Raw genomic sequence first — 48,311 nt, 5'->3', positions numbered from 1 at the left:
TGTTGCCAAGCGAGGTTTCGCCGTTCTGCGAGGCCCATTTATAGGCCATGTCAAAGGCAGGATTGGGAACCAGCCTTTCCCAGTGGTCCATCATGGTCTGCATCTGGGACGTCGTGGGCATGACATACGATCCGCCCGTATTGGTCGCCCAGCCGCCGCCGCCAAACGCCTGATAGACTGGAATGATCGCGCTCTGCGGGATGCCTGCTTCCAACGCCGCAGCCACGGCTCTATCAATGTAGTTGAAGTCCACCGCAGTCGTGCGCACGGGATAAGGGTTTATCCCATAATAGTCGATGCCTGTGTTGGCAGGATTGTAGGTGTTGGAATAGTCCGAATCTGCGAACGACCCCATGTCCATCAGGGTGATAAAAGTCTTGGCGCCCGGAAAATGGGAATGGATCCAGTCGGATTCCGCCTTCAGGTTGGCAGCGCTGACTTGGGTATGGTATCTGCCGGTGGGATCAGGCTCGTCGGTCAGGAAAAATCCCAAAACCTTCGGATTGCCGATGAGAGGCGTTACCTTGTCGATAAAGGACTGGGTTACCCCGTTGCTCTCGCCGAGCCAGATCAGGGCCTTCGAGCCATCCGGCAATGCGTTGACCGATGACGCGTATTGAAGATCGACCAGGTTGAAGCCAGTGGCCGCGGCCTGGGCCGCTGAGGCGCCCCAGGTGAAGTGCATTGTGGCCATGCGAATATCCTCGTCTGATTCGGAAGCCCCCGATCCCTGCCTACTCGACGGCCCATATTAGCGCCTAATCAATTAGCGACACGCCATTGATAGAATCATTGATCTTCGACGGAGCTGTCATTTGATTTGACTGACGGTCCGCGCCAGAGCATTCACGCTCGCCAAAGAGACAGGCTTCAAGGTGCAGTTTGTCCACCTGTCTCTGTAGGTGACCGCGGGCCCTGGCGCGGTCTCGTTTGCCGCTAGCTCCTTCAGGTCACAAAGAATGAGGCTGCGTTAAGCGACAGATCGGGTGAGAGAGTGGCGAACTGTGTTTGAGACGCACCGCCGATCCCGTCACTGTCGAAGGAGAGCGCTCCAGTCGAACTGTTGTAGATGATGTGGTCGGCGCTATCATCCGCGGCCTTACCCGCAAAGAAAGCGTCGGATGTGAGCGTGCCCAACTTGAGCCCGGCAAAAATCGCGTCGTCGAGGTGGATCCTGTTCTGGGACGAATTGAAGTCGGTAATCCTGTCGACATTGCCGTCACCAAGGGCGCTATTGAAGACAAAAATGTCGTTGCCGCCAAAGCCGCTCAACTTATCGGCACCGCCGCCGCCGTTGATGACGTTGGCGCCGGCATTGCCCTGGATGGTTTGGGCCAATTCGTTGCCGGTCAGGTTGATTGCCGTGGTGCCGGCGTCCTTCGTGGTGCCGAGGACTTCAATCGAAGAGCCGGCTGAGAGCACATAGCTCACAGAGGTCCACACCCTGTCTTGACCTTGGCCAGAGGACTCGACCACCTCGTCGCCGGCATTGTCGGCATAGTAATCGTCGTTGCCGCCAAAGCCGTTCAACTTGTCAGCACCGCCGCCGCCGTTGATGACGTTGGCGCCGGCATTGCCCTGGATGGTTTGGGCCAATTCGTTGCCGGTGAGGTTGATCGCCGTGGTGCCGGCGTCCTCAGTGGTGCCAAGGACTTCAATCGACGAGCCGGCTGAGAGCGCATAGTCCACAGCGGTCCACACCCTGTCTTGACCTTGGCCAGCGGACTCGATCACCCTATCGCCGGCATTGTCGACATAGTAATCGTCGTTGCCGCCATCAGGCACGGGAGTAGGAGTAGGCGTAGCAAGGTCGGGCACGGGCGTAGGCGTAGCAAGGTCGGGCACGGGCGTAGGCGTAGCAACGTCAGGCACGGGCGTAGGCGTAGCGACGTCAGGCACGGGGGTAGGCGTAGCAAGGTTGTGTTCCCGGAAAACAGCCTGCAGCTCCGGTGAGCTCTCGAGCGCGGTATCGCCTTCCTGTGAACCCCAGGCGTAGGCAAAGTCGAAGGCGGGATCGGGAACCAGCTGTTCCCAGTGGTCCATCATCGTCTCCAGCTGATCCGTCGTCGGCATGACATATTTGCCGCCCGTGTTGGTCGTATAATTGCCGCCGCCAAACGTCTGGTAGACCGGAACGATCTGGCTGGTCGGGATGCCCGACTCCACCGCTGCAGCCACGGTTCTGTCGATCATGTCGTAGTCGACCGTGTCTGTGCCCGTGCGCACCGGATATGGATCTATTCCGAACAGATCGATATGCGTGTTGTCATAGTTGTAGGTATTGGAAAAATCCGGCTCGGCGGCAGACCCCATGTCCATCGCGGTGATGAAGGTCTTGGCTTCTGGCATACGAGAGTGGATCCAGTCGGATTCGGCTTTCAGATCCTCAGCGTCTACCTGTGTGTGGTATTGGCCGGTGGGATCCGGCTCGTCGACGAGAAAAAACCCAAAAACCTTCGGATTGCCAAGGAAGGGGGTGACTTTGTCGATAAAGGACTGGGTTACGCCCTCGCCCTCGTTGAGCCAGACCATAGCCTTCGTGCCATCCGGCAGCTCGTTGACCTGATCAACGTATTGAACGTCAACCAGATTGAAGCCGGCGCTTGCGACTTCGGTGGCGGATCCACCCGCTGCAAAATGAAGTGCCATTTATATTCCTTTTTCTTAGCGCCCCGCGGTGCCTGCCTACTAGATGGCGTATATTAGCAACAAATCAAATACCCGCACCCTTCTGATAGATTCGTTGATCGCCGACAGGATTGCCGCACGGAAGCGAAAATTCTACTTATGACAACCGACCGGTTCGAGATCAAAAAAAGCGGTTTTTCATCGCAGTCTCTAAACGCCTATTAAGATAAATTATATTTTCAGCGAATTGATCTTGGTAACTATTTATATGAACTTGCCTTCAAAAATACTTTGCTATGAGTGGTTTGGCTTTTAATATGATTTGGACGGCGCCGAAGCTGGTAGGTTATGATGGTGCCTTGGCGGTGCTGACCCCGCTGAAGTGGCGTGGCAAAAATCGGATTTTTGACTGCCGACAACTAGAGGCCATAAATAGAACGGCAGGCAGAATAGCTCTTCTGCACAATATGCGCACTTGCCTGCGAGCAAATCCGATCACGTTAAGCTAGGTTCTGGGCCGGGCCATGTCCTCTGCTGTCGCAACCAAATTTGTTGTGGACACAGTGGGCGGGTGCTCGCTTACAACCGATAAAACTAAGGTTGCCGACATCGGAGTAGTCGAGTTTGGCTTAGCTGCCAGTCGCGGGAAGGCAGCCAAGACGGATGTGACTGTGATGCGGCTCAACCAGCATACCTAGGCACCGGCCCAGACGGAGGTCTAACAACCGACGGCTGTCGGAAGCGCAGTATTCGGTTGCCCGCCCATGGGCGAATGTGCCCGCAGGATTCCTCAACTTCCACGCGTAAATGACCCCGCCGCCCCCTCATTGCGCAGGAGGATATGCGCGTCAAGACGGCCCGCCATACGGTCTCGGTACCACACCTGTGCAGGTCCTTGGTGCGGATTGTCGCGCCAAGCCGGGAGACCTAACGGCCTGAAGCTCGCAACACCTTGATCCAAATGCGGTTTGCCTCATTCAAACAGACGAGGACAGTAGGCAAGCCTGCCCTTACCGTGACTTGGCATCTTACGCGCAGAAGAAGCGAAACCAAGATCATGAAGGCAGAAGCAAAAGCCGGCCACTTCCCGCGATTGGGAGACGGCGCATGGTCGGGAGAGGCAGGATGAACCCGCATCTCATGTGCGTGGGAGGCGAGGATCACGCCTTAAGAATTCCGTTCCTGATGTCGCTGCGCGAAAGGGGTTTTCGGGTCACTGCCGTCTCCAGTGGTGCTGAAGCCGCGTTTTTGCGACATGGCATTCCGCATCGCAGCTATGGTTTCGACCGATTTGCCAGCAGTAGCGGGGGATGGGGGGCCATCAGAGCGATTCGAAAATTAATGTCGGAACTGCGACCGGACATTGTCCAAAGTTTCGACACCAAGCCGAACCTGCTGACGCCGCTTGCGGCGCGCGGGAAGGTTCCAGTGATCCGCACGATCAATGGTCTGGGCTGGACATTCTCGTCGCTGGAGCCACGGGCTCTGGCCCTACGTCCAATCTTTTGCGGACTGCAATGGCTCTCGTCCTTCTGGACGGCTGCGACGGTCTTCCAAAATCAGGACGATCAGGCTTTCTTTGAGCGCTACCGACTAATCCGACGCGGCAGCGGGCGGCTGATCCGCAGTTCTGGAATCGACGTCGATGCGTTCGCCATGGCAAGGCACCTTGCCCCGTCGGCGATGAAAATGCGCGAAGAGTTTGGGCTCCAGTCCGCCGAAGTCGTAATTTTTGTCGGCCGGCTGACCCGCCAGAAGGGCATCCCGACACTCCTCAAAGCAGTTCCACGCATCCTGTCGAAAAGGCCTGATGCACGTTTCGTGCTTGTCGGCCCATGGGAATCTGAGGGGCCCTTTGCCGTCGATAAATCGGATATCGATCAATATGCACCCCATGTCATAGCCTTGGGTCCACGACGCGATGTTCCAGCCCTTCTTGGCATGGCCGATCTGTTCGCCTTTCCGACGCAATATCGGGAAGGGATTCCGCGCGTCTTGCTCGAGGCAGGACTGGCGGGATTGCCTATCGTCGCCTCAAGGATGCCTGGCTGCAATGACGTGGTTGAGGACGGATGGAACGGCTATCTCGTCCCACCGCACGATGCTGATGGGCTTGCGTCTCGAATAATAGACATCTTGTCCGACCGCGGCCGTGGAAAGGTCATGGGCGGTCGTTCCGTCGAACTGGTCCGGGAGCAGTTCGCGCTGCCGCGGGTGGTCGATCAGTATTGCGATCTGTACAAAAATGTCCTTAGCGCCGAATCCCACGGCGGTCTTGCTCGACCGGCGTCCCCGGTCTTGCTCAAAGAAAATGCCGCAAACCGCGAATTGGGTGGAGCGCCCCGATGATCCGGAGCGCGTTGCTGGCCGCCGGCATTTCGATGGGCTATGCGGCGCAGATCAGTGTTCCGGGACTGCACCTCGGATATACCGAATTGTTCCTATCGCTCTGGATCATGCTGTCGATCGGGCGCGTAGTCGTTGGTGGTCGCCTGGAGGCGACGCCGGCCCTGTTCCGTCTTGTGACCTTCTGGCTGATCATGACGTTTGCTCAGGGGGTCGGGGCCATTGTCGGTTTGCTGACCACGACGGTTCTGGACCTCTCGGGACCGATTCACGACACAATGGCCTACCTGCTGTTGGCCAGCGTCACCTGCCTGGCCGCTGCGGAGCCCGACGCTGGTCGCCATCTGCGCCGCACTGCCTGGTGGGCGATCGGGATAGTGAGTGCATGCTTTACCTTTCAGTTGGCACTTGGGTGGGGTTGGATCCACCAATCCGGTGTCAATCCCTGGTTCTGGGATCGCTTCACCGGCTGGTCCGAGAATCCGAACCAACTCGCGATCTATTGTGCACTTTTTGGCCCCCTGGCCTTACATCTTGCGACGACCACAAGCAGTCCATGGGGAAGGTTGTTTGGGTTCAGCAGCCTTGTACTGACCGTCTATGTCGGAAGGCTGACAAGGAGTGATGCGTATCTTCTTACAAGCGTCCTGACCTGCCTGATATTTCTAGGGCTGCGGGTTCGGACATGGCTCACGACCGGTGACAAGGTCGGCGTTTCCCGGCAAGTCGCCGTGCTCTTGATGATCGGCTTCCTCCCCCTGGCGATGTCGATGACGCCTTACGTGCTCAAGGACATGAGCAGCGTCGAAAATTTCGCCAAGAGCCTCAGCAAGGGGGGGGGCGGCGAGGAGACCGCCTCAACCGCTACACTTCGCGTCAGGCTCTGGGGTGATGCAGTCTACAAGGGCGTGACGTCAGCGTCACTTGGCCTCGGTCCCGGCCCGCATGTGGCCCGCCCCTCCGTCTACTATCGGCAGTTTCTGCCCGAACCTTTCGAGGCCCACAACACGGTACTCGATCTGTACACTCAAGGTGGTCTGATTGCGATCCTGGCCCTGTTTTGGATCGTCGGCTCGGCCGCCATGTCAGCATGGCGTGCGAAGCTCGACGCGCTTTTTGCGCTGGTGGTGGCGATCATGATTTACGGGTTTCCGCACCTGATCATCCGCCACCCGATCGTTTGGTTTGGGCTGACCCTCTGTCTCGTTGCCGGAACGCCGCGAGCAGCTTCGGTAGCTTCTAGAAAAACATCCACGGACTTGGGGTGACGGGATGTGTGGGATCACCGGAATTCTTCTTGCAACCGATGCGGCCAGTGCGAAGCCGCTGAGGGCAATAGCGCAAATGACGACAGCCCTTCGTCATCGTGGGCCTGATGGCTACGGCTTCTGGCGAGATCGGGAAGCCGGCGTTGCCTTCGGCCACAGGCGTTTGGCCATCGTCGACTTGTCGGAAGCAGGACACCAGCCGATGCATTCGGCAACTGGCCGATATGCCATCACCTTTAACGGCGAAATATACAATTTCCACGACCTGCGCCGCGAACTTGAAGGCGCGGGCCATCGTTTCCGCAGCACCTGCGATACCGAGGTCTTGCTGTGCGCGATTGAGAGTTGGGGGCTCGATGCCGCACTCAAGCGCTTCGCCGGCATGTTCGCCTTTGGATTGTGGGACAGGGAGACCAGGACCCTTCATCTCGCCCGCGATCGAATGGGCAAGAAGCCGCTTTACGTTGCTTCAACACGCGACGCGCTCGTTTTTGCCTCCGAGTTGAAGGCGATCAACTGCTTTCCAGGTTTCTGTCAGGAACTCGATCTCGATGTCGCCACGACGATGCTGTCGAGGGGATGGGTACCGGATGACAAGTGCATCTGGCGAGGCGTATTCAAGTTGCCGCCTGGTTCGGTACTGTCCGTAACGGCCGCAAATTTTACCGAGGCGCGCAGTGCCGCGTCGCTTTCGGATCGCATCCGGTACTGGTGGTCGCTGGCCGACACCGCCACGAAGGGTAGGGCGGACCCGATTGTCGGCACCGATGAAGAACTGACGAATGAGCTCGATGTCCTGCTTCGACTTGCCGTTCGGGAGCGCATGATCGCTGACGTCCCGCTGGGAGCCTTCCTGTCGGGGGGGATAGACAGTTCAGCCGTTGTTGCCCTGATGCAAGCGCAGTCGGAGAAGCCGGTGCGCACATTCACCATAGCTTTCGGAGAGTGCGGGTTCGATGAGGCTCCGCACGCTGCGGCGGTCGCCCGACATCTGGGCACCGACCATACCGAACTCCACCTTTCCAGCGCGGCCGCGCAGGAGGTCATTCCAGAACTGCCGCAAATTTGGGACGAACCGTTCGGCGACGAATCGCAGATACCAACTCTGCTCGTGGCGAGGCTCGCTCGCCAGCACGTTACGGTGGCTCTGACGGGCGACGGCGGCGACGAATGCTTCGCCGGCTACGCTCGCCACCTTATGGCAGCTCGAGCGAGACGACTGCATACGCTGCCGTCGCCGCTGCGTCAGACGCTTGCTGCAGGTGTTGGATTGCTTGCTCGTGCAGCCCGTCACGATCTCGTCGGTAAGCTGCCGCTTTCGGTGCATGCCCGGCACGCGCTGCGGAGCGACCGGTTGGATCGCCTGGCTCGGCTGCTCGCAGCGGCAGATGAGAACGAATTGTATCAGCGGCTCAGTGGATCATCGACCGAGAACCTCACCCATCAGAAAACACCCGTATCGGTTCAGGGCGAACCTCCGTTTGATGATCTGCTGTCCCGTCTCTTGTACGATGACATGGTCGGCTACCTGCCTGGCGACATAATGGTGAAGCTGGATCGCGCCAGCATGGCCGCCGGCCTCGAGGGACGATGCCCGCTTCTCGACCATCGCGTTGTCGACTTCGCCTGGCGCCTACCGGCGGACGTAATGGTGCGCCACGGCAAAGGCAAGTGGCTCCTTCGTCAGTTGCTGCATCGGTATGTTCCCGAGCGGCTGATCGATCGTCCGAAGCAAGGTTTCGATGTTCCCATAGCAGTCTGGCTGAGAGGTCCGCTGCGCATCTGGGCCAGCGATGTTCTCACCGACATGCGCCTCTCCGGAGACGGGATATTCGACTTTGCAAAGGTCGAGGCGTGCTGGCGAGATCACTTGGATGGAAGGCAGGATCATTCTCGTGATTTGTGGGCGGCGTTGATGTTCCAGGCCTGGCGCAACGAGGCCCGTAGGGCACCGGCGCCAGCAACGGACCTGCGTCGCGTGTTCGAACTGGCAGGAGTGTAAGATGGAAGGTTCCATAGTCAGCCGCAAGCAACTTCCGCGCGCCACTGAGATGCACGTTGCCGCGCACGAGACCAGGCCGCGCATGAGGCGCCCGCTGCCTGAGCCGATGGACACGCAGGCCCCGATCCATCAGCTACTCACGACCATCGCGAGGAGAAAATGGTTCCTGCTCGCCATGGTAGCCCTGGGCGGTGTTTTGGCCGGGCTTGCGGGTTTGGCAGTTCCCGTCGGGTATGAGGCGAGCACGCAAGTTATTCTCGATGCTCCGAGCAGGAACGGGCCCGCCGGCGCGGAACCCGCCTCGGAGATGCTGGATGCCAGCATTGACGACAATATAACCATGCTGTTGTCGCAAGGAAACCTGCGACGCGTGATGGCAGCGCTGCGCAAGACGGAGGCTGGCAGTACTGCTGAACAAGGTGATGCCGGAACTGGAAATTCTCGTCCCAACCCCGCTCGTGGCGACCGGCCGAATTTGCGCTCATTTGCAGACGGTCTGTTGGGCGGAATTTTGCCGCAGAGCAAGCCGGACGCTGCGGATGCGGCTGAACTAAAGGCGTTGCGGAAGGGCATGAGGGTTGGCCAGGAGCTGCGATCGAGAGTCATCAGCATAGGCTTTACCGATCCGGATCCGGCGCGAGCCGCAATGGTAGCTAATACATTCGCCCAATCGTACATCGACGATCTCGCAAAGAGACGTCAGGCAGCGGACAGAGTGGAACTCACCTCGATAGTCGCTGCCCTGCCAGGTGTGCAACGCGATCTGGCAGCAGCGACCGATCGCCTGGAAAAGTATCGGCTGAGCCATGGTGCAATCGACCAAGGTGCTGCGGACAACGCCGCTAAGGAGACGGCTGAACTCAGCCAGCAGATTTCCTTGTCGAAAGCAGATCTCTCCGCCACGGAATCTCGCCTTCGACGTATTCAGGAACTGCGAAAGGAGGGGGCATCGGTCGCCTCGCTCGCTCAAGCCATCGGATCGCCGGTGTTGGCCGAATTGGCGGCTCGCCAGGCCAATGATGCGGCAGATAAAAATCTGCGCGATGCGATCAATCGCGAGATCGAACAAGCCACCGCTCGGATCGCAGCGGAGGCCAGCATCTACCGTGCCCAAATTGCAGCTCTGGAAAGCCGCAAGGATGTGCTCGATGCGGTTGTGGCCGATACCGCGGGCCGGCTGTCCGGGCTGCGTGCGCTGGAGCCGCCGGTCAGTATCTTGACGCAACGATACAACCAGCTTCTGACCCAACAACAGGAATTGATACGGCGCATCGCAACTCCCTCGGCCGGAGTGTCGGTCCTTTCGGCGGCATGGCCGCCGACGAATCCAAAGACCCTGTCGCCGATTTTCCTTATTCCACCCGGTATGGTTGTGTTTGGGCTTCTTGGCGGCGTCTTCGTTGTTATTCGCAACCGCCTCGATCAGACCTTGCGCGGCGAGGCCGAAACTGAAGCAGCGCTCGGGGTTCCATGCTTGGGGCTGATACCACAAGCTCCCACGATGCACGCCAAGCGGCTGAAGCAGCTGGTTTTAGCGCAGCAGAGGTCCAGATACAGCCGCGCCGTGACGTCCCTGCTTATCGCCGCGGCGCCCAAGCAAGCGGGGGATCGCTCGTCGCACGTCATTCTCGTAACGTCCAGCGTCCAGGATGATGGCAAGACCGAGCTTGCATGGAGCCTGGCCTTGGCAGCCACCCGACTGGGGGGACGAGTGCTTTTCCTCGATCTTGACCGTACGGGCGCCCGCCTCACGAACGAATTCCTGGACGAATTCAAGGCTCTCAAGCCTCACTTTTTCTTCGGAGACTATGTGAGTGAACGCTGTGCCTTGCGCGATGCAATCGCGGGAATGCCTGAAATCGGAATCGACTTCATGGCTCTCGCACCCTCGGAGGATCTGCTGGCATTGCTTTCCACGGCCGACAGTTCCCTGTTCACGGATGAGTTGCACTCGATCTACAGCGTCGTCATCATAAATGGACCGGTGGGACTTGGAGGACCGGAGGCCGGGCTTCTGACTGGCTGGGCTGATGCGGTTCTTTTCGCCGTTCGCTGGGGCAGGACGCGACGCAGCATGGCGCGTGGGGTTTTGGAAACGCTTGCGAGCGATGCGTCGGTTTCGGTCCCTGTGGGGAGCGTTCTCACGCAGGTTAATCTCAAGAAGCATGCCAGTTACCAGTTCAGGGACAGTGCTGATCTTTTGCTTGAGGAACCATCATGAGCGTCACAAGCGGACGTCGAAGCAACGACGGTCGCGGAAATCGCGCGGGTATTGCCACGATCGGATTGGACCCATGATCATTGAACTCTTCGGACCGCCTGGATCCGGCAAGAGAACGTTCGCTCACGCCCTTGCCCGGCGACTGCGCGGGGAGGGGTACCAGGTCACGGTCGCCCTCAGTCACCGTCCTCGCGAGAGGGGATCGAGCGTCGATCTCGGAATCTTCCTGGCAATTTTCAGGATCATATCGGCAATATTTTCAACATCAAAAATCCTGCTTTCTCCAAGAGGCAGGATCAAGGATCTTTCAACGTCCCTTTCCATAATAAGAATGATGCCGCCAAAAAAACGAATATGGCGAGCTCGGCTCTGGCAGCACATTTTGAAGCTTTCGCGCCGCTGGGATGAGGCGAAGCAATCCAGAGATGTGGTCATATTCGATCAGGGCTACGTCCAGGCGATCGCGTCGCTGGCAATGTTCAATGGAACCGCAGACAGGGCCGCCCTCGCAAAGGCGCTCAGCCTCGCGCCCGCGGCTGATTTCACGCTCAGAGTTGTTGCGCCACGCGCGATCGTGGAGACACGCTTGCAGCAGCGGATGGAGCATGAAGCGCCTGCGGAACGAATTTTCGAGGCAGACTTTGACACAAACATGCGCGCTTTTGGGGTGTTTCAAAGCATAAATGAAATCCTTGTCGCGTCCGACCGAAAAGTCATTCCGATCCGAACTCTCGACGATGAGTCGTCGTTAGAAGGCATTCAATGTGTCGAGCGGAAGATAATCTCGAAAATTGTGGAAGCCGGAGGTGGACCTGCGGCCAAAGCCAGCCAAGACCACGAGACATTCGACGCTGACCCAAGCGACATCGACGATTGTAATCCTGTGAAGACCGCACGAACCTCTGTGGCCTCTCTTGCCGCGGTGGATATAGTTTTGTCTCACAAGAAAGACATGGGCCGGAGCCTCGGCTACGCCAGTATTTTCGCTCTGATGATCTATATCGGCGGTGCTGGGTTGACCAGCTTGGCGCAGTTGTTGATTGCCCGCCTCGTCGGTTCCACCAGCTATGGCATCTATTCCTATGTCCTGGCCTGGACCTCCGTGCTCGGCTATCTTGCAACGCTTGGTTTCAATATTTCCTTACTGCGCTTCGTGTCCACCTATAGGGCAAACGGGCGGCTTGACCTGGCACATGGTGTAGTCAGGTTCGCTCTGCAAAGATCGCTGGCGGCGGCGACACTGTTCGGCATGATCGGCGCCGTTCTGATCTTTTTCTTTTCAGATCCCTCCCACAAGGAACTTGAAATCAGCCAGCTCCTTGGCATGGCCGCGGTCCCTTTGGTCACCGCCTCCGCATTGGGCGCAGCACTTATCCGTGCCTTCGGCGGTGGTGTCTCAGCCCTTTTGCCTGAACGCATCGTGCGCGACGGCCTGTTGTTGATGTTGCTGGGAGTCGCGGCCTTTTCCGGATCATGGACCCTCAACGCACCCTTGGTGATGCAGGCGGTGCTGGCAAGTTCGGGCATCACGGTCGGACTGGTGTTCATCATGGTGGCAAAATTTCAGCCGCCTGGCTTGCGGCACACTCAACCCAGCGACGCGTCGCAAGAGTGGTGGGCGGCGGTTCCACCAATCATGCTCATGGCTGGGCTCGATATTTTCATCAGTCGGGCTGGGGTTATGGTGCTCGGCTGGACAGGTCATATTCGAGACGCAGGAATCTTCGCCTTGGGACTGAACGTCGCGTTGCTTGTGAGTCTTGCCCTCGTGGCCGTCGGCGTGATGTTTTCGCCGGCAGCGGCTGCCCTTCATACCCGAGGCGATCGGAAGGGTCTGCAGCAGTTGTTTTCACGAGCCGCCATACTTTCCGCTGCCGGCGCCATAGCGATGGCTATCCCGCTGGTTGTGATTGTTAAACCTCTCATGAACTGGTTCGGTGACGATTTCAGCACAGGAGCACCCATCGCGCGGGTGCTGATCTTCGGGTATGTCTTTGTCGCGCTGTGCGGGCCCCAGCTGAATCTCTTGACCATGACCGGAAACGAATGGGCAGCAGCAGCAGCCATGATCGTTGGCGCGACTGCCGGCATCATAGGCTGTGCGGCAGGAATCGAGCTTTACGGTCCGCTGGGCGCCGCAGTAGGTTTGGCGCTTGCATTGGCCGTTTGGAACGTGGTTATGGCAATCTATATCAGCAAACGACTGAAGATCATGCCTGCGCTGATCTTTGCGCTAGCGTCGTTCAGAACAAACGCAGTCGACGGCCGGCAACGGTATTGGTTCATGCGCTGATCGCGCGAGAGTATCGCCACCAACGGATTCGACCCCATGATCATTGAGATCTTCGGACCGCCCGGATCTGGCAAGACAACGTTTGCTCACGAGCTTGCCCGGCGACTGCGCAGGGAAGGATACCACGCCGAGGTTGTCCTCAGTTACCAGCCTAGCACCAGGGAAGGAAGGTTCGATCTGGGAATCTTCCTGTTCATTTCCAGAATTCTGGCTGCGGTATTTTCAACTTCAAAAATATTGCTTTCTCCGAGAGGAAGAAGCAATCTTTCGACATCCCTTTCCATGATCAGAATTCTTCCGCCAAAAAAACGAATGTGGCGCGCCCGGCTCGGGCAATATATATTGAAGCTTTCGCGCTGCTGGGATCAAGCGAAGCAATCTAGAGACGTAATAATATTCGATCAGGGCTATATCCAAGTGATTGGGTCCCTGGCAATGTTCAACGAAACCGCAGACAATGTCACGCTTGCAAAGGCGCTCAGCCTAGCGCCAGTCGCCGATTTCACGCTCCGAGTTGTGGTGCCACAAACGATCGTGGAGACACGCTTGCTGCAGCGGATGGAGCATGAACCGCCTGCAGAGCGAATTTTCGAGGCAGATCTCGATACGAACCTTCGCGCTTTTGGGGTGTTTCAAACCATAAATGACATTCTCGTGCAATCGAACCGAAAAATAATTCCAATCGAAACGCTCAGCAACCAATCATCGTTAGAGAGCATTCAGTCAGTCGAGCAGAAAATAATCTCGAAGATCTTGCAGACCGGAGGTGGACCTACGGCCAAACGCGGCCAAGGCCATGAAAGGCTCGACGCTGACGCAAGCGATATTGACCATCGCAGCGATCCGAAGTCCACCCGAGTCTCCGCGGCCTCCACTGCTCCAGCGGATATAGTTTTGCCCTACAACGAAGACATGGGTCGGAGCTTTGGCTACGCCAGCATCTTCGCTCTTTTGATCTATATCGGTGGTGCGGGGTTGACCAGCTTGGGCGCAGCTGTTGATTGCGCTGTAGCCAGGTTTGCTCTGCAAAGATCCCTGGCGGCGGCGACACTGTTCGGCATGATCCGCCGCTTTGACCTTTTTCTTTTCAGATACTGCTCGCAAGGAACTTGAAATCAGTCAAATTCTTGGCATGGCAGCAGTGCAACTGTTGGCCCCCGAGCGTCAGCGGCGGGGTCTCTAACGGGACAACACGTTCAAACCGAATTCGAAGGGCAACTTACTGGAACAGTTCCAAATTCCGGTTGCCTGAATCCTGTTGGATGCCGGCGCCCGGATCCCGAAAAGCGCAAACCGGCTTTCAGGAAGGATCATGGCAAAATAACAAGTTTAGAGTTCCATCCCTATCGGGATGGAACATGCTCTAGGCGGCGGCCCCTTATGGCAAGACCGAAATGCGCCCCAGAAGAGCCACCAGTTCCGCCTGACGTCTCGTCTCTGTCTTGGCGAAAAGCGAGGCAAGCTGTGAGCGGATCGTTGTGCGGCTGAGGCGCCAACTGCGGGCGATCTCCAACGGCGCATCGCCCTGAGCCAAGCGCAACGCCAGGTGTGTTTCTGCGCTCGTCAAGCCAAACATCCTTTGCAGTGTCTGAGGATTTGGTCCCGATCTGTTCTCACGGTCCAGCAATGCCACGATGCTGGTTCCGTCAGGAGCGATAAGTCCGTTCTCTTTCAGTATCACCGGCCTGTCGCCTCTGCTGCGGATCACCACCCAAGACAATGAGCCCGGCAGGAAATGAGCCGGAACATTTGCGATCAGCCGCCTTAGAGCTATCGAAAGCCCACCGGCTGTTTCAGCCGCTTCGCCCTGGCGCTCCAGCGTGGTTTGAGCGGCTGCGTTCCATTCGATTACTTTTCTTTCGCGGTTCAGCACGAGATAGCCACAGCCGATGCGATCAAGCATGCCGGTGATGGATTCCAGGCTGCGTCTCCTTGGTTCGTCGACCCCTGCGTCCGCACGATCTGCTGCACGCGCTGAAGGATAAGCATATGAGGGCCGCGCCATCTTCGCCTCAGCGTTATACTTGGCGCCCATCGCAATGTATCGGTTGCCCGCAACAGCATCACTGTGTCTATCGATCAGAGTCATTTTTCCAACCTTCCCCAAGGTTCACTATCCCGAAACAAATTATTCGGGATTTACAAACAAACTTTTATGTATAGGGCTCACAAGAATGGGCCCTATCTAACTTAAAATTCGATATATTCTGAGGAGTTCTGACCAAGTCATGCTCCCCCGCCCTGATAAAATGCGCGCTGTGATAGTGGTATGGCAATCCGGCAGTCGTACTAGGTTGTACGTTTTTTGCTCTAGTCTCGACGGCCTAGTTAAAAGGTTGTAGCCTATGCCTATGAACTCGCATTCTCGCAGGTGGAATTCGGACCCGTCAGCCAGATTGCTAACTCATATTGCGTCCGCATCGGTACTAGTCGCCACACTGATATTCGAAACAAAAGCGTCAGTATACATTGGGGAAGGCTCAAGTTTTCTAGAGTTTATTCCAGCTATTATTATCATTTCCTATCTTGAAGACCGCGCGCCCGCGCTTGCCGCGACGATCCTGATGGTGGCAGCCGGCCTATGGGCACGGGGCACCCTGCATGGTCAGATCTCCAGCGAAGATTGGGCGCGCGCCATCCTGCTTCTGGTTTCGGGCGGGGTGATTGCCATGACGTTCCATCGGCTGCGCCAGGACTTGCGTGAGCTGCTGGAAATCGCCGAGGTCAGGCTCTCCGCCGTCGAAGCAACCGAGAGCCGCTACCGTTGGGCCTTCGAACGTGCTGCCATGGGATTTGCAAACACCAACGAGGATGGTGAGCTGCTGCAATCCAACAGACGTCTTTGTGAGATGACAGGTTACAAGGAGGAGGAGCTTGCCCATTTGCGGCTCAGGACACTCGTTCATCCGGCCGACCGCGATGCCTTGGCGCAGTTGTTGGCGGGCCTGGGTAACGACAGTGCTTCGTTCGCTTCGGAGGTTCGTCTGACACGAAAGGACGGCACGGCATTCTGGGCTCGGCTAACCCTGTCTTCGTCCATGCCCGATGGGGTGCTCTCAGAGAGCATCTTCGTGGTGGTCGACGATATTTCGGAACGGCGGGCTGCACACGAAGCGCTTCGGGCTCAGAAGGAGTGGCTAGATCTCGCTTTGTCTGCTGGACGCCTGGCCACGTGGCGGATCGATCTTAAAGACGGGATCGTCACCGGCTCGGGCACGTTCTGGGACATTCTCGGGCTGCCCCCAGCGGCTAGCCGCCGCCTCGAGGACCTGACGGCCGTCATTCATCCGGCGGACTGGCCAAAGCTGTTGGCATCAAGAAAGCTCGCATCGGTCACGAACTACGACGTCGAGATTCGCGTCCGACGACCGGACGGCCATATCCGCTGGGTTGCCTTACGCGGAAGGGAAGAGAAATACGATGATCGTCTACAGCGGCTCGGAGTGGCCGCCGACCTGACGGAGCGACGACAAACCACACTGCTGCGCGCCGCGGCAAAGAAGCGGGAGCGCATTATGCTGGAACAACGTCACAGATTCAGCAACCTGTTCCCAGTGATCACGGCGCTCGTGAACATGGTCGATGTTCCCGAAAACAATGTCGCCAAGTACAAGGAGACGCTCATCGACCGGATTCGTGCGCTCGAAGCAACGCATCTGCTGCTGTCACGCAACGGCAATGCGTCGGGGATGCTCCACGATCTCGTTGTCCAGGAGTTGCAGCCGTATATGGGGACACGCGACATATCGATCAGCGGTCCCTCCGTGGTGATATCAGGCGGCGCCGCCGAGAGCTTTGCGATGATTGTTCACGAGCTGACGACCAATTCCTTGAAACATGGAGCGCTTGGCGATCCAAAAGGCCGGATCGAAGTAAATTGGACGTTCGCATCGGAAGATGCGGGCAGTGACATCGTGTTCAATTGGGTGGAATCGGGGCGGCGGCGGACTTCAAGCGTTGTCCGTCATGGTTTTGGTTCCATGATAATCGGGGTGGATGGGGCGCCGCTTGTCGGTCACTCCCCCAAGCTGGAAATATCGGATCGCGGGCTCCGATATTCGCTACGGCTGTCACGCAAGGAAATCGGCCCCTAACGCATCCGCTCAAACATCGGCCCAAAAATCGAAATCGATTTTTGGAAAGCACGATGCGTAGAGCGTCCTGTGCGCGCCCAAAAGGAAGCGCGGCGCTCTAATTGATATTGTTGACATTGCTCGTAAGCCAGGTCTTCAGCATCACGGCAGCTTCGGTCCGATTGCGTACGCCAAGCTCACGCAGAACCGCAGCGGCATGGATTTTCGTCGTCGCTTCCGCGATTTCCAGATCGCGCGCGATTTCCTTGTTCGAATACCCTTCCGCCATCAGCTTGAGGACTTCCTTTTGCCTCGAGGTCAGCCTGCCCAGATTGCCGCTGGTGGTACGTCGATGTGGGATCTGCTCAGGGGGCGTAGGTGCGTGAGTTGCTTGCGCTGCACCCGGGCGTGAAAGAAGTGCAGGGACGTAGATGCGGCCCGAGAGAATTTCGTTGACGGCCATAACGACCTCCTCGTCTCTCTGCGACTTAACGATATAGCCGTGAAGTCCGATCGAAAGAGCCGTCAGTATCTCCGAGCGTGAATCGTTCCCGGAAACGATCGCAAATCGTGTATCCGGATAAGCCGACAGAATGCCGCTGAGCACTTCCTGATTGAACAATCCCGGCATGTTCAGGTCCAGGATCGCAAGATCAACGGACGCCTGTTCCGCCAGCAGACTAAGTACGGCATCGAAACACGACGCCTCAAATATCTCTACACCTGGAATGCCTGCGGTCAGTGCCAACCGCAAGCCACGACGATACAAGCCGTGATCGTCGGCGATGACGATTCGATACATTTGAACTACCCCAACGAAACCTGGAATGATTGAACGGTGATGGCCTTAAAGTCTGGCCAACCACTCGTCGATTCACCCAGTCAACACCCGCAGTGCCCCAACACCGCAAGCGTCATTTGCTAATATAATCCTAAATAACGGGAAACGCTCCTCTTATTTTTGAACCCTGCGAACGGAATCGGCTGACCTGTCGAATATCCGTTCTCAACCTCCAAGACCCGCGTCCCAACAGCTCGCTTCGATGCCACCACCACGCAATTGCCGGGTTGCCGTAGATCGTTCCGGCAATTGGTGGATATTTGGCTCATTGCAAGCACTCATTCGGGTTTGCCGGTCTCACGGCCACAAGCCGATCGGCCAAGAACTGACCGCTGAAGCGTGCTCCGAACCTGCCTCTGCGACAGCATGCCAGCCTTCATCGATCAGTGCGGTCATTGAATACCAGAATGTCTGAATCGCTACCATTCGAATGCACGACGACATCCCCCCCGACGGCCTCATACCATCAAGCTGCAAATATCCGGGTCAAGGCCGGCGGGAAGGCTCACCGGCTTTTAAGAGAACAAGAAAGCAACTTTCCGGATGCTGCGGCCGTGACAACAGCGCTGAGTTCGAGTGAACGTGGGAGGATCAGATGAAAGCAGTGATTCAATGTGGTGGAATGGGGACACGTCTTCGCCCCTTCACATCGGTCTTGCCGAAGCCGCTCATGCCGATTGGTGCCCGGCCGGTTCTCGAGATGCTTCTGAAATGGCTGCGACGCAATGGCATCCAAGAAGTCTACATCACAACCGGGTATCTCGGCCATTTGATCCGCACCGTGTGCGGAGATGGCTCGCAGTGGAACCTGAAAATTCGATACACGCAAGAAATGGAGCCGCTTGGCACCATCGGACCGCTTTCTTTGATCAGAGATGAGCTGACAGAGCCGTTCATAGTTCTCAACGGGGATGTCCTCACGGATCTAAGTCTCAGTCGATTTGTGGCAGCCCACCGCAAGCACAACGATCCGGTGACGATCGCCACAGCCTGCCGCCTGATCAAGATGGACTTCGGCGTCATCGATGAAGTCGACAATAGGGTGCAGATCTTTCGCGAGAAGCCGACGCTTTCGCACCTGGTCAGCATGGGAATCTACTGCATGAACCCAGACGTTCTGCAGTTTATTCCATCTGGCATTCCCTTCGGGTTTGACGACCTGATGCTGCAGATGATGCAGAACGGCACCACCGTCCACGTGTACAAGCATGATGGTCTCTGGCTCGATATCGGGCGCGTCGACGATTTCCAGAACGCGCAAGCCATTTCCTGGGAAGACCAGTCGGCCTCGATCGAGGTCACTGCCACGGCCGCATGACGAGATCACGAAGCCGATCCCACAGTCTAACAGTCTAGGAGGTTATGATGCTCTTGGTCAGTGCCCCAATTTTGGGTGTGCCGGAGAAGACAGCTTTGTCCAAGGTCATCGATAGCGGCTGGCTGACCATGGGAGAGCAGGTGAAAGCCTTTGAAGAGGCTTTTGCCAGTATGCATGGTGCGCAGGATTGCGTCGCGGTCAGTTCTTGCACTGCGGCGCTTCATCTCATTCTACATGCTCTCGGTATCGGACCAGGCGATGAAGTGCTGGTCCCGTCCATGACCTTCGTGGCGACCGCAAACGCGGTTCTCTACGTCGGTGCCACTCCGGTCTTTGTCGACATCGAGTCGGCCGACGTGCCGCTGATGTCGATCGTCGAAGCTGAAGCAAAATGCACTGCGCGCACTAAGGCGGTCATTCTCGTACATTTCGCCGGCTACCTCGCCAATCGGGAAGAATGGCAGAAGTTCGCCCGCGCCCGAGGACTGCAGATCATCGAGGATGCCGCGCATGCGCCCGGCTTGAAGGAAGTGGGTACATTTGGTGCCGCGGCGGCCTTCAGCTTCTATGGCAACAAGAACATGACCACGGCGGAAGGTGGGGCTGTGATTGCCCGAGACCCCAAGCTGCTTGAGACAATCCGCCAGGCCCGTGGGCACGGCATGACCACCGGGACACATCAGAGGCTGAACAGTCGCACGCCGCAGTATGATGTCACCATGCTCGGATTCAACTATCGCATGGATGAAATGCGCGCTGCAATCGGACTGGTCCAGCTGCAGAATTTGCAGGAATGGAATGAGATCAGGCGTATCCTGGTCATGCTATACCGGCGTCTCATCGCAAAACACTGCCCAGCCGTGACAGTCCCGTTCCACGAGCCGCGGACGTCGGCCTATCATATCATGCCTGTCCTTTTGCCGCGCTACGCTGACAGGCAAGACGTCATCGACGAATTGCGCAAGCAAGGAATACAAACGACCATCCACTATCCGCCGGTGCACCAGATGACGCTCTATCGCGAGCTTTTTCCCGGCACCCATTTGCCGCGGACAGAGGACTTTGCCCAGCGTGAGCTCACGCTGCCACTTCATCCCCAGATCACTGCGCCTGTGGTCGAGTCAGTGGCGACCGCTCTTGCCGCTGCGGTCAACAGCTGCGCCCAAGCAGGAACAGCAGCATGAATGCCTTGGATTTATCCATCCATCGACCTGTTGTCCCAAGCGCCGCCCATGGGCTTGCGAGACGAGCAATGGATCTCACCATCGCTACCGCAGCCGCCATAGTGTTCGCTCCGCTGATGCTGGTGATCGCTCTGGCGCTCTTGCTGGAAGGCGGCCGGCCTATCTTCTTTGCGCAGACCCGCGTGGGGGCCGGTGGGCGGCCATTCCGCATGTACAAGTTCCGCAAATTCGCCGTGCGATGCGATCCCGGTGGCCTGGCGCTGACCATGGCCGGAGACAGCCGCATGACGACAGTGGGGCGGTTTCTCGCCCTCACCAAGTTCGACGAGTTCCCGCAACTGTGGAATGTCTTCAGAGGCGAGATGGCTATCGTCGGACCGCGACCGGAGAGCCTTGTCTTCGCCGATTGTTTCCGCGGTGGCTTTGAGGCTGTTCTAAAATACAAACCGGGCTTGTTGGGTCCGGCCCAGGTTCTCTTCCGGCATGAAGCCCATTTTTATCCGCGATCCGAGGATCCGCTCCTTTTCTACCGTGAGGTCCTGTTTCCTGCCAAGGCCAGGCTTGACCTCGCCTATTATCCGCAGCGCACGGTCACCTCTGACATCATCTGGATGGCGCGCGGCTTTCTGGCGGTCCTCGGCCTGGCCTCGTCGCCGCCGATCAGCCCGGTCTCGCCGCCAATCGGCATGTGAGAGCAGTTTGGCATGGCCGCGCTCTGTTGGATTTGCGAGGTCGCCGCATCACGTCATAGGGGGAACGCTTAGTCATGAGCTACAGGGGTAGGAAAGTTCTGGTCACGGGTGCTGATGGGTTCATCGGGTCGCATCTCACCGAAGCGCTCGTTCGCAGTGGGGCGGATGTCACGGCGCTGGCTCTCTACAATTCCTTCGACAGTCATGGTTGGCTCGATGATTTGCCGGCCACCATTCGAAACCAGTTGAACCTCGTCCGCGGCGACGTCCGCGACAGCGCGTTCCTGAACCGGATCGTGCGTGGCCAGGCCGTTGTGTTTCATCTCGCCGCGCTTATCGCGATTCCATATTCATACGCGGCCGCCCAGTCTTATGTGGACACCAACATCCTGGGCACGGTGAACGTCCTCGAAGCGGCGCGCCAATGGGAGACAGAGCGTGTGGTGCACACCTCGACCAGCGAGGTCTATGGCACCGCACAGACCATGCCTATCCGCGAATCCCACCCGCTGCAGGGCCAGTCACCATATTCGGCATCCAAGATCGGCGCGGACATGATGGCAGAGTCCTACGCCAGGTCGTTCGACGTCCCCGTCGTGATTATGCGGCCGTTCAATACCTACGGCCCACGCCAGAGTGAGCGGGCTATCGTGCCGACCATCATACGGCAGGCCCTCGACAAAAATTGCCCGGCGATCATGGTCGGGGACACAAGCCCGATCCGCGACCTCACTTTCGTGGAAGACACGGCGGCGGCATTCCTGACCGCAGGTTCGGCCGAACTCGAATTTGGCCATGCCTACAATGCCGGGAGCCAGCGCGCTGCGACGATCTCGGACGTGTTGGATCTGGTGCTCGAGTTGAGTGGCTCCAAAAAGCCGGTCCATCGCGACGAACGCCGCCTGCGGCCGCAGAATTCCGAGGTCCGTGCCTTGCTGGCCGATTCTTCGCTCCTCGAAAGCAAGACTGGATGGCGGGCACAGACCAGCCTGCGCGATGGGTTGGAGCGAACCATCGGATGGTGGGAGGCGCGCCTCAGCGAAGGCCGCGTACGACACGAAATGGGTTATATGACATGACTTTTCACCCGCGTGTGTTGGCTGCGTTGTTGATTGCCGCGGGCATGTCGTTGGGTCTGTCCACGGTCGGAAGCCGGCAAAGCAGCGAGCAGGCACAATTTGCCGCGCCGGTGATGATGGATCTGCCGGATTATTTGCGCCCAGCGACGGATCCGGCGTTTGGGACCAGTTTCACGCGCATCACCAAGCCGGGAGTGCTTGGTAATGGGCTTGCATGCGAGAAGAACTATTGCACCCATCGGTATTCGAGTGCCCAAGCCTGGAATTCAGACCAGAGCCTTCTTGTCATCACCAACGGCTGTAGCGGCGGCATGTGCTTCATGGACGGGCACACATACGCGCCGCTGTTCCGTCGCGCTCGATCTATTGAATGCGAATGGCACCCTCAAAACGCCGATCTGATGATCTGCGTTCGGGGCCGGCAAGTGTCGACCTGGGCGCCACGGACCAATCGCGAAGACGTCCTGTTCGCTTCGACTGAATACCATGATTTCCATTTCGGGCCGGGCAAGGGCAATCCAAGCCGTGACGGTGATCGCATAGCGGTGCGCGCGGTGCGTGAGGATGGCGAGACGGTGGTCTTTGCCTACGATCTCAAGCAGCGGCGGAAATTCCCGGACATCGATCTTGGGCATCTTGGCGGAACCAATGGTGCCTGCTCGATTTCTCCGCTCGGAGCCAACATTCTATGCCTCCAGGAGATAGTCAGCGGCATCCAACAGGCCTTCATTTTCAGTGTCGAGGGCACTTTGCTCCAGAAATGGACGGAACATCATCGGCCCGGCCACGGCGACATGACAGTCGATGAGGACGGCAGCGAAGTCTATGTCGGCATCAGCAAGTCCGATCCGGACAAATATCACGTGATCAAGCGAAGGCTGTCCGACGGCAAGGTCACCCCACTTATGAAATACGGCGAAGCCATGCATGCATCCCTGCGTGCGCTGGACAGGTCTGGCTGGGTGTTCCTGACCTATGGCGGCGATCCGGATGAGGTGTCAGCCCGTCCAGACATGGCGCCATATGCACAGGAAGTGATCGCGCTGCGCATCGACGGCAGTGGTGAGATTCGACGCATCGCACAAACGAGAAGCACTCAGTTAGACTATCGAAGCGAAACTCATGCCTCGCCGTCGCCTGACGGCTCACAAATAGTCTGGTCGAGCAACTGGGGCGTGCCCGGCGGTCCCGTCTACGACTTCGTCTCCCGTGTCGATTGGCCGGAAGAGCCGACGTTGAACCGGAAGGAGATTGTCACCAATGGTCTTCACTAATCGAATCCTTCTTGCCGCGCTTGGTATACTGGCTGTCATCGATATGGCCACCGCAGCGGAGACGCGGGTTGCATATCGACTGTCCGCCGGCGATACCGTCGAGATAGGAATTGCCTCTATCCCGGAACGAACGCAGCGTGCCGTGGTTCAAATGGACGGCACGATCGCGCTTCCCGAAGTCGGGATGGTTTCGGTCGGCGGCCTCACTCCGGCCGAATTGCAGACGCGAATGGAGACGATCTTGCCAACCAAGATATTCCACCAGCGTCTGCCTGATGGGCGAGAGCAAATGATCGTCATCAAGCCGAGCGACGTCACCGCCGTCATCGCAGACTATCGCCCGATCTACGTGACCGGCGACGTGCTCACTCCCGGACAGCAGGCCTATCGACCGCTCATGACCGTGCGGCAGGCGATTGCCGTGTCTGGCGGTTTCAGCCTTCTGCGGTCACGGACAAACCAGGCTGGCCCAGATCCGGTGGATTTGCGGCGCGACTATGAATCGGCTTGGGGGGAGTACACCAGAGACTATTTTCATAGCGCCCGTCTGCGCGCCGAACTTCAGAACCAGGCGAATTTCGACATGAAGGCACCACAAGGGTCACCCTTGTCGGCCGCTTTCGTCTCGGCAATCGCCCAGGCTGAAGCAGAAGGGCTCAAGATCTCCCTGGACAACTTCCAGCAGGAACAAAGCTACCTCGAAAAAAGCGCCAAGGATGCCGCGGCTCAGATCGCGGTCCTGCTCAAGCGCGAGCAGGTCGAAGCCGATGCAGTGAAGGCGGACGAGGACGATCTGGCGCGAGTAACGAAGGTATTTAAGGCAGGCAATTTGACCAACGATAGGCTCGCCGACGCACGGCGCGGTGTGATTCTCTCTTCTAGCCGGGCGCTCGAAACGTCGGTCGAACTCATGAGAGCGCGACGCCAGCAGGATGATTTTGTCAGACAGCACGAACGCAACGGCAACCAGAGAAGAATTGGTCTTCTGACCGAACTGAAGGACACCAACGTGCGTCTTGCCGACATCACCGCAAGACTTCGCGCCGCCAGCCAGAAATTGCAGCCCACGGGGGCGTCCGCCCAGCCGCTGCCAGTTGCCGGCGAAACCATTCAGGCTCAGGTCACGATCATCCGCAAGGTCGGTGAGGAATGGCGTAAACAGCCGGCCGGAGAAGATACCGAGGTATCACCGGGCGACACGATAGAGGTAAGGTTCAGCAGCGGTCTCGAGAGCGTAGCGATCCAATAGAGCAATTCCAGGAAAAGTGTGAAGCGGTTTTCCGTCCGGAATTGCGGTTCGGCGTTTCCGTGAAACGATGAACCGCTCTAAACCGGATGTACCTTGGTCCTGCCGGAATTGCCGTCTGCGTTACTGTCTGAAAGCTCTGGATACTTGGTCCGTGAAGGGTTTCAGCAGATAGGACCAGACATTGCGCTCGTCGGTGCTTATGTGAACTTCGGCCGGCATGCCGGGTTTGAGTATTTTCGCTTCCGTCAGGCAGGTCGCCGCATTTTCGACGTTGATGCGCGCCGAAAAGTACGAAAGCTGACGTTGCTGATCTTTAATCAGATCTGCAGAGATGCGGTTGACCGAGCCTTGGCAAACAGGTGTCGTCCCTGCATCGAACGCCGGAAAGCGGATTGAAACCCGCTGTCCAGGACGTACGTCATCTATACGCTCTGGAGAAACGAGCGCATCCACCACCAGGTTGTCGGTATCGGGCACAATCATCATAAGCACTTCCCCGGGGGCAATCACGCCTCCGACGGTGTGGATCGAGGATTCCTGTACGGTTCCAGTCTGTGGGGCGCGGATATCTGTCCTGGCGAGCTCGTCTTCCGCCACTACCTTGCGCTCATTGAGCTCGGTCTGCTTGGCTTCCGTTTCGCGAAGTTCGCTCGTTACCTCGCTCCGCATTTGCTCGTCGAGCTGAAGCACCTGAAGGTCGGTCTCACTGATGCGAGCTTGGACCTCCGCGATTGCCGCGACGAGGCGTCCTGACTCGCCGCGAGTCCGGCTCTTCTCCAAGCTGACAGTGCTCAGCCTCTCCTTGGAGACCAACTTCTTTGCGTAGAGAGATTCGACGTCAGCAAGGTTCTGCGTCAGCAGATCCAGCGACTCGTCCATTGCCGCCTGCTGTGCTTTGAGGCCATCGATCTGACGCTCCAATTGCTTCGAGCGGCTTTGCAATTGTGCCTTCTGGCCAGCCAATGCCGCCGCCCGGCTTTCGAACACGGCGCGTTCGCCACGGACAAGTGCCGCCAGTTGCGGGTCGCCCATCTGGGCCCGAACGCTGGGTGGGAGTTGCATTTCCGGCAGGCCCTGCCGCTCGGCCTCCAGTCGCGCCAGACGAATGGTGGCGCGATCCAGATCCTCGCTGACTATCTGCAGGTTTGCTCGTGTCAACGTGTCGTTCAGCCTGACCAAGACGTCGCCGGCACGCACATGGTCCCCGTCCTGGGCGAAGATGCCGCCGACAGTGCCGCCGGTTTGATGTTGGACTTTCTTTATGTTGCTTTCGACCACCACGGTGGCGGGCGCAATCACCGCACCGGCAATCTTGGTCAACCCTAGCCAGAGCCCTCCACCGAAGATCAACAGGCAGGTGGTCGCCAGGCCCAGTAGCAGATTGGCCCTGATGCCATCCGGCTCTTCGGTTGGATTCGTCGGGATCAGTTCGCTTTCGCTACCGACCGCGGCATATGATGACACGGTCCCGGTAGAGCAATATCTCACATATGCCTGCCTGCACCTTTCCACGGCGGAACGACAATATGCGGCCAGACCCAAGAGCAGATTGGTCCGGATGCCATTCGGCTCTGGCTTTGCCCCAACCGATGGGCTTTCGCCACCGACCGCAGCATATGACGACGTGGTCATGTTAGGCACTAATACCTCACGCATGGCCGCTTGCACCTTGCTGCAGCGGGACGACAGTATTTGGCCGCGGGAAGGGCCGGATGACATTTGCCAGAACGTCTTCGCGCGAGCCAAATGAATGGAGCATGCCATTCGACAAGACGAGTACCTGATCGATGTTGACGAGAGCCGACGGACGATGCGCCACAACGATTGCGATGCCACCGCGTTCGCGCACCGCCAGGATTGCCCCGGCCAGGGCAACATCGCCGTCGGCATCCAGGTTGGAATTTGGCTCGTCGAGGACGACAAGGAATGGATCACCATAAAGCGCTCTGGCGAGCCCGACGAGCTGCCTCTGCCCAGCTGACAGGGCCGCTCCGCCTTCACCGATGCGCGTTTGGAAACCTTCCGGCAGTCGCATGATCATCTTGTCCACGCCCGCAGCCTTGGCGGCTGCCAGCACGCCTTTTGCGTCTGCCTTGCCGCCGAATCTTGAAATGTTGTCTGCGATCGTTCCGTCGAACAGCTCAACGTCCTGCGGCAGGTAGCCGATATGAGTGCCGAGCAACTCCGAATTCCATTGATCGAGCGCGGCGCCGTCCAACCTTACCGTTCCGCGGAGCGGCTTCCATGCCCCGACCAAAGCACGCACGAGCGTCGTCTTGCCAGAACCGCTCGGGCCGACGATCGCCAACCCCGCGCCCCTCGACAAGCGAAAGCTTACATTGACGAGCGTTGGTCTCTGCAGACTTGGTGGCGCGACCGTCAGTTCCTCGACCGCAAGCTGTGTCTGTGGGCGCGGCAGTTCCATAGGGTCTTTCTGGCTGCCGAAAGCATCCAGTGCTGCCGCCAGGTCGGAATAGCTTCGGCGGGTGGCCAGAAACCCTCTCCAGTTTGCGATCGCCACATCGACCGGCGCCAATGAGCGGCCCAGCAATATGGACGACGCGATGATAACGCCGGGCGAAGCCTCGCCGCCGATCACAAGGTAGGCACCAAGCCCCAGCACGGACGATTGCAGGGCCATGCGGAGTGTTTTCGACAATGAACTCGCTGCGCCGACGACATCGGAGAGCTGTTCCTGGTTCTTGAGGTAAAGATGGCTGATCTCATTCCAGCGCCGACCAAGCTGGGCTGAAAGGCCCATCGCCTGAACAACCTCCGCGTTGCGGCGGCCGGAATCGGCAAGAAGCCGCTGTGCCACGAGCGTTTCAGACGCTCGCGCGGCGGGTTTGCGGGCAACGACTTCCGCGACGACCGTCAAAAGCACGACAGCAGCCGCGCCGAGGGTTGCCAACACACCAAGCGAAGGGTGCAGTAGATAGATGACCACCATATAAAACGGTATCCAGGGAGCGTCGAAGACGACTGTCGGTCCCAGCCCGGAAAGAAAGCCGCGCAACTGGTCCAGATCACGAAGTGGCTGCACACGGTTCGCATCCTGCCCGGCAGTAAGCGGCAGGGAAAGCGAGGCAGCGAACGCCTTTTGCTGCAGATCTCTGTGCAGGCGGCTGCCGATGCGGACCAACAGGCGAAGCCTGACGAAATCGAGGAGTCCATAGACCGCGTAGAGGCCCAGCATCCCGATCGTAAATCCGACGAGAGTGGGAATGCTCTGCGAAGGCAGCACGCGATCGTAGATCTGGAGCATGTAGACGGAGCCGGTCAAGGCGAGAATGTTTATCACCGCCGAGAAAACCCCGACGCCGATCAATCCGTGCATTGAGCCGAACATGGCGGAACGTAGATCGGGCGAGCGCCCTTGCGTTGGCTTCATGATCTGCGATCTTTCGTGCGAAATTGCCGCGCGAACGTGTTGGTCCTGTCGATGATGGGTAAACCCTCTTGCCTTGCGGGAAGCGGCTGCTTTCCGTTAGCTACTGAAACATTACGTTTTGCTTACGTATGTGCCTTTTGATTAAAATGTAGCAAAATCGTGACGCTGGACCGAGAATTCGGGAATTGGCTCTGCAAGGCTGGGGATAACTGGGGTGAGAAACCGGATATTCCCAATGATGAGACAATATTCCCAACCAAGCGACAGATGAGAAGCCCGTGATCACCCTTTGTTACATCATGTCTTCAAAGCCCATGGCGATGAGTGTTTTTCGATTCGCCCATCGAAAATTTAATGAATTTGAGATACACTTAACTGGTGCGCAATTGTCGGACACTGGCGCCGGCAAAGTCAGGAAGGCGGGTCTGTCGTGAGCGAGGAGATCAGTGTCGCCGATGCCTACAGCAAAGGCCGTACCAACTTCATGGGGCTGGAGTTGCTCATCGCGCCCGGTGCGCTCGTTCCCCGACCGGAGACGGAGTTGCTCGGCACGACCGCTCTCGACGTTCTCAGTCAAATGAACCTGCCGGAGCCGCGCGTTATCGACATGTGCTGCGGTGCCGGCAATCTGGCGTGCGCCATCGCGCACTACGCCCCCACCGTGCGTGTCTGGGCGAGCGATCTCACCGATGGATGCGTCGACGTCGCGCGCCGCAACGTTGCTCATCACAACATGGCGGATCGCGTGTCGGTGCTTCAGGGCGACTTGTTCAGTGCCTTCTCAGGCTTGGAGCTTGACGGCACGATCGACATGATCGTCTGCAACCCGCCTTACATTTCGGAAAAGCGGCTCGAGGGCGACCGCGCGCATCTGACCGAGCTCGAGCCGCGTGAGGCGTTTGCCGCCGGCCCCTATGGCCTGAGCATCCATATGCGCGTGATCAAGGACGCGCCGCGTTACTTGCGGCGCGGAGGCATCCTGCTCTTCGAGGTAGGGCTCGGCCAGGACCGGCAGGTCATGAGCCTGCTGGAGCGTTCCAAGGCCTACGAAACCATCCGTGCGGTCACGAACGAAGCCGGCGAGGGCAGGGTGGTTGTGGGACATACCACGCCGCAAGCGTGAGCCATGCCGCAACTGCGGCAGGCTCGGTTGCGCTGTCGGCGGAGCGTGGAACAGCGCAAGATGTCGGCAATCAGTTTTTCTTGCGGAGAACGTACTGTGCAATTCCTTGAATGGAATCGAGGTTCTCCGGCAAGAGTTCGCTGTCTTCGACGGTGATGCCGAAGGTCTCCTCGATAAAGCCGATAACCTCGAGCACCCCTGTCGAGTCGACGATGCCTTGATCGAGAAGGGACGTGTCGCTCTCCAGAGCATCCGCGTCGGCAATGTAGAAATTCGACGCCAGGAAAGCGCGAATCTGATCCCTGCAGGTTTCGGCCCTATCCTTGGTAGACAACATTGAATTCTCCTCCGATACAAATGATGAATGCTGATCAATTTCATCCAGAAACCGCCTCATGACAGGGCCGTTTTTTTGAGTTTGCCCGTGTCTGTCATCGGTAGGCTGGGTACGATCACGATGGACTTCGGAACCATGAAGTTCTCCAACCGTCTCTGACATTCTTTCTGCAACTGCCTTTCGTCGATGAATCTTCCTTGCTCCATCACGACAAACGCTTTGACCGCTTGCCCGAGAAGCTCGTCCGGAACGCCGATGACCGCGGCTTCCCGTACACCGGCAATATCCAACAGCGCGTTTTCCACCTCCTTCGGCGCCACTTTCTCTCCTCGCGATTTTATGATCTCGTCGCCGCGACCGATGAAGTAGAGGTATCCCTCCGCGTCCATCCGGCAGTAGTCGCCGGTGTACAAGACCTGCTCGCCCGGCAACGGGCCGGGTTTGAGTTTTCTGGCCGTGGCTTCCGGCTTGCCCCAATAGCCCTTCATCACCGTCGCTCCGCGGATGACGAGTTGGCCAACGACATCAGGGCCGACCGGCCTGTCATGCTCGTCGACAATCCACATTTCCGTGTTCGGGATGGCGACCCCGACGCTCAATGGCTTTCGCTCAAGGTCTTCCGGCGGCAGATAGGTGCAGCGCTTGCATTCGGTGAGGCCATACATCGAATAGATGCGCGCATCCGGAAACAGGTCCTGCAGCATGAGAATGTGCTTGAGCGGCAGGGCGGCCGCAGTGTTCGTTACGTAGCGAATGCTCGAAAAATCATGATCTTTTAGTGACCTGAGGTCCGAGAGCGCGGCGAAGATGGTCGGCACGCCGGGAAAACCTGTCACCCTCTCTTCCTTGATCAACCCGAGGATCTGCGCCGGGAAAGCGAACGAGCGTTCAAGCACCAACCTGGCGCCGGTGCGAAACGCCATGATCATCTGGTACAGGCCGTAATCGAAGGCGAGAGGCAGGACGTTGAGGATCACCTCGTCCTCGCACAGCTCCAGGTATGAAGCGATCGAAGTGCATGCGGCTGTCATGTTCCTGTGCGTCAGCATCACGCCCTTGGGTTCACCTGTCGACCCGGACGTGTAGATGATGGCAGCGAGATCTATATCGATGCAGCGGCGCGCCGGCGGTGCGCTGCCGCCGGCGGCGACCGCAGCGTCCCAGCGCACGGCGTGCGGCAATCCTGTCAACTCGACGTCGACGATCGGCCCGGAGACGATCACCCGGCGCAATGACGGGCAGTTGCGTGCCGGTTCGCTGAAGATCGAGTGCAGGTGCCTGTCCGTTATCAGTGCCGTCGGTCGGCAATCGTTGAGCAGATAATCAAGCTTGTCGCTTTTGGTGAGCGGGTTGACGATGCACACAACGGCATTCGCCTTGAGCACCGCCCAAAAGGCGATGACTGTCTCGACGGTGTTGTCGGCGAAGATCATCACGCGATCGCCACGTGCGACCCCAGCCGCGGCCAGATGTTGGGCGATCGCGTTGGAGCGCGCTTCGAGATCGCCATAGGTGACACGTTGTCCGCCGCACACCAGCGCCACCTTCTCACCGACCCGGCTGGCGGCGTGGGTGAGGTAGTCATGCAGCAAAGGTACGGCGCCATGCATCATGCCAGCACCTCTTCGCGATGCTCGCGGTCAACGTCGACGGTGAGGTCGACCCTGCGAGCTCCACCGGGACGGCTTACGACAAACTGCTGGTGAAGGAGCTGGGTCGACAGCACGCCGACCAGCGCCATGTTGTCGGAGTTGGAGAGATCGCCGTCGCCCGCCCTGGCTCGACACTTGTCCAGCAGCCGCGTGACCGACTTCGGATCGAAAACGTTCGCCTCGCGCAGCGCCGTCTCCGAAAGCGCTTCGCGGACATAGGCCGGAGCATCATCGGCGACGAAGCAAAGCGCATTGGGCGCCCGGTAAGGCTGCTTCTTGCGGGCCACGATTTCCGGCGGCACGATCGGTTCCGCCACCCGCTTCAACACGTGCTTTTCGTCGAGGATGCGCAGCTTGTAGGCCGCCGGAAGCGAATTCGCCAGCGTCACAAGTTCATCGTCCAGGAACGGGAAGCGCCCCTCGACGGAGTGGGCCATGAGCATCCTGTCCCCTTGCGAGGAAAGCAGGTATCCCGACATCAGCGTCTGGATCTCGATATACTGGTCCTGCGCGAGAGAGCCCCATCGCGAAAACTCCGCGGGCAGGCGGGCGATCAGCTCGGGCACGCAACTGCGGCGCTCGGACTCTGCGCGCATGTCGGCGGAGAACAATCTCTTGATGGCGCTGGTGGTGCGCCAGCGTGTGTCATGCGCAAAGCCCGGCGTGTCATAGGCCTGGATATCGCGCCCGAAGAACTGGCGCGCCATTGCTTGCTGATGCACCGGCGAGCGGCTGAGATAGGGATACAGGCGCTCCAGCAGCCGTGAGCGTCGCATCGATGCGGGCTGGCGTCCCCAGAAACGGCGGACCTTGCCTTCGCGGAACAGGTCATAGCCAGCGAACATTTCGTCCGCTCCTTCGCCGGTCAGCACGACCTTGATGCCGTGTTCGCGCACCAGCCTCGAGAGCAGGAACAGCGGCGCAGGCGCGGTCCTCAGGATTGGACGCTCGGTGTGGTAGATCACCTCAGGAAAGACCTCAGCGATGTCGCTGCGCGAAACCACCACCTCATGGTGCTCGCTCCCGGTCGCGCCGGCGACCAGGCGCTGGAAGCGGGTCTCGTCATACTCGGCGTCGGCAAAACGCAGGGAGAAGGTCTGAAACCGTTCGCCGGCGTAGCGCCTTCCCAGCGCGGCGACCAGCGAGCTGTCAAGCCCGCCCGACAGATAGCAGCCGACCGGCACGTCGGCCTGCACGATCCTGAGCGCCGTCGCCGCCTCAAGGGCGCCGCGCACCTCGTCCACCGCGTCGTTGAGTGAGCCGGTGAATTCGTCACGGCGAGGATCGGAAATTTCGGGGTAGCAAGGCTTCCAGAAAGCCCGCTCGCGAACGGTGTCCCTGTCGTAAATGCGGACATGTCCCGGGGTGAGTTCGCTGATCCCCTGAAATACGCCTTGCGGCGGCACGACTGTCCAGAGTGTGAAAGTCTGGTCGATGCCGGCTGGATCGAAGGCACGGGGTATATCAACGTCGGCCGCGAAAATGGCTTTCACTTCGCTGGCAAAGTAAACGCGGCCCCCATGCTCGCAGAAATGCAAGGGGCAGATGCCAAACCGATCGCGCGACAACACGAGACGACCTGCCACGGAGTCCCAGATTGCAACCGCCCATTGCCCATTCATCCGCGCGAAGGCGGCCTCGCCCCACGCGCGATAGGCATGGACGATGACCTCCGTGTCGCTATGGGTGCGGAAGCGGTGGCCGAGGGCGATCAGCTTTTCACGCAGCTCGAGGTAGTTGAAGATCTCGCCGTTGAAGATGATCCAAATCGTGTCGCCCGTGTCGGCGAGCGGCTGCTGGCCGTTCGAAAGATCGACGACAGACAGACGAGCATGCGCCAAACCCGCGCGTTTGTCCCGGTAAAGGCCGCGTTCGTCCGGACCGCGATGCGAGAGCGCGCCCACCATGCGCATCAGCGCTTCGCGCGAAGGGGGCGCCGCGGCGCCGCTCAGCGACACGATTCCGGCGATACCGCACATCGGCTAGTCCTCGCCCACTGCAGCGGATAGCAAAGGCCGTGCGTGAAGATAGCGTGCGGCACGCCGTTTGCTGTCGATGTCCTTGAACACTTTCTCGACCTGGGCCGCGGTAAGGCCGGCAGCTGCCGCGACCTCATCGGCAGAAATTCCGTGGTTCAAACCGTAGAGGCACAGATCCATCAGATGATAAGGCAGGGCGAAATAGAATTCCTCCTGACTCTGTGCCATGGAGAAGGTGTCGGTGGTTGGCGGCCGCCGCCGGATCTCTTCATCCACCCCAAGGTATTCAGCCAGCTGGTAGACCTGGGTCTTGTAAAGATGGACGATCGGCATCAGATCGGCAGTCCCGTCGCCCTGCTTGACGAAAAAGCCTTGGTCATGCTCCAGGCGGTTTGGCGTACCTGCCACAGCATAGTTGAGGCGGTCCGCATGGTAGTACTCGGTCATTTTGCGCAGGCGCTGCTTGTAGTTGGTTGCAGCGACGATCTGCAGATAGGCTGCCGGCGACAGACGCACCGTATCTGTCTTGCCCTCGGGGTCCTGAACCGTGAGGCGCGTGATGTTGAGACCGTTGCTCTCGAGAACCGACGCGAGCACCAGCTTGCATTTCCAGCCGTCGCCATATTGGGGAACGACGGTCTGGATCGCTTCGATCTGTCGACGATAGGCGCCGACGGCCTCAAGAGCCGGTGCTATGTCTTCCAGGATCGTATCGATGCCGAGCTGGGCTGCGACGCTGCGGCCAAGCCTTAGCGAATCGCCGGAGGAATGGCGCTCCGGCATAAATATCCCCAGGACTTTGTCTTTCCCGAACGCTCGTGCGCATAAGGATGCGACAACGGAGCTGTCGATACCCCCGGAGAGGCCGACAACCACGCCACGACGCCGCAGCGTGCCAAAAACCTGCTCGCGCAGGATTTGGACGATGCGATCGACTTCCATGCGAGCATCGAGCACCAGCGTGCCCATGCTGAATTCTGAAATCACGTCGATGGTCTGTACTCCCGATTGCGAACCTCGGTTGAAGAATAGGTTTGCTCCACCGCCTTCTCGATGAGCGGGCGGTTGATGACGAGATGGGGCTCTGTGATCATATCGAAGTGACTGCCAACGACCGGAATCACATCCAGATGCGCGAAAGCGCCATCCCACCCTATGGCCAGAGGCATTTTGGGCCGAGCGCAGCGGAAGAGGGTTGCGGTGATCGGCAGCGTCCGTCTGGGTATCGCCAACCATCGGTAGAAGGCTCGTCCCCGCAACTGCCCCTGCAGTTCCAGTTTGGTTCTGAAGCTCGTCGCGTTGAACTCATCCCGGGCGTAGCGATCGAGGATGCGGGCGAGCTGCGCCTCGAAGCCAGTTTTGACAGCGATCTTTGCAAGGAAGCGGCACGCCATCCGGTCAGCGGTTACGCGGTTGGTGCGGATCCGATCGAATGTGCGGGTAACCATCTCCCAATAGGTGCTGCGCTCGCCGAGGAGGCTCGTGTCGAGGATTCCCAGGAACTTCACAGTTCGCCCCGCGGCCAGCAAACGTTCCGCAACCTCGAACGCGACGGCGCCGCCGAGCGAATGGCCGAGAAGGCGCACATGGCCCGTGGGCTGGGCGCGGCAGATCTGCTCGACCGCGGAGTCGGCCATGTCGGCGACGGTGTTTTGTCCGCGCAATATCATAGCCAGCGTAGGGTACTTGATGGGGGTCACTCGTGCGACCTTGCTCATCGAGGATGCAAAGGCAGCAAAGCTCGGGCCATAGCCAACGGATCCAGGGAGCAGAAAAAGAATAGGAGGATCGTACTTCTGCGCGCGCGCGTGCAGGTCGCCTGCCTGTGCCGACACGACTGCCTTGACCATTTCGTCCACGCTCATCCCGACCGTGAAGCCCTGGAGACCGAGTTCCTGCCCGATGGCGCTTTCTATTTCCATGACGCATTGCAGCAGCTTCAGCGAATCTCCGCCTGCCTCATCCCAGCGTCCAGCGGCGACGCGCGTGTCGAGGGTGTTATTCCATGCATGCTGCACTATCTGATGGACGTTCAGTTCGCTTCCTGCATCGGGGGGCTGCGGGGCCAGTGCGGTCTTCCTGGCTGAAATATCCATTTCCGCAAGCGTCGCCATATCGGCCTTCCCACTCGGCAGGCGCGGAATCGCATCTATCGTGTGCAGTCGCACGGGACGCAGGGGCGGCGGCAGCTTCGTTCTGACTAGCTGGCGAAGCTCGTCCGAAAAGGCCGCGCCCGACGGGCGCTGAGGAACGGCGAATGCGACAAGCTCATTTGCCGCGGTCACGATTGCCACGGCATCCTCCACGGAAGACGCGCAACGCAACACCAGCTCGAGCTCGGCAGGCTCGATGCGTCGACCATTGATCTTTACCTGGCGCCCTTTGCGGCCGACGATCCGCAGCAAGCCATGACTGTCAAGTTGGACGAGGTCACCCGTCGCGAAGATCCGAAGATCTGGGTCATCCGGATCCGATTCCACCGGCACGACGGCACCGTTCTCCCAATGGCCAAGCAGGACATATGGGCCTCTTATCATGAGCTCTCCGCTCTTACCCGGCTGAACGCGGCGTCCCTTTTCGTCGACAATCGCGAACGTGATTCCTGGGAGCAGCCAGCCAACCGGGACCGAGGCGCCTTCCTCCGGCCAGTCTTGCGGCAAGAACCATTGCGAGCCGGTGGTCTCGGTTGACGAGTAACCGATCTGGATCAGGCAAGTGCTCGACACGGCTTTGCGCAGCAGGGCGATATCGGCCCATGACACCTTCTCCCCGCCGATCCGGGCCACTCTGAGCGAGCGGAAGGCGTCAGCTGGTTTGTCTGCCATGAGTGCGCGAAGCAACGCCGGCACCAGATAGGTGATGGTCACGCCTTCGGATTCCACTAGGCGCCGGACCGCGCGCAAGCCAACGACGCCCACCTCGACGAGATGCAAGGTCGCACCGGTGAGAAGGGCGGCGAGAACCTCCCGGCAGCCGGCGATCGTGGCTGGCCCGGTCAAGGGCAGGAAAACATCGTCCGAATTGATGTGGCATGCGTCGACATATTGCTGGACCCGCAAAAGCAGGCTGCGCTGGCTGTTGACGATGCCTTTGGGATGGCCGGTGCTGCCTGAAGTGTAGAGCACGATCGCGGGCGCGTCGACCGAGACGGAACAGGACTGGGGTATCGGCTGGACTTGCGGCGGGATGCTGGCGGTCGCATCGATCCAGTGGACATCGTGAGCCAAACCGACAGCGCGACCATTGCCGTCGCCTATAACCGCTGAAAGCCGCGCCGCAACGACAATGTCATTGGTTCGCGTGTCGGGGTCTCTCGCGTTGAGTGGCACCGAAGGCCGCCCAATCGCCATGCTCGCCAGCATGGCCACAGGATACCAGGCCGAGTTGGCCTGAAGGATCCCGATCGCCTGCCCGTTGGGAACGACGGCCGCAATTCGGTGGGACAGCATCTCGACGGCCTGGAAAAGCTGGGAATACGTCAAACGGGTGGTGCCGTCGCTGATCGCGACCTTGTCGGGATATTGGCTGGTGATGCTTCTCAGGTGGTCGAAGACGGCAACATTCGCAAAATCGGCGCCCATCCGTTGATAAGGGTGCAGTACAGGACCGCCCTGATCAAGTGCGTATTCCGGGACGTTTGACCATTTACGGGTGCCCGCTGGCTGACAATCCGCCCGTAGATCCAGACGCGCCTTTTCTGATCCCAAATATGCCGGAGACATGAGCTGCCCACGCTAAGATTAAGGTCACTTATCGCCCCCGGCCGAAATCTTTTCATCGATCATTCTGATGAAGCCGCGATCTTCGCCAAATGGCCGCGTTAGCGCCCTTTGGCTGTCATTCCTTGCTGCGAAGGCGTCGCGCCGAGGGAAGGACCGCGCCTGGCGTACCGACCAGCGCAGCCGGTATCGGCTCCGTGGTGTTCACGGTTCTGGCGATATCGGTAAATCTGCGCGCTATAGCGAGGAGCAAAAAGACCAGTGGTTTGCGCTTACTCGGCTCTCTGGTCAGCTTTTTGGGCTTTTCTTGATTTATTCGGTGCTTTTCTCGGGCCATGCCCGCTGGTGTCGGAGTCTCCGTCGGAGACAAAGCAGTATGCAAAGATATGGCCCCGATTCTCGTCGGTTACTTGGATCCAATCCTTTTCCCACGTTCGCAGGGTAACATGTCGATCTGTCGACATGGCGGCGGCTTTGAAAGGGCTCGGCGCGTTGACGATACGCGTCGAGATCACGTCATCGCCCTCCATTTGTTCGACGAGGTACGTCTGCATGCAGGTCTCCCCAGCCACCACAACCTGAACGTCGGCCAGACAGTTCGGTTGCAGCGTAGCAAAGAGATTTTTGACAAGTGTGACGAACCGACGAGCCCGCTGCTCGGCCGTTCCAAGAACGGCTCTTCAAATCGCCTCAAAATCTGTCTGCGAAGCGCGCAGACCGTAAACCTGAGCAAAGCTAGCGCTGGATCGACCAAGCGGCGCGCAGGTCGTTGGCTTGGGCGGTCCTGACGCCGCAAGCGGTCAGGGCGCATTTGGTTGCGGTTACGAGCGCAGCATTGTCCCTGGCGGTTGTGCCGTCGGCGAGAGAAAAATTGTTCTCGAAGCCGACGCGGACATGGCCGCCCAGCAGCGCACCGGCCGCAACGCAGGCGGTTTCTTCCCGACCGAAGGCGCAGACCATCCAGTGCGCAAAGCGCGGACGGTCATGCGCAAGGAAGGGAAGCAGGTCGGCCGGCCGCGAAACCTGTCCTGGCGTGTAGCGGCCGAGCACATAGAGCACCGGAATGTCGTCGAAAGGCACCAGCCCCCGTTGTTGCATGGCGTCTAGGGCCGACGCCTCTTCCGGCGCGTAGAGGATCATCTGAGGGGCGATCCGCTCGCCCTTCAACCACCACAGGAACTCGGCGAAAGCGGTCTCATGGGCGGCGTCTGGCACCAGCTCGCGCAGCGCCAGCGAAACCGCCTCGGGGCGGGTAGCGCGCACCACCGCCATCTGCTCGGCCGGTTGGTATTGGCCGACCGCTTCGCTGGTGATCTGGATGATCAACCGCTCGCCCACCGCATCACGTACCGCTTTCGTCGTCTCGCGATAGGCGTGCGCGTCGAGCAAATGGCCGCCGTCGCGATCGCGGACATGGGCATGGATCATGGCGGCGCCCGCCTCGAGGCAGGCGGCGGCGGTCCGAGCCAATTCCCGGGGGCCGATCGGCAGGGCAGGGTGGTCTCCCTTGCCACGCCGTCCACCATTCGGCGCAACGGCGATCGCAGTGGGCGCTACGAGTCCGGGGCCGGTCATGTCCCTATCGACAGTCATAGATGCAGTCCAATTGTTTCACCATTGCACGCTCTGTAACATATGTTGCATGATAGTTCGCTCCAAATCGCGCCACCGTCAATCGAGGAAAGCATGACACACATCCTGCATCGCCAGATCCATGCGACCCTGCCCGTCGCGGCTGGCGGCAAGGGTATCGAACTCTTGGACCGCGATGGCCGCGCCTATATCGACGCGTCGGGCGGCGCGGCGGTTTCCTGCCTCGGCCACGGCCATCCCGACGTGACGGCTGCGCTTCACGCACAGGCCGACAAGCTCGCTTATGCCCATACCAGCTTCTTCACCAATGAGCCGGCCGAGGCATTGGCCGACAAACTCGTCGCCGGCGCGCCGCAAGGCATAAGCCACGTTTATTTCGTGTCTGGCGGCTCCGAGGCGGTGGAGGCGTCGCTCAAGATGGCACGGCAGTTTTTCGTCGAGACTGGCAGGCCCGAGCGGCGAAACGTCATCGCCCGCCGTCAGAGCTATCACGGCAACACGCTTGGCGCCCTCGCTGCCGGGGGCAATGAGTGGCGCCGCGCCCAATTCCGCCCGTTGCTGATCGACACGCATCATATCGACCCATGCTATGCCTACCGCTACCAGAAAGCCGGTGAGAGCGAGGAGGCCTACGGCCTACGTGCTGCCCAGGCGCTAGAGGACAAAATTCTCGAACTCGGTCCGGACACTGTCATGGCCTTCGTGGCAGAACCTGTCGTTGGCGCGACAGCAGGGGCGGTGCCCGCCGTTCCCGGCTATTTCAGACGCATCCGCGAAATCTGTGACCGCTACGGAGTGCTCCTCATCCTCGACGAGGTGATGTGCGGCATGGGCCGCACCGGCACGCTGCACGCCTGCGAACAAGATGGCGTTGCGCCCGACCTGATGACAGTCGCCAAAGGCCTCGGCGGAGGCTACCAGCCCATTGGTGCGGTGCTGCTTGCGCGCCGCATCTTCGAGGCTTTCGCCGAAGGCTCCGGCTTCTTCCAGCACGGCCACACCTATATGTGCCACCCGATGGCGTGCGCGGCAGCGCTTGCCGTCCAGGAAGTCATCGAGCGGGACAGGTTGCTCGATAACGTCAAGGCGATGGGCGCCGATCTCGCCCGGCGCCTCGGCGAGCGCTTTTCCAACCACGCCCACGTCGGCGACATCCGCGGCCGTGGCCTCTTCATGGGGCTTGAGCTGGTCGAAGACCGTTCGTCGAAGGAGCCGTTCGATCCGAACCGCAAATTAAATGCTCGCGTCAAGCGCGAGGCGATGGCGCGCGGCCTGCTCGTCTATCCCGCGGGAGGCACGATCGACGGCGTGCGCGGCGATCATGTGCTGCTTGCGCCGCCCTTCATCATAGACGCCTCAGCGATCGACGCGGTTGTCGAACGGCTCGGCGACGCGATAGACGCCGCGGTGGCATAGCGCCAGCGCTCCTCATTCCGGCAGATAGGCCCCGAACGCCTGTAACTCCAGTTCCGTCTCCCTGACACGAGCCGCGGCGGCCGTTCCGCTGCGCGCCAGCATCGTTGCGGCCAGCGCTTCCACGATTGCCATAGCTGCGGTTACCGACGGGAAGAAGGAAGGGCTGTCGGTAGAGAAACGCAAGGTAACTTCGGCATGCCGTGCGATCGGAGCAGCCATGCTGTCGGCGATCGCGACAATCGGGACGCTGTGTCGTTGTGCAGCCTCCACCACCGGCCCGAGTTCACGCGAATAAGGCAAAAAGCCGATCGCGACGACCGCGTCCCTCTTTCCGAGCGCTGCAAGTTCCGCCTCGATCGCACCGCCGTCGCCGCCGAGCAGCGTGATCTCGCGCCGAAACATCCGGCAGAGATAGACGAGCGCGTGGGCAGGCGCACGGCAGCTTCGGAACCCGGCGACGCGTATGTGCTGCGCATTCTCCAGTATCACGCAAGCCCTTGCGATTTCTTCGCTGCCGTTGAACGATTCGGCCGCGGCCAGATTGGCCACCGTCGTCCTCAGCGATTCCGCGAAGATCGCCTCCGACCCGCGCTTGACAAGCGCATCGGCCCTTGCCGCGAAAGGCGCCTTGCCGGAGCGCAGCCGATCCTCGAACGGCTTACGCAGCGCCGCCCAGTCGCCAAAGCCTAGCCGCCGCGCCAGTCGCACGAAGGTCGTCGGTGTCACCTCTGATCGCGAGGCCAGCACCCGCATGGAAACCAGCGCCACCTCGTCGGGATGATCGACCAGGAATCGCGCCGCCTTGCGCAGTTCTGAGCTCAGTTCGGGGAGTTCGGATAGTATGCGCGCCAGAAGCGCGTCGAAACCCATCTCCCGCGTATTCATTGTAACAAGCATTTCCCTTGATTGATAAAGCGCAACAATCGTAGCATGCATCGACGTGCCTTGACACTAACACACCGGACGGCCGCGACGGCACGCAAAGTACCAAGGGAGAACCAGATGAAACATGCCCGGACTGCACGCCTCGGAGCGCAGATCGCCGCCTTGTCGGCCGCGCTGCTGTTTTCGGCCAGCGCAATGGCGCAGCAGAATTTCGTTACCATCGGGACCGGTGGCGTCACCGGCGTCTACTATGCCGCCGGCGGTGCTATCTGCCGCCTGCTCAACAAAGATCGCAAGACGCACGGCATTCGCTGCTCGGTCGAATCGACCGGCGGATCGGCATTCAACGTGAACACGATCAAGGAGGGCGAACTCGACTTCGGCATGGCGCAGTCCGACGTCCAGTACAACGCTTTCAAAGGCCAGGAATCATTCAAGGACGGTGGTGCCCATACCGACCTGCGCGCGGTTTTCTCGATCCACCCGGAGCCGTTCACGGTCCTGGCGCATCCGAAGGCCGGCGTGACGAAATTCGAGGACTTCAAGGGTAAACGCTTCAACGTCGGCAATCCCGGTTCCGGAACGCGCTCTTCCATGGAACGTCTGCTCGGTGCGATGGGCTGGACGTTGGCCGACTTTTCGCTCGCATCGGAGTTGAAGGCTGACGAGCACGGCCCGGCGCTCTGCGACGGCAAGATCGACGGGTTCTTCTACGGCGTCGGCCATCCTTCGGCTAACATCCAGGATCCGACGACCACCTGCGCTGCCAAGCTGGTGCCGCTGACCGGAGAAGTCGTGGACAAGCTCGTCGCCGAGAACCCTTACTATGCCAAGGCGATCATTCCGGGCGGTCTATACGCAAACAATCCCGACGATACCGGGACTTTCGGTGTGCTCGCCACGCTGGTCACTTCGGCCAAGGTTCCCGACGAGAGCGTCTATCAATTGACCAGGGCAGTGTTCGAGAATTTCGACGAGTTCAAGTCGCTGCATCCGGCCTTCGCCAATCTCGATCCGGCCAAGATGGTGTCGGAGGGGAATTCCGCGCCGCTGCATCCGGGCGCTGAAAAATACTTCAAGGAAAAGGGCTGGTTGAAGTAGGTTTCGTGACCTGACGACAGTCCGGCGGGTTCAGCGGACCCGCCGGGGCCATCCGCAACAGGAGGCGTCATGAGCGAAGTGAAGGAACAACCGGCCGGCGACGATCTCGAAGAGCTCGAACAACTTGTCGCGGAGGCCGATACGGGTGGCCGGCATCCGGGCGGAATAGTCGCTCGAATCCTGCTCTGGGTTGCAGTCGCCTGGTCGCTTTTCCAGCTCTGGTACGCTTCGCCTTTGCCGTTCGTGTTCGGCTTCGGCATCCTCAATGACACGGAAGCGCGTGCCATCCATCTCGGCTTCGCGCTGTTTTTGACGTTCCTCGCCTATCCGGCGCTGAGATCCTCGCCCCGCGATCGTGTGCCGCTACTGGACTGGGTGCTGGCCGTGGTCGGCGGATTTGCCGGCGCCTACCTCTTTCTCTTTTACGTCCAGCTTTCCGGACGGCCGGGCCAGCCGACCACGCTCGATCTCGTCACCGGCACCGTAGGCATCCTGTTGCTCCTCGAGGCGACGCGCCGCGCGCTCGGCCTTCCGATGGTGGTCGTGGCGTGTGTCTTCATCTTCTACACCTTTGCCGGCCAGTACATGCCGGACGTGATCCAGCATCGCGGCGCATCACTCAACAAGTTTCTAAACCATCAATGGCTGACCACCGAAGGCGTCTTCGGGATCGCACTTGGCGTGTCGACGAGCTTCGTCTTTCTCTTCGTCCTGTTCGGTACGCTTCTGGAAAAGGCAGGCGCCGGCAACTGGATGATGCAGATCTCCATCGCGCTGCTCGGCCATCTGCGCGGCGGCCCGGCAAAAGTCGCCGTGGTCTCGTCGGCTCTCAACGGCGTCGTGTCCGGCTCGTCCGTCTCCAATGTGGTTTCAGGCGGCATCTTCACCATCCCGCTGATGAAGCGCACCGGCCTTTCCGGGGTTAAGGCGGGCGCCATCGAGGCCGCGGCCTCGATCAACGGCCAGATCATGCCGCCGGTCATGGGCGCGGCCGCCTTCCTGATGGTCGAATATGTTGGCATTCCCTATTCGGAGATCGTCAAGCACGCGCTGTTGCCGGCGGTTTTTTCCTACATAGCACTGCTCTACATGGTTCACCTCGAAGCGATAAAGATGGTCCTGAAGACGATCCCGCAGCGTCCGACGCCGGCAAGAGAACGAATGCTGCGGATGGGGCTGGGACTGTCGGGCAGCATTCTCGCCGTCTGTATCGTCTATTATGGCATCGTCGCTATCCAGGCTGTCTTCGGTGGGACCGCGCCGCCGGTGCTCGCAGTCGCCGGCGTGGCTCTCTACGTCGCCTCCGTCTGGTATTCCTCTCGCTATCCGGACCTCGCACTCGACGATCCGAACGCGCCAATCCTGGAACTGCCGCGCGCCTGGGACGTCACGCGGACCGGGCTCGATTTCCTCATCCCGATCGCCGTGCTTCTGTGGTGCCTGATGGTCGAGCAGATGTCACCTGGCCTCTCGGCGTTCTGGGCAACGGTCTCGATCCTCGGCATCGTCGTGACGCGTAAGCCGCTGATGGCGGTATTCCGTAACGAAAACCTCGCCGCCTCAGTGCGTGCTGCCTGGGACGACCTGATCGACGGGCTGGCGCTCGGCGCCCGCAACATGATCGGCATCGGTATCGCCACGGCCACCGCCGGCATCGTCGTCGGCACGATCACGCTGACCGGTCTCGGCCTGATGATGACGGAGCTCGTCGAGTTAATCTCCGGCGGCAACGTCATCCTGATGCTGATCCTCATCGCCGCGATCAGTCTTGTGCTCGGCATGGGTATTCCGACCACCGCAAACTACATCCTGGTCGCGACGCTGATGGCGCCGGTCGTGGTCGATCTCGGCGCGCAGGCCGGATTGCCAATCCCGCTGATCGCTGTCCACCTCTTCGTCTTTTACTTCGGCATCATGGCCGATATCACCCCACCCGTCGGGCTGGCGGCCTTCGCGGCGGCGGCGATTTCCAAGGAAGATCCGATCGCCACCGGTTTCCAGGGCGCGCTCTACTCGTTGCGTACCGCGATCCTGCCGTTCGTCTTCATCTTCAATCCGGCGATCCTGCTGATCGGAGTCGACACCTGGCCCCAGACGATATGGGTCGCCACCGTGTCGCTGATTGCAATATTGCTGTTTTCGGCCGCGACGATGAACTGGTTCGTGACGAAAAGCCGGTTGTGGGAAAGTGCGGCCCTGCTTCTCATCTGCTTCACGCTGTTTCGGCCGGACTGGTGGCTCAACCAGGTGTCGCCGCCTTATGAGGAATTGCCGGCGAGCGAATTCCTGTCAGCGGTCGGGCAGGCGCCGGCCGACGGCCGCATCAATTTCGTCGTCGAGGGTGTCGACCTCATGGGCGAAGATGTACGCAAGACCGTCAACGTGCCGCTCGGCGAGCCGGGCGAGCCGCTGGAGCGGCTGCGCGGCATCGGTCTTACCATCACGCAAGCGGGCGACGCGCTGATGATCAGCAATGTCGATTTCGGATCCTACGCCAAGCGCATCGGGCTGGATGTCGGATATGACGTGGTGGCGGTGCTCAGAAAGGCCGACCAGCCGTCGAGCCTCATTCCAATCGGCCTGGCGCTTGCTGCGACCGCCGGCGTTGCGGCTCTGCAGTTTGCGCGAGCCCGCAAGCAGGCGGAGGAAGGCGGGGCGACTGGCTAAGTCTGGAACGGTTGACAACAGCTGGCGGCAGGCGCCGGGAAAAACCTCAGTCGGCGGTCAGGACAACCTTGACGCTCTGCGAGCGGTCGGCGGCCAGGCGAAACGCGTCGCGTGCCGAGGAAAGGGGGCGTTCCGCGGTCACCAGCTTCAGGACGTCTATGTCGCCGCCGACGATGAGATCGACCGCCTGGTTGAATTCTGCGCCGAAGCGGAACGTGCCCTTCAGGTCGATTTCCTTGGCCATCAGCGCATTGGCCGCCACCGGGATCTGACCACCCGGAAGATTGCCGACCTGAACGACCGTGCCGCCGCGCCGGACGCTGGCGATCGCCGCCGCGAGGCCCGCTGCGGTGCCTGAGATCTCGAACGCGACATCGATCGCCTTGTCGGCCGCGAGCGCCTTGAGTTCCTCGTCGCCGCCAGACAGGTCGATCGTCCTGTTTGCTCCAAGTTTGCTGGCGAAGGCAAGCGGCGCCTCTGCTATGTCGACGACGGTGAGATCGTCACACCCCTTGAGCCTGGCGGCGAGCATGGTCAGAAGCCCGATGGGGCCGGCGCCGAACAGGATGACGTTGCGGCCGGCGATGTCGCCGGCCCGCGCCACTGCGTGCAGACTGACGGCGAGCGGTTCGGCGAGTGCCGCCGCCTGGTAGGCGACATCAGGCGGGACCTTGATGCATTGCGCGGGTGTGGCGTCGAACACGCTGGCAAAACCGCCCTGCATGTGCGGCGTTTTCGACGCCGAGCCCATGAAATAGATGTTTTCGCAGAGATTGGCGCGGCCCTCCGCGCATCGCGCGCATTGTCCGCACCAGCGCGACGGGTTGACCGCCACGCGATCGCCGACGGCAAGTCCTGACGCGTCCGCGTTGATTTCCACGATCTCTCCGGCGACCTCGTGGCCGAGCACGAGCGGCGATGTGACGACAAAATCGCCGGTCCGCGCATGGCGGAAATAGTGCAGATCGGAACCGCAGATGCCGCCTGCGCCGAAGCGCACGCGCAGCATTCCCGGTGCGAGGGGGCCGAGCGGGTGCTCGACGACCCGCAGATCCTCAGGGCCGAACAGCGTCGCAGCGACTGCGCTATCGATCATCGGATCAGTCCCATTTGCGTCGGTAGCCACAGCGTGATGGCGGGGATGAAGGTGATCAGGATCAGCGCAACGATCAACGGAACGAGCCAGGGCAGAATTGCCATGGTCGTGCGCTCGACCGACAGCTTGGCGACCCGCGAGAGGACGAACAGCACCATGCCGAGCGGCGGATGGAGGAGACCAATCATCAGATTAAGCGTCATGATCAGACCGAAATGCACCGGGTTGATGCCGTACACGGCGGCCACCGGCAACAGGATGGGCACAAGAATGGTGATCGCCGCGATCGTATCGAGGAAGCACCCGACCACCAACATCAGGACGTTCACCAGGATGAGGAAGACCCACTTGTTGTCGGTCAGCGCGAAGATGAAGGTTGAGAACAGCTGTGCCGCTTGGCTGACGGTGAGCAGCCAGGCGAATATCGAGGCGGCCGTGACGATGAAGAGCACGGAGGCCGTCGTCTCGATCGTGTCGAAGCTGGCCTTGGCCAGCGTGCGCAGCGTCATCGTGCGGTAGCGCACCAACCCGAGGAAAAGCGACCAGATCACGGCGGCCATCGCCGCCTCGGTCGGCGTGAACCAGCCCATCGTCATGCCGCCGATCAGGATTACCGGCGTCATCAGCGCCATGACCGCGGAGAAATTGAAATACCAGTCGGCCGCAATCAGCACCAGCAGCGCGATTCCGACCGCGACATTGATGGACAGGCCAAGCTGCACCAGCAGATAGCAGGCGAGCGGGAAGGCAGCCACCACCAGCACCTCGCCGGCAGCTTCGGCGAGCCGTCCAAGCTCGAACGACGTGTCGGAGCCCCAGCCGCGCCTGTAAGCGAAGATGGCGACCGTCACCATCATCAGCACGGTCATCACCACACCGGGCAAGATGCCGGCCATGAACAGCGCGCCGATCGAGACATTCGCCATCATGCCGTAGATGACGAAGGGCAGCGACGGCGGGAAGATCGGCCCGAGCGTGGCCGATGCTGCGGTGACCCCGACGGCCGCCTCGATCGGATAGCCGTGATCCTTCATCGCCTTGATCTCGATCGTGCCGATGCCGGCGGCGTCGGCGAGCGCGGTGCCCGACATGCCAGAAAAGATCACCGATCCGATGATGTTGACCTGCGCCAGGCCGCCCTTCATCCAGCCGACCAGGGCAAGGGCGAAGGCGTAGATGCGCCCGGTGACGCCCGCAATATTCATGAGATTGCCGGCAAGGATGAAGAAGGGAACGGCGAGCAGCGGAAAGCTCTCCACCCCGGCAATCATGCGCTGGGCCGCAATGATGTCGGGCGCGACGCCATAGAGCACGAGGTAGAGCACCGAGGCAGTCGCCATCGACACGGCTACCGGCACGCCAATCAGCATTAGGACAAGAAAGCCTCCGACCAAAAGCAGCATCGCTCAGTCTCCCGCCGTTTCGAACGCACCCGGGCGCTCAAGAACCGAATAGCCGCGCCTGTAGTTGCCGACAAAGACCTGGATCGAGCGCACGAACATCAGCGCGAAGCCTGCCAGGACGGCGTAGAAGAACCAGCGGCGCGGCAGGTTGACGGTGACCATGCGTTCGTGCGCCACGATCGAGACGTAGCGCCACATCAGCCAGGTTCCGTAGGCGAAGAAGACGACACGAATGACGTCGACAGCGAGTGCCAGCCAGCGGCCGACACGCTCCGGCAGGTAATGGTAGAGTACATCGACATGGATGTGACGCGAGACGCGCACGCACATGGCGGCGCCGAGAAAAACGACGACGACCAGCGCGTTGATGGCGATCTCCTCGGTCCAGGCAAGGCTGTTGTTCAGCGCATAGCGGGTGAAGAACTGCAGGAAGACACAGACGACCATGCCCCAGAACACGGCGAGCGTGATCCAGTCCTCGATGCCGTGGTCCGACAGGTCAATGTGTACCGGCACCTCCTCGAAAGCGTGGGCGATCTCTTCGACAGTGATCTCGGCATGGTGTTCCTCGGCCATTGGCGCGGGCTCCCGAAGCTGGTGAGTCGTCAAGGGTTGGAAAGGCCGTCCGGCGCAACGTGGGGCCGGACGGGCGGGCAGGTTAAAGCGGCGAATCCGGTTGCCGCTCTATCCCCTTGTCTGAGCACCTGATTTTCCCGATACTCTACTTGATCGCGCGGATCGCTTCCCAATCGGCCTTGTTGTAGCCGAACTCCTCGAACGTGACCTTCTCAAGCACATTCTTCTCAAAATCGGCACGGTCGATGTCGGTCACGGTGATGCCGCGATCCTTGAACACCTGCACCAGTTCCTTTTCGCGCGCGACGATCTTTGCCGTGGCACGGGCGGCCGCCTCCTGCATCACCTCCGTGAAGATCTGCTTGTCCTCGTCGGAAAGCGAGGCCCAGCGCGACTGCGATACGATCGTGTTGAGGTGATCGACGATGTGTCCGGTGAGCACGATGTGCTTCTGCACCTCGTAGAATTTCTTCGCCTCGATGGTGGTCAGCGGGTTCTCCTGAGCCTCGACTGTGCCGTTCTGCAGGGCCAGATACACCTCGGCGAAAGCGATCGGCGCGGTGTTGGCGCCGCAGGCACGCGGCATGGCGAGATAGGCCGGCACGTCGGGGACGCGCATCTTCAGACCTTGCATGTCGGCGCATTTGGCGATCGGCCGGTTTGAGGTGGTCTGCCGGGTGCCATAATAGGTGGTGGCCGTTATGTGATGGCCGGACTTTTCCTCGTAGCCCTTGGTCAACGCCTTGTAGACGTCGCTTTTGGTGTATTTCAGCAGATGGTCGGCGTCGCGGAAGATGTAGGGGAAATAGGTGACGCCGATCGGCGGATATTCGCGCGCCGCGAAGCTCGACCCGGAGATGATGATATCGACCGTGCCGAGCGTCAGGCCCTGGTTTATGTCTGCT

At 59.8% G+C, this 48,311-nt stretch carries 34 protein-coding genes and 1 pseudogene (1 of these 35 only partly in view); 17 read left to right on the top strand and 18 right to left on the bottom strand.

Features of this window, described 5'->3' with window-relative positions; genetic code table 11:
* Both EN885_RS19495 and EN885_RS34710 read right to left on the bottom strand, forming a co-directional pair.
* Nucleotides 1-694, bottom strand: a pseudogene (locus EN885_RS19495) (calcium-binding protein); the annotation flags it as partial.
* A 251-nt stretch (nucleotides 695-945) separates the two neighbouring features.
* Nucleotides 946-2,649 (bottom strand): calcium-binding protein, encoded by a 1,704-nt coding sequence (locus EN885_RS34710; protein WP_128335205.1) that lies wholly within the window; start codon nucleotides 2,647-2,649, stop codon nucleotides 946-948.
* Nucleotides 2,650-3,753: 1,104 nt separating this feature from the next.
* Here EN885_RS34710 and EN885_RS19485 point away from each other — a divergent pair.
* The 6 genes from EN885_RS19485 to EN885_RS19460 all read left to right on the top strand — a co-directional run bounded on the left by EN885_RS19485 (nucleotide 3,754) and on the right by EN885_RS19460 (nucleotide 13,871).
* Entirely contained in the window at nucleotides 3,754-4,977 is a 1,224-nt protein-coding gene (locus EN885_RS19485) for a glycosyltransferase family 4 protein (RefSeq protein WP_095485555.1), read from the top strand.
* On the top strand, nucleotides 4,974-6,242 hold the full coding sequence (locus EN885_RS19480) for a polymerase (protein WP_128242282.1): 1,269 nt from the start codon (nucleotides 4,974-4,976) through the stop codon (nucleotides 6,240-6,242). Before EN885_RS19485 ends, EN885_RS19480 begins: the two co-directional genes overlap by 4 nt.
* Before the next feature lie 4 nt (nucleotides 6,243-6,246).
* Nucleotides 6,247-8,244, top strand: coding sequence for an asparagine synthase (glutamine-hydrolyzing) (asnB, locus tag EN885_RS19475; protein ID WP_128242281.1), 1,998 nt, complete (start codon nucleotides 6,247-6,249; stop codon nucleotides 8,242-8,244).
* A 1-nt stretch (nucleotide 8,245) separates the two neighbouring features.
* Nucleotides 8,246-10,465, top strand: a complete 2,220-nt coding sequence (locus EN885_RS19470) for an exopolysaccharide transport family protein (protein WP_128242280.1) — start codon at nucleotides 8,246-8,248, stop codon at nucleotides 10,463-10,465.
* A gap of 73 nt (nucleotides 10,466-10,538) precedes the next feature.
* Nucleotides 10,539-12,758 (top strand): lipopolysaccharide biosynthesis protein, encoded by a 2,220-nt coding sequence (locus EN885_RS19465; protein ID WP_128242279.1) that lies wholly within the window; start codon nucleotides 10,539-10,541, stop codon nucleotides 12,756-12,758.
* Between the two features lie 36 nt (nucleotides 12,759-12,794).
* Entirely contained in the window at nucleotides 12,795-13,871 is a 1,077-nt protein-coding gene (locus tag EN885_RS19460) for an AAA family ATPase (protein WP_245493105.1), read from the top strand.
* A 265-nt stretch (nucleotides 13,872-14,136) separates the two neighbouring features.
* On the opposite strand, the gene EN885_RS19455 is transcribed toward EN885_RS19460, so the two are convergent.
* The gene (locus EN885_RS19455; protein ID WP_095485208.1) at nucleotides 14,137-14,847 is read right to left on the bottom strand and encodes a helix-turn-helix transcriptional regulator; all 711 of its coding nucleotides are present in this window, start codon (nucleotides 14,845-14,847) and stop codon (nucleotides 14,137-14,139) included.
* Between the two features lie 307 nt (nucleotides 14,848-15,154).
* On the opposite strand from EN885_RS19455, the gene EN885_RS19450 reads away from it, so the two are divergent.
* Nucleotides 15,155-16,852 (top strand): PAS domain S-box protein, encoded by a 1,698-nt coding sequence (locus tag EN885_RS19450; protein WP_348631645.1) that lies wholly within the window; start codon nucleotides 15,155-15,157, stop codon nucleotides 16,850-16,852.
* Nucleotides 16,853-16,949: 97 nt separating this feature from the next.
* Here EN885_RS19450 and EN885_RS19445 read toward each other — a convergent pair whose 3' ends face one another.
* Complete coding sequence (locus EN885_RS19445; protein ID WP_128242277.1) at nucleotides 16,950-17,633, bottom strand: response regulator transcription factor; 684 nt, start codon at nucleotides 17,631-17,633, stop codon at nucleotides 16,950-16,952.
* 634 nt (nucleotides 17,634-18,267) lie between these two features.
* Between EN885_RS19445 and EN885_RS19440 the strand changes: the two genes are divergently transcribed.
* The 6 genes from EN885_RS19440 to EN885_RS19415 all read left to right on the top strand — a co-directional run bounded on the left by EN885_RS19440 (nucleotide 18,268) and on the right by EN885_RS19415 (nucleotide 24,468).
* A complete protein-coding gene (locus tag EN885_RS19440; protein WP_095485205.1) occupies nucleotides 18,268-18,990 on the top strand; it encodes a sugar phosphate nucleotidyltransferase in 723 nt (240 codons plus the stop codon).
* 47 nt (nucleotides 18,991-19,037) lie between these two features.
* Nucleotides 19,038-20,174 carry a DegT/DnrJ/EryC1/StrS family aminotransferase gene (locus tag EN885_RS19435; protein ID WP_095485554.1) on the top strand — a complete coding sequence of 379 codons (1,137 nt, stop codon included), beginning with the start codon at nucleotides 19,038-19,040 and terminating at the stop codon, nucleotides 20,172-20,174.
* Nucleotides 20,175-20,242: 68 nt separating this feature from the next.
* On the top strand, nucleotides 20,243-20,866 hold the full coding sequence (locus EN885_RS19430; RefSeq protein ID WP_245329852.1) for a sugar transferase: 624 nt from the start codon (nucleotides 20,243-20,245) through the stop codon (nucleotides 20,864-20,866).
* A 74-nt stretch (nucleotides 20,867-20,940) separates the two neighbouring features.
* Complete coding sequence (locus tag EN885_RS19425) at nucleotides 20,941-21,945, top strand: SDR family NAD(P)-dependent oxidoreductase (protein ID WP_128242276.1); 1,005 nt, start codon at nucleotides 20,941-20,943, stop codon at nucleotides 21,943-21,945.
* A complete protein-coding gene (locus EN885_RS19420) occupies nucleotides 21,942-23,219 on the top strand; it encodes a hypothetical protein (protein ID WP_128242275.1) in 1,278 nt (425 codons plus the stop codon). The genes EN885_RS19425 and EN885_RS19420 overlap by 4 nt, the downstream gene beginning before the upstream one ends.
* A complete protein-coding gene (locus tag EN885_RS19415; protein ID WP_128242274.1) occupies nucleotides 23,206-24,468 on the top strand; it encodes a polysaccharide biosynthesis/export family protein in 1,263 nt (420 codons plus the stop codon). Before EN885_RS19420 ends, EN885_RS19415 begins: the two co-directional genes overlap by 14 nt.
* A 120-nt stretch (nucleotides 24,469-24,588) precedes the next feature.
* Here the strand turns inward: EN885_RS19415 and EN885_RS19410 are convergent, their stop codons facing one another.
* A complete protein-coding gene (locus EN885_RS19410) occupies nucleotides 24,589-25,896 on the bottom strand; it encodes an HlyD family type I secretion periplasmic adaptor subunit (protein ID WP_348627383.1) in 1,308 nt (435 codons plus the stop codon).
* Between the two features lie 220 nt (nucleotides 25,897-26,116).
* Nucleotides 26,117-27,859 carry a type I secretion system permease/ATPase gene (locus EN885_RS19405; RefSeq protein ID WP_164759032.1) on the bottom strand — a complete coding sequence of 581 codons (1,743 nt, stop codon included), beginning with the start codon at nucleotides 27,857-27,859 and terminating at the stop codon, nucleotides 26,117-26,119.
* A 430-nt stretch (nucleotides 27,860-28,289) separates the two neighbouring features.
* Here EN885_RS19405 and EN885_RS19400 point away from each other — a divergent pair, with 430 nt between their 5' ends.
* Complete coding sequence (locus EN885_RS19400; protein ID WP_095485199.1) at nucleotides 28,290-28,982, top strand: class I SAM-dependent methyltransferase; 693 nt, start codon at nucleotides 28,290-28,292, stop codon at nucleotides 28,980-28,982.
* 70 nt (nucleotides 28,983-29,052) lie between these two features.
* Here the strand turns inward: EN885_RS19400 and EN885_RS19395 are convergent, their stop codons facing one another.
* The 7 genes from EN885_RS19395 to EN885_RS19365 all read right to left on the bottom strand — a co-directional run bounded on the left by EN885_RS19395 (nucleotide 29,053) and on the right by EN885_RS19365 (nucleotide 38,262).
* A complete protein-coding gene (locus EN885_RS19395) occupies nucleotides 29,053-29,319 on the bottom strand; it encodes an acyl carrier protein (protein WP_095485198.1) in 267 nt (88 codons plus the stop codon).
* 56 nt (nucleotides 29,320-29,375) lie between these two features.
* Nucleotides 29,376-30,932 carry an AMP-binding protein gene (locus EN885_RS19390; RefSeq protein ID WP_164759033.1) on the bottom strand — a complete coding sequence of 519 codons (1,557 nt, stop codon included), beginning with the start codon at nucleotides 30,930-30,932 and terminating at the stop codon, nucleotides 29,376-29,378.
* Nucleotides 30,929-32,950: an asparagine synthase (glutamine-hydrolyzing) gene (gene asnB, locus EN885_RS19385; protein WP_095485197.1), complete on the bottom strand. Its 2,022-nt coding sequence runs from the start codon at nucleotides 32,948-32,950 to the stop codon at nucleotides 30,929-30,931. Before asnB (EN885_RS19385) ends, EN885_RS19390 begins: the two co-directional genes overlap by 4 nt.
* Before the next feature lie 3 nt (nucleotides 32,951-32,953).
* Nucleotides 32,954-33,919: an NAD(+) synthase gene (nadE, locus tag EN885_RS19380; RefSeq protein ID WP_127203870.1), complete on the bottom strand. Its 966-nt coding sequence runs from the start codon at nucleotides 33,917-33,919 to the stop codon at nucleotides 32,954-32,956.
* A 14-nt stretch (nucleotides 33,920-33,933) separates the two neighbouring features.
* Nucleotides 33,934-36,672: an AMP-binding protein gene (locus tag EN885_RS19375; protein WP_128242273.1), complete on the bottom strand. Its 2,739-nt coding sequence runs from the start codon at nucleotides 36,670-36,672 to the stop codon at nucleotides 33,934-33,936.
* A 269-nt stretch (nucleotides 36,673-36,941) separates the two neighbouring features.
* Nucleotides 36,942-37,223 (bottom strand): hypothetical protein, encoded by a 282-nt coding sequence (locus EN885_RS19370; RefSeq protein ID WP_164897878.1) that lies wholly within the window; start codon nucleotides 37,221-37,223, stop codon nucleotides 36,942-36,944.
* 181 nt (nucleotides 37,224-37,404) lie between these two features.
* Entirely contained in the window at nucleotides 37,405-38,262 is an 858-nt protein-coding gene (locus tag EN885_RS19365; protein ID WP_245493104.1) for a 3-keto-5-aminohexanoate cleavage protein, read from the bottom strand.
* Between the two features lie 93 nt (nucleotides 38,263-38,355).
* On the opposite strand from EN885_RS19365, the gene EN885_RS19360 reads away from it, so the two are divergent.
* Nucleotides 38,356-39,678, top strand: a complete 1,323-nt coding sequence (locus EN885_RS19360) for an aspartate aminotransferase family protein (RefSeq protein ID WP_128242272.1) — start codon at nucleotides 38,356-38,358, stop codon at nucleotides 39,676-39,678.
* Between the two features lie 12 nt (nucleotides 39,679-39,690).
* Here the strand turns inward: EN885_RS19360 and EN885_RS19355 are convergent, their stop codons facing one another.
* Nucleotides 39,691-40,563 (bottom strand): MurR/RpiR family transcriptional regulator, encoded by an 873-nt coding sequence (locus EN885_RS19355; protein ID WP_164897877.1) that lies wholly within the window; start codon nucleotides 40,561-40,563, stop codon nucleotides 39,691-39,693.
* 117 nt (nucleotides 40,564-40,680) lie between these two features.
* Here EN885_RS19355 and EN885_RS19350 point away from each other — a divergent pair, with 117 nt between their 5' ends.
* Both EN885_RS19350 and EN885_RS19345 read left to right on the top strand, forming a co-directional pair.
* Nucleotides 40,681-41,664 carry a TAXI family TRAP transporter solute-binding subunit gene (locus EN885_RS19350; protein ID WP_128242270.1) on the top strand — a complete coding sequence of 328 codons (984 nt, stop codon included), beginning with the start codon at nucleotides 40,681-40,683 and terminating at the stop codon, nucleotides 41,662-41,664.
* 165 nt (nucleotides 41,665-41,829) lie between these two features.
* Nucleotides 41,830-44,331: a TRAP transporter permease gene (locus EN885_RS19345; RefSeq protein WP_164897879.1), complete on the top strand. Its 2,502-nt coding sequence runs from the start codon at nucleotides 41,830-41,832 to the stop codon at nucleotides 44,329-44,331.
* 46 nt (nucleotides 44,332-44,377) lie between these two features.
* Here EN885_RS19345 and EN885_RS19340 read toward each other — a convergent pair whose 3' ends face one another.
* The 4 genes from EN885_RS19340 to EN885_RS19325 all read right to left on the bottom strand — a co-directional run.
* Complete coding sequence (locus EN885_RS19340; RefSeq protein WP_128242268.1) at nucleotides 44,378-45,427, bottom strand: L-idonate 5-dehydrogenase; 1,050 nt, start codon at nucleotides 45,425-45,427, stop codon at nucleotides 44,378-44,380.
* On the bottom strand, nucleotides 45,424-46,830 hold the full coding sequence (locus EN885_RS19335; RefSeq protein ID WP_095485189.1) for a TRAP transporter large permease: 1,407 nt from the start codon (nucleotides 46,828-46,830) through the stop codon (nucleotides 45,424-45,426). The genes EN885_RS19340 and EN885_RS19335 overlap by 4 nt, the downstream gene beginning before the upstream one ends.
* A 3-nt stretch (nucleotides 46,831-46,833) precedes the next feature.
* Nucleotides 46,834-47,406, bottom strand: a complete 573-nt coding sequence (locus EN885_RS19330; RefSeq protein WP_095485188.1) for a TRAP transporter small permease — start codon at nucleotides 47,404-47,406, stop codon at nucleotides 46,834-46,836.
* 145 nt (nucleotides 47,407-47,551) lie between these two features.
* Nucleotides 47,552-48,311 carry the 3' portion of a sialic acid TRAP transporter substrate-binding protein SiaP gene (locus tag EN885_RS19325; RefSeq protein ID WP_095485187.1) on the bottom strand. The gene runs 215 nt beyond the window's last position, so the window shows 760 of its 975 coding nt (coding positions 216-975); its start codon lies off the right edge, out of view — the gene reads right to left on this strand; it ends in the stop codon at nucleotides 47,552-47,554.

The organism is Mesorhizobium sp. M6A.T.Cr.TU.014.01.1.1 (assembly GCF_004022765.1).
GTDB classification, from domain to species: Bacteria; Pseudomonadota; Alphaproteobacteria; order Rhizobiales; family Rhizobiaceae; genus Mesorhizobium; species Mesorhizobium mediterraneum.
This window is presented reverse-complemented; position numbering and strand designations above follow the sequence as displayed.

Excerpts from the sequence above, each read along its gene's own strand:
- EN885_RS19395 (WP_095485198.1), bottom strand. The coding sequence starts at position 29,319 with ATGTTGTCTACCAAGGATAGGGCCGAAACCTGCAGGGATCAGATTCGC.
- EN885_RS19465 (WP_128242279.1), top strand. The coding sequence starts at position 10,539 with ATGATCATTGAACTCTTCGGACCGCCTGGATCCGGCAAGAGAACGTTC.
- EN885_RS19455 (WP_095485208.1), bottom strand. The coding sequence starts at position 14,847 with ATGACTCTGATCGATAGACACAGTGATGCTGTTGCGGGCAACCGATAC.
- EN885_RS19390 (WP_164759033.1), bottom strand. The coding sequence starts at position 30,932 with ATGATGCATGGCGCCGTACCTTTGCTGCATGACTACCTCACCCACGCC.
- EN885_RS19485 (WP_095485555.1), top strand. The coding sequence starts at position 3,754 with ATGAACCCGCATCTCATGTGCGTGGGAGGCGAGGATCACGCCTTAAGA.
- EN885_RS19335 (WP_095485189.1), bottom strand. The coding sequence starts at position 46,830 with ATGCTGCTTTTGGTCGGAGGCTTTCTTGTCCTAATGCTGATTGGCGTG.
- EN885_RS19355 (WP_164897877.1), bottom strand. The coding sequence starts at position 40,563 with ATGAATACGCGGGAGATGGGTTTCGACGCGCTTCTGGCGCGCATACTA.
- EN885_RS19360 (WP_128242272.1), top strand. The coding sequence starts at position 38,356 with ATGACACACATCCTGCATCGCCAGATCCATGCGACCCTGCCCGTCGCG.
- EN885_RS19415 (WP_128242274.1), top strand. The coding sequence starts at position 23,206 with ATGGTCTTCACTAATCGAATCCTTCTTGCCGCGCTTGGTATACTGGCT.
- EN885_RS19480 (WP_128242282.1), top strand. The coding sequence starts at position 4,974 with ATGATCCGGAGCGCGTTGCTGGCCGCCGGCATTTCGATGGGCTATGCG.
- EN885_RS19405 (WP_164759032.1), bottom strand. The coding sequence starts at position 27,859 with ATGAAGCCAACGCAAGGGCGCTCGCCCGATCTACGTTCCGCCATGTTC.
- asnB (WP_128242281.1), top strand. The coding sequence starts at position 6,247 with ATGTGTGGGATCACCGGAATTCTTCTTGCAACCGATGCGGCCAGTGCG.
- EN885_RS19350 (WP_128242270.1), top strand. The coding sequence starts at position 40,681 with ATGAAACATGCCCGGACTGCACGCCTCGGAGCGCAGATCGCCGCCTTG.
- EN885_RS19470 (WP_128242280.1), top strand. The coding sequence starts at position 8,246 with ATGGAAGGTTCCATAGTCAGCCGCAAGCAACTTCCGCGCGCCACTGAG.
- EN885_RS19420 (WP_128242275.1), top strand. The coding sequence starts at position 21,942 with ATGACTTTTCACCCGCGTGTGTTGGCTGCGTTGTTGATTGCCGCGGGC.
- EN885_RS19460 (WP_245493105.1), top strand. The coding sequence starts at position 12,795 with ATGATCATTGAGATCTTCGGACCGCCCGGATCTGGCAAGACAACGTTT.
- EN885_RS19445 (WP_128242277.1), bottom strand. The coding sequence starts at position 17,633 with ATGTATCGAATCGTCATCGCCGACGATCACGGCTTGTATCGTCGTGGC.
- EN885_RS19370 (WP_164897878.1), bottom strand. The coding sequence starts at position 37,223 with ATGCAGACGTACCTCGTCGAACAAATGGAGGGCGATGACGTGATCTCG.
- asnB (WP_095485197.1), bottom strand. The coding sequence starts at position 32,950 with ATGTGCGGTATCGCCGGAATCGTGTCGCTGAGCGGCGCCGCGGCGCCC.
- EN885_RS19430 (WP_245329852.1), top strand. The coding sequence starts at position 20,243 with ATGGATCTCACCATCGCTACCGCAGCCGCCATAGTGTTCGCTCCGCTG.
- EN885_RS19340 (WP_128242268.1), bottom strand. The coding sequence starts at position 45,427 with ATGATCGATAGCGCAGTCGCTGCGACGCTGTTCGGCCCTGAGGATCTG.
- EN885_RS19375 (WP_128242273.1), bottom strand. The coding sequence starts at position 36,672 with ATGTCTCCGGCATATTTGGGATCAGAAAAGGCGCGTCTGGATCTACGG.
- EN885_RS34710 (WP_128335205.1), bottom strand. The coding sequence starts at position 2,649 with ATGGCACTTCATTTTGCAGCGGGTGGATCCGCCACCGAAGTCGCAAGC.
- nadE (WP_127203870.1), bottom strand. The coding sequence starts at position 33,919 with ATGGGCACGCTGGTGCTCGATGCTCGCATGGAAGTCGATCGCATCGTC.
- EN885_RS19365 (WP_245493104.1), bottom strand. The coding sequence starts at position 38,262 with ATGACTGTCGATAGGGACATGACCGGCCCCGGACTCGTAGCGCCCACT.
- EN885_RS19425 (WP_128242276.1), top strand. The coding sequence starts at position 20,941 with ATGAGCTACAGGGGTAGGAAAGTTCTGGTCACGGGTGCTGATGGGTTC.
- EN885_RS19435 (WP_095485554.1), top strand. The coding sequence starts at position 19,038 with ATGCTCTTGGTCAGTGCCCCAATTTTGGGTGTGCCGGAGAAGACAGCT.
- EN885_RS19330 (WP_095485188.1), bottom strand. The coding sequence starts at position 47,406 with ATGGCCGAGGAACACCATGCCGAGATCACTGTCGAAGAGATCGCCCAC.
- EN885_RS19440 (WP_095485205.1), top strand. The coding sequence starts at position 18,268 with ATGAAAGCAGTGATTCAATGTGGTGGAATGGGGACACGTCTTCGCCCC.